Origin of the sequence: Arthrobacter sp. MYb227, assembly GCF_002975435.1 — a bacterium.
Taxonomy (GTDB): Bacteria; Actinomycetota; Actinomycetes; order Actinomycetales; family Micrococcaceae; genus Paeniglutamicibacter.
This window is the reverse complement of record NZ_PCPT01000003.1, coordinates 396370-454040: the sequence shown is the minus strand read 5'-3', so window position 1 is coordinate 454040 and position 57671 is coordinate 396370. Positions and strand designations below refer to the sequence as shown.

Below are 57671 nucleotides of genomic sequence, written 5' to 3'. Positions count from 1 at the left end.
CGGCGTTCGAAGCATTGCGACTAGGCACGGCGCACTGCTTGTGGACTATGCAACGTTTAGCGCGTACACCAATCCGCGGATGTGGGGGCCGGATCGATTGCATATGTCAAAGGCTGGGCACAAATACTTGGCGGTAAAAGTTTTAGAAACCTTGGGCGTGCCACACAGCATCAAGCACTCGACGAAGCCCGAAGCCTCGCTGACCGTCACGCAACGGATTCGCGACCATCTGCTGTGGTTATCCGAATGGGTGTTACCAATGCTTGGACGCAAACTCCGCGGCACCACGCTGGGAGATGCGCTGGCACCCCGTTGGCCAGTTCCAGTTCGGGTTCCGCCAAAGAAGGGCCTCAAAAAGCTGCTTAGCGAATCAAGAAGGCAATGAGAATGTGTGAGCCAAAGCTATGAGGCACCACTCCCCCAACTGAAACTCAAGCACTTGTAAGGAAACGGTTAGCCAAGGCGTTGGGCCAAGGCAACGATCATCCCTTCGGGACCACGTACATAGGCCATCTCCAGGCTTCCTCATATCTGCCCACCTCACCGACCAAACCGTGTACCTCGGCATTTAGTCTCCGGAGCTGTGCTCGTAAATCGTCGGCTTCGAAGCACACGCTCCGCAACCCCACGTCATTGGCCATAGGTTCGCCGGCCTGCTGTTCCTTTACCGGGCGGGTGAAACTGGAAAGTTCCACTCCCGTTCCTCCTCCGGGTGCCCGCAGCATGACTATTTCTGATCGAGATCTTGAACGGTGATTCCTAGGTGATCAAAGCTAATTTTGGATGTCATCGACGTTGCCTCCTGCTTTCAGCCCAGCATCTTCTCTAGGGAGCGTATACCTCAACGTGTACTCGTGGAAGGTGTGGAAGCTTGCATGCTTTCTTCTGTGTGGCAGATGCAGAAGGGCCTATGAATTGCCTATTGGTGTGGCCGCTGGAATACCAGTAGCGCGTCTGCCACCAGATCATGGGGATACTGATCCCACAGGATTTCGGTAACGCCAACTGGCGTGAGGAATTGCTCGAAAACCTTGGCGCAATCGCGTATCAAATGCGTGGTCAGATCCATATGATGGATGTCTGCCAAATTCCAGACAACATAGCCACCGGGGGCAACTACCCGAGCGCATTGATCGGCAACAAGTCCCAGTTCGGTCAAATACCGATCATAATTACCATCGTTCTTTTCATACGCGGTCAAAGGATCTGGTTCATGATTTTCCGCAGTCATATACGGCGGAGAAGCGATGATGAGGTCGATATTTGCATGAGGTAACGGGGCATCCGGGCTCCAGAGCAACCGAAGCAGTTCTCGCGCGTCTCCCTCGATAATGTGTGCATTGGGTATGTGTTCAAGCAGGTAGTCGACTCGTTCGGGAAGCAGTTCAATCCCCATAGCTTCCCTTCCAAGTGCAACCGCCCGAATGAGGGTGGTGCCAAAGCCGGCAAAAGGATCGAATACCAAGTCACCCGGTTTGCTGCATCGATCAATGATGTGATCAACAATGGCCGAGACCATGTGCACGTCTTCCTCGGCGCCGGGTGGACGTTCGGCTAGGAATGTCTCATGGTTTGTGGCAAGTTTCGCGTCCAAAGGCGAAGTATCATCAGCGGTTCCAAGCAATGTCTTCCGAAAAGCATTCACCTTGCGAAGTGTACCCGTCGTGACGCATCCTTGCCCTTTAGTCTGCTTCAAGGGTGCCTTGGGAAATTGACCACAAAACTATCATCAGCACAGATCAGAAGCCATCCTGGGCGTATCAAAACACACTTAACGTCAGACGAGCACTAAATCTGGATGCTAAGTGATGTGCCCAGTCTCACCTGCCCCGACAGCTCAACCACACCGGCACCTTGCGGCACCACGCTCAAGATGGAACCGAGTCCTTGGCGAATTTCCAAGGGGCGAATGAGTGAATCGGCAAGCCACATGGCGGCAGAGCCCGTAGCCTCATCTTCGACGGTGCCAGATGCCGAGGTAAACGCGCGAGCACGCACGCATCCGGCTTGTTGGTCGATCCATGCCCACGCATAGTCGTGCCGGTTGGCCCCTTCACTTGATGCGGCATCGACATCAGCAGGAGTTGGATGTGGAAGTAGTACCCAGGGGGTTGACCAGCGCGCTGGTGCCTGCACCGAAGCTCCGTCGGAATTTGCGCTGGCAGTCACAATGCCGGCCGGAGTATGCAGCTCGCTGACACTGAACCCGCTGTGTTGTAAAAACCATGCTGCGCCCACCGTTGGATGCCCAGCAAAATCAATTTGCCGTGCTGGTGTGAAAATTCGGATACTGCCGGTGGCTGGGTCGTCAATGAAAACTGTTTCACTGAATGCCGTGCCACGGGCAATCTGCAGGCACTCGGAGTCACTGAGCGTACTGGTTTCGGACAGAATGCCGAGTGTATTGCCGTGCTCCCCTGCGGAATCAACGAATACCTGAACTGTGTCGATCTTGATGTTCACGCTTTTATCGTCCAGCACCCTACGCCTCGATGCCAACTCGCCGTGCCACGATCAATATTGTCTAGTTGTGGGATGCGCTCAACTTTTGAGGAAAGCTAGAGTGCTGGAACCGGAAGCTTACAAGAGTTCTCTTGGGTGATGCGGCGTAGCAGGGCCCAGCCAAGGAGGGCGATGGACAGTAGTGCCAACACCGGTTGTAGGGGTTCAAAGAATTTCATGGCGCCGCTGGTACCGAGGGCAAGTAGGACTAATTTATTGCACACGGGGCATCCCACGGCAAAGAAGGTCAGGATGGATCCGAAGAAGCCAGACTTGTTGGTCTTTCCATTGCTTTCGATGGGTGAAGCCACATAGGTCGCAACAAGAAGCCCGGTCAGAATCGAGGAGAGTGCTAAGGCGCCATATGACCACCACGTCGGGGGGACTTCTCGGGTAAATAACGGATTGGGAATCAACACGGTAACTATGGCGACGACCAGAAAGATCAGTGCTCCAGTTGCTGCCGCGGTAAGCCAGCGACGCTGTGGCCAGTCACGCAGATTCTGTGCCAAGGCTGTCTTCACTAATGCTCCACTTCTGGATATCTATCTTGGGGCATTGCCCCCGGATCTTCTCTATCACCCTAGCCAGCAATGCAGGGCTGGGCGAAATTGACTTAGTAAGTCCTGAAGTGGTCTCCAATCCACCCAAGATAGGTCAGTGATCAGTGTATAGTCACTACATGCTGACTATTGCAACGCGACTTGACGTGATGAACAGGCTAGGTCGGGCCATGGCCGACGCCACACGTTCACGGATACTTATCTCACTGCTCGAAGGACCCTCGTACCCCGCCGAGCTTTCCCGCGATCTTGAACTGAGTCGATCCAACGTCTCCAACCACCTTGCCTGCTTGCGAGATTGCGGAATTGTTGTTGCAGAAGTTGAAGGACGCAAAACACGCTACGAGATCTCCGATCCACACCTGGGCCGAGCCCTCAACGCCTTGATTGATGTCACCCTGGCAGTCGACGAGAACGCCCAATGTCTCGATGTCCAATGCTCTGTGGAAGGTTGTTGTGCATCGGGTGATCTGGCATGAGCGACGCGTGCTGCTCGCACGATGCACCAACCGCTGAACCAGCCGAGCAAGAAGAACCCACTTTCTGGTTGCGTGATGCGGGCATCTTATTATCAGGTGCCTCGGTGCTTGCATTCTTCACCGGTCTGATTTCTCAGGGGTTGGGCGCCGAGGGTCTAGCCCTGATTATCTTTTGGATAGGCCTCATCGCGGGGGCAGCAACTTTTGTTCCCGGAGCCCTACGGCGGCTAGCCAAAGGCAAACTAGGCATAGCGCTCTTGATGACCATGAGCGCCGTGGGTGCCGTGTTACTTGGGTATGTGCAAGAAGCTGCCGCATTAGCATTCCTCTACTCGGTGGCCGAGGCGTTAGAAGATAAAGCCATGGACAAGGCACGTAGCGGCTTGCGCGCCTTGCTGCGATTAGTGCCCGAAACAGCGAACGTCATCATCGCGGGCACACCCACCACGATTCCGGCAGCCAGCCTGAATGTTGGCCATCTGATGCTCATTAAGCCGGGTGATCGCATTGCCACCGACGGTATCGTTCGCAGTGGACAAAGCGTTCTTGATGCCTCGGCTATCACCGGAGAATCAATCCCCGTTGAGGTGGAGCCGGGAGATACCGTATCGGCAGGCTCTATTAACAGCTCTGGTGTGCTTGAAGTCGAGGCAACAGCGGCCGGCACGGACAACTCACTGACAACCATCGTGAGCCTAGTCCAGCAAGCCCAAAGTGAAAAAGGTGAACGTGCACGTCTAGCGGACCGTATTGCCAAACCCCTAGTACCCGGAGTGCTGATCCTTGCCGCCCTGGTTGCAGGAATCGGCTCACTACTCGGTGATCCCGAAACATGGATCTTCCGTTCCCTGGTCGTCTTGGTTGCCGCTTCCCCCTGCGCACTGGCTATCGCCGTACCCATCACCGTCGTCTCGGCCGTCGGAGCCGCCAGCAAATTTGGTGTCATCATCAAAAGTGGCGCAACATTTGAACGCTTCGGAACCATCCGACATCTCGCCCTAGATAAAACCGGAACCCTCACCCGCAATCAACCAACGGTTGGCGCAGTTGAAACGGCCCCGGGATTCTCACAAGAGCAGGTGCTCGGGTGGGCAGCAGCTCTCGAGCACCACAGCACCCACCCGCTGGCACGCGCCATCACCAATGCATCAGCAAGCACCGTGGTGGCACAAAATATTATCGAAGAGGCCGGACACGGAATCCGCGGAACACTCGATGGAGTAGATATTGCGGTAGGAAGCCCACGCCACCTTCCGCCCGGAGATCTTGCACTCGATGTGGAAAGACTTGAAAACCTCGGGATGAGCACGGTAGTGGTGCAACGAGCCGGAAGCATCATCGGGATCATAGGTGTACGCGATGAACTGCGTGCAGAAGTTCCACAGGTCATTGGGTTGCTGAACGCCCGCGGTACCGAAGTCACAATGCTCACCGGAGATAACCGTAGAACAGCACATGCCCTGGCTGCCGAGGCCGGTATCACCGACGCCCGCGCCGAGCTACGACCCGAAGATAAGGCAACAGCCATCCGGGAACTGAACAGGCTCTCCCCCACAGCCATGATTGGCGATGGAATTAATGATGCCCCGGCACTAGCCGCGGCAGAAGTCGGCATAGCCATGGGTGTTACAGGATCCGATGCGGCCATAGAAGCAGCAGATATCGCGTTCACCGGCCATGACCTAAGGCTAATTCCCCAAGCCATGGATCATGCTCGGCGTGGCAAAAAGATCATGAACCAAAACATCGTGCTCTCACTGCTGATCATCTTAGTTCTGCCTCCCCTGGCCATCAGCGGTGTACTGGGCCTAGCCTCCGTGGTGCTGATCCACGAACTTGCCGAGGTCCTCGTGATCCTCAATGGGTTACGTGCAGCACGTACCAAGGTCATACCAGCGGGAAACATGATGGACGTTGCAGCACAACAAAGTGCCCAACCATTGCCCACCCCGAGCAATCGCGCCTAACGCCAGAGTGAACCATGGCAATGGCTCAGAGCTAGTGCTACTTAGCGCGATGGATGGCCAGTTCACTCTCGATTCACGATGAACGTCATTTACCGGTTACTTCTTTGACTTATCTACCTGCTGGCTCCGCTAGAAGCTAGGACACTAGACCTCGCTACTTAACATCCTCGTTGACCAATTCCTGATGACCGTGCAATGTCCCGGTCGCAAAACCAATCATCACTGGTTCTGGTGTGCCACAGCAAGAGCTTTCCGCGCTCGCCGGGGGCTCCGCGCTCGCCGGGGGCTCCGGGGTGCCGCAGGATGACGCTTCTGCCTCTGGAGTTCCGCATGATGCAGCCTGTGCGACCGCGGGCTGCGGTGTTGAACAAGAGGAGCTTTCCTGCACTGAGGCTACCTGGGTACCGCAGCAGGAATCTTCGGTGGTTGAGGTTACTTCTGGAATGCCACAACTTGAAACAGCGTCCCCAGCTGGAGCATCGCATGATCCGGCCAGGTCGGTAGAACAAACTCCGGTTTCCGGCAACTGAAGTTCGACTCGATCTGCTGCCGCACGGTCTCCGGCCAATGCTGCGGCGATGGAGCGAACCTGCTCATAACCGGTGGCCATGAGGAACGTTGGGGCGCGCCCGTAGCTCTTCATGCCAACAATGTAGAAACCAGGTTCCGGGTGCGAGAGTTCGCGTTCGCCGTGGGCACTTACCGTGCCACACGAGTGGAATTCTGGGTCGATCAGTGGGCCCAATGCGCTGGGTGCTTCGACGATCTGATCCATGTCCAAACGAAGCTCCGAGAGGATGCTTAAACCGGGGCGGAAACCTGTAGCCGGGACCACGAAGTCCACCACGAGGCTGCGTCCATCAGCGAGCTTGAGGTTCAACCGATCCTGGGAATCCATGGACGTGACGGCAACGTTTTCCAGCAAGGTGATGTCGTTATTCTCTACCAAGCGACGCAGGCTGGTGCCCAATTGTCCACGAGCAGGTAATTCATCGGCAGCCCCGCCACCGTAGAGACGCACCGGGTTAGCAACTCCGCGCAGGCCCCAGAAGATCTGTGTCTCCGGGTGCTGTCGGCGCAATCGTCCCAGACTGATCAGGGTGTTGGCAGCGGAGTGTCCTGCGCCCAGCACGAGAATCGTTTTCCCGGCAAATGCTTCGGTGTCCACGCCCAGCGGGTCAGGCAGCGGGGAAGTGATGAAACCGGCTGCACGTGCCTTGGATTCACCGATCGCTTCAATACCTGAGCGTCCCACCGGGTTGGGGGTGCTGAAAGTGCCGGAGGCATCGATGACTGCGCGAGCCAGCATATCTTCGGTGCCAGTGGCGGTTTCGGTGCGGACCAGGAAGAGTGCTTCGGCGCGATCGGCCGAACGAGTCTTATCAGCGCCCAGACCATTTGGCTGGATACGCGAGATCTGGGTGACGCGGTGACCATAGCTGATCTTGGGGGCCAGCTCCGGGTGGCTGGCCAATGGTTCGAGGTATTCGGAAACCATCTCGGCCCCGGTTGGCAAGCGGGTTTCCCGCGGGGCTTCCCAGTCTCCCGGGTAGGTTGCGGTGGTGGTTTCGAGCAGGCGGCGGGCAGCGGCATCGATGTTGTACTGCCAGGAAGAGAACAACTTGATGTGTCCCCAGCTGCTCATGGCGGCTCCGGCGTTGGATCCTGCCTCAAGGATCCGAAAGTCCTGCTTGCGTTCGGCCAAATGGGCACCTGTGGCTAGGCCGACGGGTCCGGCGCCGATGATGACTACCGGATAATTCGTGCTCATAGTGTTTTACTCCAAGACGTTTGGGGGGGAGTTATTTGCTGACGGGCAGCAGTTCGGAAATTAGGGCTTCTACGCGTAGGCGAATCTCATTGCGGATCGGACGGACGGCTTCGAGTCCCTGGCCAGCTGGGTCGTCGAGCTTCCAGTCTTCGTAGCGTTTGCCGGGGAAGATGGGGCAGGTATCCCCGCATCCCATGGTGATGACCACGTCGGATTCTTTGACGGCCTCGGTCGTGAGGATCTTGGGGACTTCGGCGGACATGTCAATGCCCACTTCTTTCATTGCGGCAACCGCTGCGGGGTTTACCGAGTCCGCCGGGGCGGAACCGGCGGAGCGAACCTCAATCTGACCGGCCGAGAGATTGGTCAGCAGCGCAGCTGCCATTTGTGAGCGCCCGGCGTTGTGCACGCAGACAAAGAGAACTGAGGGTTTGGGTGTGCTGCTCATGCTGCGTCCTTTAGTGAGAGCTTTGCGGAAGTGTTGGGGAAGAATTTACGGCTCCAGAGCGCCACATAGACGAGGGCCACCAACAGTGGCACCTCGATCAGCGGCCCCACGACACCGGCCAGGGCTTGGCCGCTAGTGACACCGAAGGTGGCGATGGCCACGGCGATGGCAAGTTCAAAGTTGTTGCTTGCCGCGGTGAATGCCAGCGAAGTAGTGCGGGCGTAGCCCATGCCCAATGCGCGGCCGATGAGCATTGAGGCACCGAAGGTCACCAAGAAGTAGATCACTAGAGGTAACGCGATGCGTGCAACATCCAACGGCTTGGCGATGATGTTGTCACCCTGCAAGGCGAAGAGCAGCACGATAGTGAAAAGTAATCCGTACAGCGCCCAAGGACCAATCTTGGGGAGGAACTTGTTCTCGTACCATTCGCGGCCCTTCGCCTTTTCGCCCATGGTTCGAGTGAGGTACCCGGCCACCAGCGGGATACCTAAGAAGACTAAGACTGAAAGAGTGATGGTCCAGATGGAGAAATCTGCACTGGTGGTGGGAAGCCCGAGCCAGCCCGGCAGTACCTGCAAGTAGAACCAGCCTAGGGCGCCAAAGGCAAAGACCTGGAAGACCGAGTTGATGGCAACCAATACCGCCGTTGCTTCGCGGTCACCACAAGCCAGATCGTTCCAGATGAAGACCATGGCAATACAACGGGCGAGTCCCACGATGATCAAGCCGGTGCGGTATTCGGGCAGGTCAGCAAGAAATATCCAGGCCAGCACGAACATGAAGGCCGGAGCGAGTACCCAGTTGATCACCAGCGAGGTGATCATGAGCTTCCTATCCCGCAGTACGTGACCGGTCTCGTTATAGCGGACCTTGGCCAGTACCGGATACATCATGACCAGCAGGCCAAATGCGATTGGTAGGGAAATGCCGGCGACCTGAATTGAGTCCAATGCCGCGCCAAGACCCGGAATCATTCGCCCCAGCACAAGCCCCAAGGCCATGGCCGCTAAGATCCACACTGCCAAATAGCGATCAAGTGTGGATAGCTTGGCGGTGAGATGAGCCGTGTCGGCGGGCGCTGAAGTAGGTTTCACGGGGGTGGAAGCTCCAAAGATTAGATATCGACGACTATCGATGTATCGAGTATGCTTGCATATATCGACGATTGTCAATCTCCAATTGTGGAGTGCGAGAAAGAGTGGCAATAGACATGTCCGACCCCACCAGAATGACGATGGCCAGCCCGGCTGATGTCGACGAAGCGGCGACCGCCTGCTGCGCACCCGGATCAGGCGAGCCAGCCTTGAACGTCGAAAATGCTGTTGACCTAGCTGCCAGATTCAAGGCATTGGCCGACCCAAATCGGCTGCGCATCATCTCCATAGTTTCTTCCAACGCGGATTCTGAGACATGCGTCTGTGACCTGCCCGAGCCGCTGGGATTGGGTCAGTCTACGGTTTCACATCATCTAAAGATCTTGGTGGAAGCGGGCCTGCTTAATCGAGAAAAGCGCGGAGTGTGGGCTTACTACTCCCTGGTGCCCGGCGCATTGGGAGCGCTGGCCGCAACGCTGGGATCGCAGGGCTAGTTTTCCCCGCCTCACAAGCCAAATTGCGAATCGGTAGCCTCTCTGGGTGCGAGAATTTCTTTTTCAGGGTGATGCCATCTGGCGCCCATATAAGTGGGAAGCACCTGGTTCAAGGCTTTGACATGTTGTAGTTGCGGGTCGATGCCGAGGTTTTGGGGCCGTCGCCGCGCTTGGCTTTTGGTGATCGGGGGCTTGTTGGAATCTTGATAGCCGATCAGTAAACGGTTAAATTGCAGTGCGCAGCACCAACTTCGGTACGCTGGATCAAGCATGTGCATTTTGCATCGCAACGCCTCCCCCGGTCTAGGGGCCATTCCAAGTCAAGGATCCCCCTTCACGCATGTCTAACCGTTCTCCAGAGCGCACGCCCCTGCCCAGTTTCCCGGAAGTAGCCACCCACGACACCATCCCGAGCCAGGTTAAAAGTATTTTGGCGGTGCTGGTTATCACCGCGTTCGTCATGATGCTGAATGAAACAACTGTTGGTGTCGCCTTGCCAGCGATCATGAATGATTTTTCAATCTCGGCGACAACCGGCCAATGGCTACTTACCGGATTCTTGCTGACCATGGCGGTAGTGCTACCGGCCACGGGCTGGATGCTTGAACGATTCTCCACGCGCTCCGTATTCATTTTTGCCACGCTAACTTTTCTTGTTGGCACCGTGACGGCAGCGTTGGCACCCACCTTTGCCGTGTTGCTCATGGCTCGTGTGGCTCAAGCCATCGGTACCGCGATTGTGATGCCTCTACTGATGACCACGACGATGACACTCGTGCCAGCCGCGAAGCGAGGAATGGTCATGGGGCTGATCTCCGTGGTGATGGCCGCTGGTCCCGCGCTCGGTCCGACAGTCGCCGGCCTAGTACTCAATTTCACCAACTGGCATGGAATCTTCTGGATCATGGTTCCTCTGGTGGCCATTGCCGCACTCATTGGTGCCCTGCGGCTCACGAATTTTGGCACAAATAGCCCAACACCATTTGATGTTCTCTCGATGATTCTCTCGATCTTTGCCTTTGGCTCCCTGATTTATGGATTGAGCTCAATCGGAACGCTATTCGAAGGGGGCAAGGCGGCACTCATCACGCTGGGCATCTTGGGCGTGGGCGTTGTGGGACTTGCGCTTTTCGTGTGGAGGCAAGTGGTGCGTGGGCGCGAGGATCGAGCGCTCTTAGACCTGCGCCCACTAGCCGTACGAAATTTCACGCTTTCGCTGCTCGTCCTCATGGGCTTGATGGCGGCCCTGCTTGGGGTGCTCAATACGTTGCCCTTGTATCTGCAAGGTTCTCTCTTGGTCACAGCGCTGGTCACGGGCTTGGCCTTATTGCCCGGAGGAATCCTTGAAGCGGTGCTCTCTCCGGTATCCGGAAGAATTTACGACAAGTTCGGTCCGCGACCACTGATCATCCCCGGCATGAGCCTCGTCATGGGTAGTCTCTTCTGGCTCTCAACTGTCGATGAGAATTCCAGCGTATGGATGGTCGTCGCCGTGCATATTGTCTTTTCCGTAGGGTTGGCCGGATTATTTACGCCTGTTTTGACAACGGCGCTGGGCTCACTGCCGCAGAATCTTTATGGGCATGGATCCGCAATTCTCAATACCCTGCAGCAGCTGGCCGGTGCTGCCGGTACAGCGGTCATGATCGCGATCTATAGCAGTGTCGGTGCACAGTCCATGGCTGGGGGTGCCTCCGCGCCTGCGGCGTTGGCCGATGGTGCGAGTGCGGCATTCTTGGCTTCGGGGATCCTCGCGGCCATCACCTTGGTGATCTCGCTATTTATTACTCGAGTTCCGCAAAGTTCTGACACGCGAGAGTTAATCGAATCAAGCGACGCGAAGCGGGCCAGCAAGTGAACTGATGCGTTTCGAAGCGCCTGAACCGAGGGATTGATCTCGGATCAGGCGCTTTTTTCGCAATACTTCAGAATTCGTGGCGTTGCGTTGCATCCTTCGCTTGAGGCTTGGCCTAGGGGCATCACTGTGAATGCTTGGTCTAGGCGCTCTAGCGGATGAGATTGCTTGTGAAATTGAGGCTGTGAATACTTCTTAACACGCATCACAGTGAACAGTGCAGGGTTCTTCTGCGCGGGTTTGCAAATCTGTACGCTATCGAGGTGGAGTGCCCATGGAACCTTTTTGGGTCCTTAGAAGGCATGGAAAATTCTGAAAAAGAAATGCTGACATGGTGATTTACGGTTTTCAGAGTTGGAATCACGTAACTAATCTAATACTCACAGAGGCACGTGAGCGGGAGTAATTTGATTCTTTGATTGCCGCGAGCTCCACTCGGAGACAGTGCTGGAGACGTCTTTTGATGCCGCGAGTTGTGGCAATGACCCGAGCGTCACTATAGTGAACACCAGTTCAATTGAACACTGTTCAAGACGCTTCTTTTATGGTCCGAAACCCGAAGGATAATCCCCATGCCGATCTCCGAAGCCCGTTCCCATAATTCCGCAATTCGACGGCTTGATGCAACGAGCCTGGCTCGAGTCGCCATCTTTGCCGCAATCGTGGCGGTACTCGGAATGCCGGGAGGGTTCAGCGTCGCCGGCGGTGTGCCAATCACCGTCCAAACTCTTGGCGTCATGTTGGCCGGTGCCATCATTGGACCCTGGCTCGGAGCGCTGTCAATGGTTGTACTCCTTGCTTTGGTAGCCATCGGGCTCCCCCTACTGGCCGGTGGCCGCGGCGGACTGGGAGTTTTCTTTGGACCTTCGGCCGGATACCTCTTTGGCTGGATTCTCGGAGCATTCGTCATCGGATTGATCGTGCATTTTGGCGGACGCAAGCCCGTGCTGTGGCGAACGATTCTTGGCATGCTGCTCGGCGGCATCCTCGCCATCTATGCGGTGGGCCTGCCCGTCCAGAGTATGATTACAGGCCTTCCACTGGGCGAAACAGCGATACTTAGCCTCGTATTTATCCCCGGAGACCTCATCAAGGCCGTCACGGCAACAATCATCGTGATGACCCTTGTGCGTGCCTACCCTCGTGCGTTCCGCCGGGTCTGGGCCTCGCGAAACACCCAGAATCTGGAATCCGTACGGTGATCGTCCCCGTCAAGGGCGCCGAAACGAATTTGCTCGAAACACTCAAGCAAATTCGTGATCAGGGAAATGTTCCCTTGGTAGGTGATGCACGTTGGACAGCTAAACATTGGAGCGCGGTGATCGCCGCGGCCACTGCGGCTAAGCTCCCGGAAAGAACTGCCTGGGCAACGCTGACCTCGGGCAGCAGCGGAAATCCCCGGATTGTGTTGCGTAGCGAAGCCTCGTGGGCTGACTCTTTCGATGCAGTCAAGGAATATCTAGGGATTGGAGCCGAAGGTAGCGTAGCGCTACCTGCCCCTCCTGCGTCTTCACTCACACTTTTTTCACTGGCACATGCACTGAACGGCGGCCCGCAACCACAAATACGAGTTACCCCAGAGACAGACGCGCTGCATGGCACCCCACAAGCATTGCGTGCGGTCCTCGATGCCGGAGTGCACCCGAACCTGCGAGCCGCACTCATCGGCGGCTCCTACCTGGAACCGGAATTGCGCCAACGTGCCGAAGCAGCAGGGATACGCCTCAGCGCCTACTATGGTGCCGCAGAACTCTCCTTTGTCGCTGTTGACGAAGGAGACGGGCTACGCACCTTCCCCGGAGTCGACATCCAGCTGCGCGATTCCGAACTCTGGGTTCGCTCCCCCTATATTGCTACCGGTTATGCCGGTTCACCGGGCCCTTTGCGTCGCGATGGGCAGTGGGCCACAGTGGGAGACAGAGCAGAATTAATTGATGGCCGACTGCGCCTGCTGGGGCGAGCCGATGAAGCAATCCTGAGCGCTTCGGCAACCATCGTTCCGGAAGAAGTTGAAGCTGTCCTGCGTGCGATTCCCGGTGTCCGCGACGCGCTAGTCTTCGGGCTGCCAAGCGGTCCCATTGGCGCGATGGTCTCCGCACTGCTTGAACTAGAGGACGACACCACTGCTGCAGTGCGAGAACTTGCCGGAGCCCAGCTGGCTCCTGCACACCGTCCACGACGTTGGTTCAGCGGAACCATTCCGCGCACAGCCTCGGGTAAACCTGCTCGGGCCGAAGCCTTGCGTCTAGTCCTCGCCGGGGAGGTGCAGAAACTTGCAAGCTAGAAAAGGTCCGGTGATTATTGCCGCACGCCGAACTCCCATTGGCACCCGTGGCCGAGCCTTGGCACGGTTGCGCGTCGAAGATCTTGCCGCACCGGTGATCCGCGCGGTGCTGAGCGATGCCCAGAGCTCGAACTCGACACCGATCAAGGTGGCAGATGTGCTGCTGGGCAATTGCATGGGGCCGGGCGGGAATCCCGGACGCATTGCTGCCCTTGCCGCAGGACTCGGACACGAGGTGCCCGGTGGAACCGTGGATCGGCAATGTGGCAGTGGGCTTGCAGCGATACTCGATGCGGCTGCGGCGATCCGCGCCGGGGACACACGTTTGCGTATTGCTGGTGGAGTGGAGAGTGCCTCAACGGCTCCGCAACGTTCGATTGACGGTGTTGTGTACCAACGTGCGCCGTTTGCCCCGGCCGGGTTTAGCGACCCGGAAATGACTCGGGCCGCCGAAGATCTAGCCCAGCATGATGGGATTTCGCGAACCAGGCAGGACGCGCATGCAGCACGTAGCCATGCTCGCGCCCTTGCCGCGCGTGAGGCCGGAGCCTTCGATGCCGAGTTGGTTCCGCTCAACGGTCTGCAGCATGATGACTCGATAGGTACTGCACAACGGCTGCTGCCCCGGTTACCTGCGTTATTCCCCGGCGGGACGCTAACCGCGGGAACTGCCACCCGCATTGGTGATGGTGCCGCGGCCCTCTTGCTCGCACCTGCCGGAACCGGCCCGGGGCTAGCTATCCGTGCCGCAGCAATTACCGGGAGTGATCCAGCGCTACCTGGCATTGGTGCCGCAGCCGCCATCACAGAAGCACTGGAATCTGCCGGAATAAACCTTGCCCAGGTGGCAGCGATAGAAATAGTTGAGGCATTCGCAGCCCAAAGCCTGGCTGTGCTTGACCGCATTGGCCTGGCCGAGGATGACCCTCGACTGTGCGCCGATGGTGGGGCCCTGGCTCTTGGACACCCCTGGGGTGCCAGCGGTGCTATTGCCATGGTGCGGCTTTTTAGCCGATTGGTACGCAACGGTGCACCGGCGGGTAGTTACGGAATAGCCGCCGCCTCCATTGGTGGCGGCATGGGAATTGCAGCGGTAGTGGAGGTAGTTCGATGATTGAGAGTGGAATCCGGCTAGAAAATGTGGGTGTGAGGCTGGGCGATACGGATGTTTTACGCGATGTCTGCGTTGAACTAAATGCCCGCACGATTGCCGTCATTGGAGAAAATGGTTCGGGAAAATCAACTTTCGCACGACTCGTCGGTGGCCTGCTCCCCCGCACAACTGGCCAGCTTCGTGTGTTGGGCCTCGATCCGGCACGCCGTGCAGCGGAGTTGCGTCGTCGCATAGCCGTGGTTTTCAGTAATCCAGATGCTCAAATCATTATGCCCACCGTTGCCGAAGATATTGCTTTTTCGCTTCGCTCCGACAAACTGCGCCCGGCCGAATTGCAGGCACGGGTGGAAACGGCAATGGAGCGATTCGGACTTACTCATCTAGCGCAACGAGCTTCCCACGATCTCTCTGGTGGGCAGAAGCAACTACTGGCACTCTGTGGCGCGTTCATACGCAACCCGGAATTGGTCATTGCCGATGAGCCAACCGCCTACCTGGATGCACGCAATGCACGCATAGTAGCCAACCATCTTCTTGACGGTACCGATCATCGCCTCGTATTAGTTACTCATGACCTAACGCTGGCGGCACGCTGCGACCAAGCTGTACTTTTTGCCGACGGTGGCCTGGCCGCCATCGGCAAACCTGCGGAGGTCATTGAACGATATGAGGCGGTCTTGCGATGCTAACGCTCTATAAACCCGGGACCGGATGGCTGCACCGGATGCCCGCAGGACCCAAGCTTTTGCTGATCCTTGCCGTGGTGCTGGCAGTATCATTGCTTCCGGCCCGTTGGACTTCGGTTCCCGTTGCCGCTTGCGTTGCCTTTCTAGGGTATCTGGTGGCTGGCTTGGGTCCGGGAATGATGCCTCTCCATGAGCTTGGACGTCAGTTATACGCCTTGCGCTGGATCATCGGAATCACGCTGGTGAGCCAGGTGATTTTTATTGGGTTCGAACCTGCGGTTGCCAATACCACGCGAGTTATCGCAGCCATTGTTCTTGCCGCATTGCTGGCTCTGAGCACTCGAGTCACAGCATTGCTCGATGCAATTGAACGTGGTTTGCGTCCGTTTGAACGGCTTGGCCTTGATTCCCAACGGGTGGCACTCCTACTGACCGTGACTATCAGCACCATTCCGGTGCTCGGACGTCGGGCAGCCGAGGTGCGAGATGCTCAACGAGCACGAGGCGCCCGAAATAATCCGCGCACCTTCATCATCCCGTTTCTTATCGTTGCGTTGAAGCACGCCGACGAACTTGGAGACGCACTCACTGCTCGGGGTGTGCGATGAATGCACAACGCCCGCACGTTCACGGCCCGATCATCGATGAGCAGACCCGCTGCATCCACTACAAAACATCGCTGGATGTCATTGCCATTAAATTTGCCTGTTGCGGCGAATTTTATCCGTGCCACCTGTGTCATGAGCAAACCGCGGACCATATAGCGACTCAATGGCCGGACACGGCTGCGGACGAAAAGGCCGTGTTGTGTGGAGTCTGTGGCTACATCATGGAAATTGGCGAATATTTGAATGTGTCATCTTGTCCAAAGTGCGCGGCTGCTTTCAACCCCGGGTGCAAACTTCATGCAGAGCTCTATTTCTGGGGCTGATTTTGCACTCTGCCGGAGCCCTTTGTTTTCCAAGCAAACTGAATCAGTATTCAGCTAGGCAGATGAAGCACCACCTCGCGACATACAACTTCCTCAGAGGGTACTAGTTTTGCTGGTTCCCTCTATATAGGGTGGATGAAACTAGTTGCGTCCACGCACTCTGGGCAGTCTTACCCTCTGAATCTTGTTCCTTGGGATCAGTTAGAGCAAAGTAGATTCACAACCCATGAATTGATCACTGTGGAGGTATCCGGTGTGTCGGCTCTTTGGAATGCATACTGGTCAGACTCCGGCAAAAGCTTCCTTCTGGTTGTTGCAAGCACCCAATAGTCTCTCGGGCCAAAGCCGAGACGAACCCGATGGCACCGGCATCGGGACCTTTGATCGCGATGGCACTGCCAGGGTGAGTAAACAGCCAATTGCTGCGTGGCAGGATCAAGAATTTTCTTATCAGGCGAAGCACCTGGAGAGCACTACATTCTTGGCGCATGTTCGCTATGCAAGCACTGGTGGGCACTCGGTGGAAAACACTCATCCGTTTGTCCAAGACGGACGACTATTTGCCCACAACGGTGTCATTGGGGACCTCCCTCAACTCGAAGAACGGCTTCGCACACTGGGAGTATTTGATTTACTCTTGGGCCAAACTGACAGCGAACGAATATTGCGTTGATAACCGGTGAAATTCGAGTAGCCCAAGGGGACGTTTCTACGGGCATTACCCTCGCTATGACGTGGATGGCGAAAAACATACCTATGTATAGCTTGAATTTTGTGTTGGCCACGGCCACTGATCTGTGGGCGCTAAGATATCCGCAAACTCACGAACTGTATCTACACCAGCGAAAATCTGACCCGAGTCTTAAGCCTGATGCCCCTGATTGCGCATAGCGACAGGATTCGTGCCCACCGCCCGGAGCTGTCAGAACGCGAAATAATCATTGTTGCCACGGAGCGCATGAATTCAGATCAACGGTGGCGACTCTTGGACGCCGGTGAACTGATCCAGGTTGACCGATCTCTGAACCTAAAATCAAGCATGGTGCTTCCCGAACCACCTAAGTATCTTATGAGACTCGATGAGCTAAGCTCGGTGGCCGCAGCATCACCACACCCTGTTCGCTGAGGCACGCACAAATATTTTTCAACTGTTTTTGTGGAGATGCATGCTGACGTGCCGGGCTCGGCGGAGGGATGACCGGCGCTTGAACGGTAGAATGAAACCATGTCCCCTCGTAAGATCTGGATCGCGTATTTCGCGATCGACGTGGTCCTTGTTCTACTTTTTGCCCTGAGCGGCCGTCAGTCTCACGCTGAGGCGCTCACACTTCTGGGCATTTTGCAGACGGCGGGTCCGTTCCTCATCGCGTTAGCCATGATGACACTCGTTTCACGCCCTTGGGTTACCCATTCACGAATCTGGCCTACAGGCATCTTGGTATGGCTGGGCACGGTTGCTCTTGGTATGGGCTTCCGGGTGCTTTTCGGTGGAACCGCTGCTGTGCCGTTCATCATCGTGGCAACAGTAGTTTTGGGCGTTTTCCTTGTCGGACGCAGGGTCCTCACCACATTTCTCGCGCGCCGCACCGTGCGCACAGTAAATTCCTAAACTAGGCTCAAACGTAAGTCCTCGGATAGTCACTTCTCATTACCTGGAGGTAAATCGTGGTCACTGCTTTTGTCATGATCCAAACAGCATCCGACAGCATCCCCGAATGTGCCGAGAAAATCTCGGACATTGACGGCATTTCCGAGGTCTACTCGGTGGCCGGAGATTGGGATCTTATTGCCATTGCGCGGGTTCGTCATCACGAAGACCTGGCAGAGGTTATTGCCAATAAGCTCTCTAAGATCCCCGGAATCACGGGCACTCAGACGCATATTGCCTTTAGGGCATATTCAAGCCATGACCTTGATGCAGCGTTTTCTCTCGGCTTGGAGTAAGACTACAAGTAAGTAATTTGCACACTCATAACGATGGGGTGATGTTTCGGTCTAGGGCGACCGAAACATCACCCCATCGTTGGTTAACTAAGAAGTGATCAAGCGTTGCAGCCATCCAGATGAGTAAAAATGTCAGATGGGAGTCGATTTGAAGTGGTTGGCGACGCACTGAGGGGCTTGGGCGAGATAAATGAGCACGAGTGCGCCAATGCGGTTTGAGGGCCTAGAAACAGCCGTGGCGCGCCGGTCACCCGCCTTGGGGAATGGCGCGCCACAGCAAAGTGAGCGTCGCGGCTACGCAGTAGCCTCAATCCATGCATTCAGCGCATGCCTGGCGGCTCCCGAGTCGATGGCTACCTCGGCACGTTCCTTGGCCACCCGCATGCGCTCGAGCAGTGAGCCGTTGGCAGTTGATTCAAGAGCAACCAGACCTGCCGCCGCATTCAAAACCACTGCATCACGCACTGGACCGGTTTTACCATCCAGGATGTCGCGAACCACCTGAGCGTTAAAGGCCGCGTCTCCCCCACGCAAATCTTCAAGTGTTACCCGTGGCATGTCCAGATCCTGGGCATCCAAGACTGATTCGTGGACGATTCCATCACGTACCTCCCACACGCGGTTCAGTGCGGTGGTGGTGAATTCATCAAGGCCATCTTCACCGCGGAAGACCAATGCACGCACACCACGCGCCGCAAGCACCCCTGCCATCAGTGGTGCCATGCGCAGGTCGGCACAGCCGATGGCCGAAGCGGTCGGTTGCGCGGGGTTGGTCAGCGGTCCCATGAAGTTGAATGCGGTGGGAACGCCAAGCTCGCGACGTGGCACCGCGGCGTTGCGCATCGAGGGATGGAAAACCTGGGCGAAGCAAAAAGTAATATTTGCCGCATCAAGAACATCTTCAAGCCGATCAATGGGCATATCTAGACGCACACCCAGTGCCTCGAGTACGTCAGCGGATCCTGCCGCCGATGAGGCTGCGCGGTTTCCGTGTTTGACGATCTTGGCACCGGCTCCGGCGCACACCAGGGATGCCATGGTGGAGATATTGACCGTATTGTGTCGGTCGCCACCTGTTCCGACAATGTCTAATCGGTCACCTTCGATGGTGAGCGGTCTCGCATTGGCCAGCATGGCCTCAACTAGGCCAGTGAGTTCGTCAACCGTCTCGCCTTTGGAGCGCAGAGCGATGAGGAAACCGGCTACCTGGGAGTCGGTGGCATTACCCGTCATCACCTCGCCCATGGCCCAGTACGCTTGGTCTCTGCCTAGGTCGCTGCCGGCGATCAGGCTAGAGAGAATTGTTGGCCATGTGGGGAACTTTTGTTGCGCTCGAATCGTTGACACGCCTCTAGGTTATCTACGAATCGTAGAAAGTCTGAAATGTTAATCCCGCGTGTTTCCGCGGTTATACACGCGAAGAGGCCAAAAAACGCGCCACGCGGGGGGCAATGCATTGGTGTCAGAGGCACTTTTATAGACATAATGGCTCTGTGACAACTGCGACTCATGCCCTAAATGCCCCGGCGCACCCTGCGCCGAACCGTCCCAACATGGTGTCGGTAGGAACTGTCGTCTGGCTTGCCAGCGAGCTCATGTTCTTTGCCGCGCTTTTCGCCATGTACTTCACACTCCGTGCTGCATCGCCGGAAATGTGGGCGACCGAAACCGCGAAACTCAACGTTCCGTTCGCACTTATTAATACGATCATCCTGGTCTCGAGCTCATTCTCCTGCCAGTTGGGTGTCTTCCGTGCCGAGGATCTTAAGCCTCGTCGTACCGGCGGACTGTTCAACTTGAAGGAATGGGGAATGGTTGAATGGTTCGTTCTGACATTCATCCTCGGTGCCATCTTCGTTTCCGTTCAGGCTTACGAATACACCGAGTTGGTTGCTCACGGCATTGCCATGAACTCCAACGCTTACGGCTCGGTCTTCTACATGACCACCGGTTTCCACGGCTTGCACGTGGCCGGCGGCCTCATCGCCTTCTTGCTGATCATCGGACGTGCGCTTCTTGCACGTAAGTTCGGTCACTACGAAGCAACCGGTGCGATTGTTGTGTCTTACTACTGGCACTTCGTCGACGTCGTGTGGATCGCCCTGTTCATCATCATCTACTTCCTGAAGTAGCGCACGTCAAAGGCTGCCGGACTTCGTTCGGCAGCTCCCAGTTCTAAGAAATAAGTGAGGAACCAGCAAGTGAAGGCTCTTTCGCAAAGGCGCCGCCATCCACTCGCCGCCGTCGCACTGCTACTGATGGGTCTGCTCATCACCGGAGGCCTGTATATGGCAGCCGGCAGTGTCAACGAGGCCAAGGCAGCCACTGGATACACCGCTAGCGACATCGAGGAAGGCAACAAGCTCTTTATCGCAAACTGCGCCACCTGCCACGGCTTGAATGCAGAAGGATCCGTTGACGGTCCTTCGCTGATTGGTGTTGGCGCCGCTGCAGTCGACTTCCAGGTCGGAACCGGCCGTATGCCGATGCAGATGCAGGGCCCCCAGGCTCAGGCCAAGCCGGTCCAGTTCGATGACGAACAGATCTCCCAGCTCTCCGCTTACGTGGCTAGCTTGGGTGCCGGACCATCCATCCCCCTGGCCGACGTACTCGATACGTCCAAGGGCAACTCCGCTGCAGGCGGAACCGTATTCCGCGTGAACTGCGCAATGTGTCACAATGCCGCCGCAGCGGGTGGCGCTCTAACGCGTGGAAAGTTTGCACCGGCACTTGCTGGTGTCTCGGAAAAGCATATCTACGAAGCCATGGTCACTGGCCCGCAGAACATGCCCGTCTTCAGTGACTCGAACATCACCCCCGAAGAGAAGCGTGACGTCATCACCTTCCTGAAGGAGATCGAATCCCAGGGTTCGCCTGGCGGTGCCGCAATGGGCTCGCTTGGTCCGGTCGCTGAAGGTCTCTTCATCTGGACCTTTGGTTTGGGCATCATTATTGCCTTCACCATCTGGCTCACTTCGCGTCCTTCCTAGGTCGCTGACGGCTAACCCCGTCGAAATCACTACGTACTAATGAATCTTGAGAAAAGGATGAGAGACAACATGGGCGACCATAGTCACGGCAGTCCGGACGATTCGGGCACCGTTGCTAAGGCTGGCGCGGGAGACCTGGATAAGTTCCAGGACCCCGGCCTTCCGCCGCATCGGAAGCGCTTGGCAGATACCGACCCGCGAGCAGAGAAGCGAGCAGAGCGTCAGGTAGCGCTGCTCTTTATCATCTCCATCATCGGAACGCTGTCGTTCTTTATTGCTTACTTCGTTCTCGGACGTCCGGATAACATCACGGAAATCCGTATCCAGAACTCGATGCTCGGCCTTGGCACCACATTTGCAATGCTTGGTATTGGTGTTGGCATCGTTCACTGGGCTAAGACCCTGATGCCTGACCACGAAATCTCTGAAATGCGCCACCCGATCCGCCCCGAGGCAGATCGCGTCGATGCAGAAAACATCATCAACCAGGTGATTGAAGAGACCGGCATCAAGCGTCGTCCGCTGATCCGTAACACCCTGATCGGTGCCATTGCTTTGGCACCAATTCCGGCAGTGTTCATGTTCCGCGACCTTGACCGTTCGGGTAAGAACGCAAACGAAATGATCGAACAGCTTCGCCACACCATGTGGGACACCAACGTTCGCCTTACCCGCGACCCGTCTGGTACCCCCATCAAGGCGGCAGATGTTCAGATCGGTTCGGCTTTCCACGTCATTCCCGAGGGTTTGGACGAAGCCGAAAACATGCTGAACGAAAAGGCCAAGGCCGTTGTTCTGCTGATGCGTCTGGATCCACAGAAGATGAAGATCTCCGAGGGCCGCGAAAACTGGCACGTAGACGGCATTGTCGCCTACTCCAAGATCTGCACCCACGTTGGTTGCCCGGTTGCTCTCTACGAGCAGCAGACGCACCACCTTCTGTGCCCGTGCCACCAGTCGACGTTCGACCTCACCGAGGAATGCAAGGTCATCTTCGGCCCCGCGGGTCGTGCACTGCCACAGCTGCCGATCATGGTTGACGCTAACGGCTTCCTCGTCGCACGCAGCGACTTCCAGGAACCGGTTGGCCCGAGCTACTGGGAGCGTGGAAAGAACTAATGGCTACCACTACTGAGTACACCCCAAAGACCAAGACCGGTAAGATCGCCAACTTTGTTGACGAGCGTACCGGCGGGTCAGCAATGGTCAAGGAATTTGGTCGCAAGATCTTCCCTGACCACTGGTCATTCATGTTCGGCGAAGTGGCCCTGTACACCTTTGTACTGCTGCTGATCTCCGGCACCTTCTTGACGTTCTTCTTCGATCCGTCGATGGCACACGTCATCTACAACGGTTCGTACAACCCGCTCAAGGGCATTGGCATGTCCACTGCTTACGCCTCGACGTTGGATATTTCCTTCGACGTGCGTGGCGGTCTGTTCATGCGCCAGGTTCACCACTGGTCGGCAATTCTCTTTGTTGCTGCCGTATCGGTTCACATGCTCCGCGTGTTCTTCACCGGTGCATTCCGTAAGCCTCGTGAACTGAACTGGGTTGTTGGTGGCGTTCTGCTCATCCTTGCGATGGCTGCAGGCTTCACCGGTTACTCACTCCCCGATGATCTGCTCTCCGGTAACGGTCTGCGCATTATCGATGGTGTGGTCAAGTCGATCCCGGTGATCGGTTCGTACATCTCGTTCTTCCTCTTCGGTGGAGAATTCCCCGGTACCGTCGTGATCCCACGTCTGTACTCGCTGCACATTATGATCGTGCCTGCCATCATGTTGCTCATGATTGCGCTGCACTTGTTCATGGTTGTTGTGCACAAGCACACCCAGTACCCTGGCCCGGGCCGCACCAACGACAACGTTGTTGGCTTCCCAGTTGGTCCGGTTTACGCAGCGAAGGCCGGCGGCTTCTTCTTCATCGTCTTCGGCATCGTGGCCTTCATCTCGGGTCTGTTCACTATCAACGCGGTCTGGAACTACGGTCCGTATGACCCGTCCCCGGTTTCCGCAGGCACCCAGCCTGACTGGTACATCGGATTCGTTGATGGCGCGCTGCGCTTGATGCCAGGCATGCTTGGTAACTTCTCCTTCGAATGGCTCATCCCGCTCCCCTGGGGTTGGAACACCTTGAGCCTGAACGTTCTGCTTCCGGCATTGGTCCCGGCGGGCATCATCTTCACGCTGATGTTCGTTTGGCCATGGATCGAACGCTGGGTCACCAAGGACAGCCGCGAACACCACCTGTTGGATCGTCCGCGTAACGCGCCGTTCCGTACGGCAGTTGGCGTTGCTGGCGTCATCTCCTACTCGGTGATGTGGGCAGCTGCGTCCTCTGACTTGATCGCAACACACTTCCTGGTCTCGCTGAACGATGTAACCTACTGGTTGCGCGTGCTGTTCGTCATCGGCCCGATCCTCGGCTTCATCGTTACCCGCCGTTTGGCGCTATCGCTGCAGCGTAAGGATCGCGAAATCGTCTTGCACGGTCGCGAAGCCGGAATCATCGAGATGTCGCCGGAAGGTGGCTTCTCGGAGAAGCACGAAGACCTCGATGTCTACAAGCGCTACAATCTCGCAGTGTTCGAAGACCGCAAGGTCATCCCGGCTCAGCCGGATGCCGCTGGTCACATTTCGGCTAAGGAAAAGCGTCGTGGTGCACTGTCCAAGTTCTTCTTCGAGGATCGCGTCGCTCCGGTGACTCCATCCGAGTTGGCCGCAGCCAAGGCTGCACACGGTCACGCAGAGGTCGAAGGATCCGAACAGGATTCGATCGGTCACTAAGTAACCGCTAAGAACTAAATGCGTGTGGGGCTCGTCTACGGACGGGCCCCACACGCATTTAACCTTCCTTCGCTCGTGGCTCCTCGAGTTCGAGTGATCGTTGCACCACCACTCCCCTACCGGGCATGGTGGGGGGCTCATATCCAGCGCAGCGTCACCTACGCTTCAGCAGTGAGCGCACCTACTGCCACGTGGGTGCAAGGATGTCACGTGGGGATATTGGGACTCCTCGAAATCTGGCTACTACACAACGCGAACGCTGCACAACATGGCAGCTGAGAGGCGCTTGGCAGCTAAGTGCCAGCAGCACTAGTGCCGAGACGTCCGGGGCAAGCTCTATCTTGCAGCTCCGGTCGGTTAGAAAAGTTTGCTCGGAGCCTGGCAGGCCGAATCCCGACAGACTGAGCCGCTGCGCAGGGTCCACTAAGGCGAGTTCGTGGAGGTACCCAAGGAATGCTGCTATTTGAAGGTTTGCGGCGGGGCTTTGCACCTGGCGTTCGAGCTTTCGATGAATTCGAGTATCGTTACGCCGGATCCTGGCAAATGCGCTGGCTCGCTGTCCTTTAGGGGAACGCAGCAGCGTAGGCCCGAATCTGTGAGCCAGAGTTTCGTGTCATCTGTGGTGCAGTAGGTCAGAAAATTCCCGTTTTTACCGATGTGCTAGCGGCGCAGCAGGACCCCATGGCTCTCAACGGCGTGTAAACGACGATTTGAGAGGTTTATGCGGCTAGAACTGGGCGTAGCGAGGTGAGCGGGTTCCTTGGCGCTGTAGCGGCACAAAGAGTTTGTAGCGATCGGAGCGGTACACCGAGACCGAATAGTCAACCAGTCCATCGCCAACAAATGCGTAGCGAGTGATCTTCAAGAGCGGGAAACCGGGATCAACTTGTAGCAGACCGGCATTTTCCGGAGTTGCGGCGGTACTTTCAATTTGATCCTCGCCCCATTCCAGCACCAACCCGTAACGTTCGTTGAGTGACTGGTAAAGAGATATTGGAGGTGGGCCGTTGACGAAACCGGGAACCAGAGCACTGGGCAGAAAATTATCATCAAGACTCATGGGCTTACCATCGGCCAAGAGCAGACGACGGAAACGTACAACCGGGGCGCCCTCGTCGATCTGCATATGCCGTGAGAGGCTTCCGGAGGCCGGCACCTCGTCAAAGCGAAGTACATGGGAGTCCGGCACCATGCCACGGCGAATCATCTCTTCGCTATAGGAGTTCAAGCGGATCTGCAGGTCAACCTTGGTGTGGGCGATATAGGTGCCGACCCCAACCACTCGGGTGAGTACCTGATCCTCAACCAGCGAGTCAATGGCTTGGCGTAAGGTCTTGCGCGCAACGCCGAAAAGGTCGGCAAGTTCGCGTTCTGGGGGTAGCTTGTAGCCGGGCTTGCAGACGGTCCGGGCATGATTGCGGAGGATCTCACGAATCTGCCGGTACTTTCCAACCGATGAGTTTTCATCGAGTTGGCCGTGAACCGGTGGTTGCGGTGCATAGGGTTTCACAAGTTCTCCGCTCCGGGCAGCTAGCTGCGCCCACAGATCAATTCTCGCCCATGAGTATTGATTGTTAAAACAAATGGTCGGTGTTTTCCCTGTGAGGGGAAAACACCGACCATTTAGAAACTACGGTTCGTACACACTCAGATTAGTGAGCGTGGTCTCCGCGGCTGTATTCGTAAACCCAGCCAACCAAGCCAATGATGGTTACACCGACGCCGATGTACAAAACCCACCAGCCCAGTGCCAAACCGGCGAAGCCGATTGCGGCACCGGTGCCCAGTAGCATTGGCTGCCAGCTCCAGGGAGCGAAGAGGCCAATGGCGCCAGCGTTTTCGTGGATTTCACCGTCAACGCGGTCTTCGGGACGAGGACCGACGCGGCGAGAGGTGACGAGCAGGTACCAGCCCACCATGCAGGACATTGCTGCCAGCATGAACAGTGCCAAGAACCCCACGGGTTCCTTCCACTCGACCATGATGCCGTAAACGATTCCTACCGGCGTAAAGAAGAACAGTCCGCCCAGGAAAAGCCAAGATTCAACTTTCACGTTACTTGTCCTTCTGGTCTGCCGGGCCGAAGATCTTGGCTACTGCGTTGTCCGGGGTAGAGCGTGCGCTCAATTCCGGGTGGTGCAGGTCAAGAGCCGGGCGCTCGGAGCGGATACGTGGGATGGAGTGGAAGTTGTGGCGTGGTGGTGGGCAAGAGGTTGCCCATTCCAGCGACGCACCGAAGCCCCACGGATCATCAACAAGAACCTTCTTGCCGTTGCGGTGAGTGGTCCACACGTTCCAGAAGAACGGAATCATGGACATACCCAGGACGAACGAGAAGACTGTCGAGAACTGGTTCATGGTGGTGAAACCATCTTCAGGCATGTAGTCGGCGTAACGACGTGGCATACCCATAACGCCCAGCCAGTGCTGGATCAGGAAGGTGCCGTGGAAGCCGATGAACAGCAGCCAGAAGTGAATCTTGCCCAGGCGCTCGTTGAGCATCTTGCCGGTCCACTTGGGCCACCAGAAATAGAATCCGGCGAACATCGCGAATACCACGGTACCGAAGACCACGTAGTGGAAGTGCGCTACAACGAAGTAGGTATCCGAAACGTGGAAGTCTAGCGGCGGAGCCGCCAGAATGATACCGGTCAGGCCACCGAAGAGGAAGGTCACCATGAAACCGATGCTCCAGAGCATCGGGGTTTCGAAGGTGATCGATCCGCGCCAGAGAGTACCGATCCAGTTGAAGAACTTCACACCTGTAGGCACGGCAATCAGCATGGTCATGAAGCCGAAGAACGGAAGCATAACCGAGCCGGTGACGTACATGTGGTGCGCCCATACCGCTACGGACAGTGCCGCAATGGAGATGGTTGCGAAGATCAGACCCTTGTAGCCGAAGATCGGCTTACGGGAGAAGACCGGGAAGATTTCAGAAACGATACCGAAGAACGGTAGCGCAATGATGTAAACCTCTGGGTGACCGAAGAACCAGAACAGGTGCTGCCAGAGAACTGGGCCGCCGGATTCCGGGTCGAACACGTGTGCTCCGAACCGTCTGTCTGCGCCCAGTGCGAACAGCGCAGCTGCCAGCGGCGGGAAAGCCATCAGGATCAAGATCGCTGTGATCAGGGTGTTCCAGGTGAAGATCGACATACGCCACATGGTCATACCCGGTGCACGCAGGCAGATGATCGTGGTGATGAAGTTTACTGCACCAAGAATGGTACCGAAGCCCGAGAGTGCCAGACCGAAGACCCAGAGGTCTCCGCCGACGCCGGGGCTGAAGGTGGTGTTCGACAGTGGCGCGTATGCGAACCAGCCGAAGGATGCCGCACCCTGTGGGGTGAGGTAGCCGGCCAGCGCAATGGTCGAGCCGAAGGAGAAGAACCAGAAGGCCAGTGCGTTAAGACGTGGGAATGCAACGTCCGGGGCACCAATCTGCAGTGGCATCATGACGTTTGCAAAACCAGCGAAAAGCGGGGTTGCAAACATGAGCAGCATGATGGTGCCGTGCATGGTGAACAGCTGGTTGTACTGCTCCTTGGTCTGCAGGATCTGCATACCAGGTTCGAACAGTTCGGCACGGATGACAAGAGCCATCACGCCGCCGATGCAGAAGAAAATAAACGACGAGATCAGGTACATGTACCCGATGGTCTTGTGGTCGGTGGAGGTGATCCAGTTGACGAAGATCCGTCCCTTGGATACCGGCACCACGCGCGGCGCGAGGCTCTTAGCTTCGTCGGTTGCGTATTCGTAAGTAGTCACGATGGATTACTTCCCTTCCGCGTGGGCTGAAACCTGGTTGACTTCGCCCGGCTTACGGTCGTATTCCTCGCCCAAGTGACCATCCTGCATGGTGGCCAGCTTTGCTTCGAATTCAGCCTCGGAAACTACCTTGACGTTGAAGAGCATCTCCGAGTGGTATTCACCGCAGAGCTCTGCACACTTGCCGTCAAAGTCGCCTTCGACCTGTGGCGTCAGGTAAATGTAGTTGGTCTTGCCCGGGATCATGTCAAGCTTCTGCAAGAATGCAGGAACCCAGAACGAGTGGATAACGTCGCGGCTATTCAGCTCGAGTGTCACGGTCTTGCCAACCGGCAGGTACAGGTTAGGCAGGGTATCGCGGACGCCTTCCTTACCGGTCAGGCGTGCCTGAACGGTAGCGTCGTACTTTTCCTGGCCCTTGTAGCTGTAGTTGTAGTCCCATGCCCACTGCTTGGCGCGGATGTCGACCACAAGCTCGGAATCAACCTTGGTATTGAGGGTCTTTTCGGTCTGGTCCGAGAACGTGAAGAACGTCAGGACGAGAACCAACGGCACGGCCGTGTAGAAGATCTCAATGGGTAGGTTGTAGCTGAGCTGACGCGGGTAACCCGTATCGCCCTTACGGCGACGGTAGGCAATGATGCACCAAAGCATCAAGCCCCAGGTCAACAGGCCTACTGCCAAAATGGTAATCCACGAGTTTACCCAGAGATCCTGGATCATACCGGTGTGGTTGGTGGTGTCACGTTCGACGTTTGGGAGCCAACCTCGCTGGACTTCCGCTGAACATCCCGTCAACAACAACGCGCCGGCGCCAGCAATAGCCAAGACTTTGGCTCTGCCTTTGCGGCGGCTGCTGGTTCGGTCTTGCGAACTCACAGACGGCCCTTCCTCTTTGTTGGTGCTGAATGAGTCTTCGACGGCCCAGCGGTCGGACTCATTTGAATCAACGCTGATGAGGTCGAAGAAAACCATAGTTTTACTACTTATCGTAGAGCTTACCCTCTCGGGCGCTCGAATGCCGACCAAAACACCGCCCAAGCGTGAAGAAGTCTCAACGTTTGAGCGGTGTATTTGGTTCCCGACTTAGTGGAAGGAATCTCCACAGGCGCAAGATCCGCCGGCACTTGGGTTGTCGATGGTGAAACCCTGCTTGGCAATGGTGTCTTCGAAATCAATCGAAGCGCCAGCCAAGTACGGCACGCTCATCTTGTCTACAACTACCTCGACACCGTCGTAATCCTTGACCGCGTCGCCTTCCAGAAGGCGCTCATCGAAGTAAAGCTGGTAGATCAGGCCCGAGCATCCCCCTGGCTGAACGGCGACGCGCAAACGAAGATCGGTGCGGCCTTCCTGTTCAAGCAGTGAACGGACCTTGTCTGCAGCAACATCCGAAAGTGCGACCTCGTGGGTCGGCAGTTCGGTTGGGTCTGCTGTGGTTTCGTTGGGTGCAGCTGTCATGCTTGATCCTCCATTTACTGCTCACTTGGGCTACGCCTCAAGCGTGGCCCCTCAGTATCTATCGTACGACGAGCCCGCGTTGGTTGTCGCGGTGGGTCTATCGGCGTCACAATCCGTGGTTGTTTAAACGAGCAAGCAGCAAAGCTTCGGCCAAAATGGCATGACGGAAATCACCTAAATGAAGAGACTCATTTGCCGAGTGGGCACGCGAATCCGGGTCTTCAACACCGGTGACCAGGATCTGGGCCGCGGGGAAGACCTCAAGAAGGTCGGAAATGAACGGGATGGAACCGCCAATGCCGGTTTCTACTGCGGGGACTCCCCACGCTTCACCCAGAGCCCATAGGCTCGCCTGTGCGGCTGCTGCCGAGGTATCAGTTGCAAACGCCTGACCCGACTCATCTGATTCGAAGGTCACCTGAGCGCCACGTAGATCCTGAGCCAGGATATGGACTCGTACTGCTTCAACTGCCTCGGCAGGATCCTGTCCCGGGGCCAAACGAAGACTCAACTTAAAACGGGTGGCAGGAATCATCGTGTTCGATGAGACAGCAACTGTAGGGACGTCCATGCCAATGATCGACAGCGCAGGTTTGTTCCACAGGCGATCGGAAATCTTGCCGGTACCGGCAAGCTGTACAGAATCGAGCACCGAAGAGTCGGTACGGAAGTCTGCCTCGGGGTAGTCAATCTCCGCATGATCGTTTGAGACAAGTCCGGCGATTGCAACATTGCCTTGCTCATCATGGAAGGTGGAAATCAGTCGAGCTGCAATGGTTGGTGCATCAAGCACCGGTCCGCCAAACATTCCCGAGTGCACGGCATGATCAAGCACGCGCACCTCAACCACTCCCCCGGCCATGCCGCGCAGTGAGGTAGTGAGTGCCGGAACTCCGACCTTCCAGTTGGAGGAATCGGCAACGACGATTACATCTGCTTCAAGACGGTCACGGTGGGTCTCAAGGAAATTGCGGAAGCTCGGTGAACCTGCCTCTTCCTCACCTTCGAGGAAGAACGTTACGCCCAGGCCAAATTCTTCGACCTTGGCCAAGACCGCACGCAGCGCGGCAATGTGCACCATGATTCCGGCTTTGTCATCTGCTGCCCCGCGGCCAAAGAGTCGTCCGTCGATCTCGGTTGCTTCAAAGGGTTTGGTGTTCCACAGTTCTTCATCACCCGGGGGCTGCACATCATGGTGTGCATAAAGCAGAATTGTAGGTTTGCCATCGCGTGCCGGACGGTTGGCAACAATTGCCGGCCCACCCATGGCCCCGCTATCGGTGGGCACGCGCAGAATATCGACATGTTCCATTCCTGCATCGCGAACAAGCTGGGCCACAGCCTCGGCACTGCGGTCGAGCTGATGTGCATCAAATGACTCCCAGGCGATGCCCGGAATGGCCACAAGATTGCTCAGTTCTTCAACGATGCGGGTGAAATCTGTATCAATGTGGGAGCTCAGGGCTTCGCGATCCACACCGAATGACGCCGAATTGGCGGTGTTCTTGGTAGTCATAACCGAAAGCTTACAACCGTGCAGGGGTAAGAATGAGAAAGGCGGGCCGCGACCGGGCTAGACTGGATGGGTGTTTGGACGCAAGAAAGATCAGGCAGCTTCCGTAGAAGCGCCCACAGAAGAGACCACAAAGACCACCGGCAAGAATGCCCCTACTCCCAAGCGGAAGACCCAGGAAGCAAGCCGTCAGCGGCCCCTGGTGCCTACCGACCGCAAGGCTCAGCGTGAAGTGCAGCGTGCACAGCGTGTCGAAGCGCAGAACCGCATGCGCTTGGCCAATGAAACCGGCGACGAGCGCTACATGGCGCTGCGCGATCGTGGCGAGCAGAAACGCTTCGCACGCGACTTCGTTGATCGTCGCTTCATGCTCGGCGAATACCTGATGTTTGCGGTATTCGGCTTCCTGATTCTTTCGTTTGCCACCACCAAAAACCTTCAGATGTCGATGCTCGTCACCTACGGCCTCTGGGCCCTGGTGGCCCTGGTTGCCATCGATTCATTCATCATGACCCGCGGCCTGAAGAAGGGCCTCATCTCCCGCTTTGGCAGCGTCGAACGCGGAGTCACCTGGTATGGGGTCATGCGTGGCATGCAGTTCCGCAAGATGCGCCTGCCCAAGCCGCAGATCGCTCGCGGTGCCGATCCGCGCTAAAACGCTTGACCGCGTTCAGTAATCCACACGGGCGTGTGTTGATCCAGAAACATTGGTTCAACACACGCCTTCCTTAAGCCCACATACTCTCTCCTGCTGCTCAGCGGCGCTGCATGAGGTGATGGTTTCTGCATACGTCGAGGAGCATTTGGGCCTATTTATCGCAGTGGGGGGCGGCATCTGACAGATACCGCCCCCCACTACCCCGGCCGCTGACGACCGCAGAAAACTAACTACTTGCTCAGTGAAACGCCCTTGGCCACGGCCGCAGCAAGCTTCTTATTGATGCTGCGCACCCAGAATGGGCCCTCATAGAGGAAAGCCGTGTAACCCTGCACCAGATCCGCACCTGCCTGCAAGCGTTCGATGACGTCTTCACCGGTACTGACACCACCCACGGAAATAATCGTCATCTCCGCAGGAACCTTGGAGCGCAAGACCTTGAGAACCTCAAGGGAACGTGCCTTCAGTGGAGCACCACTGAGGCCTCCGGCGCCAATCTCGGCCACCTTGAATGCATCGGAAGAAAGCCCCTCGCGACCAATGGTGGTGTTGGTGGCTATGATTCCATCAAGCTTCAGTTCCTGAGCAAGTGTTGCAACGTCAGCAAGATCTTCGTCGCTTAGATCCGGAGCGATCTTCACCAACAGTGGCACATGTCGTCCGGCGACACGGTCCGCCTCGGTACCAACCGCCGAAAGTAATGGGCGCAACGATTCAACACTCTGCAACAGACGCAACCCCGGGGTGTTGGGGGAAGACACGTTGACCACCAGGTAGTCGGCGTGGGCAGCAAGTTCGCGGGTGGAGACCAGGTAGTCCTCGACGGCATCCTCAAGTTCAACAACCTTGGTCTTGCCAATGTTGATGCCGATGACCGGGCGGTGGGCACCAAAGCGACGGTTCAGCAGTTCGCGGGCGGCACGGGTGCGTGGGGCTACGGCGTGGGCACCATCATTGTTGAAGCCCATGCGGTTGATGACTGCCTTGTCTTCGATCAGCCGGAAGAGTCGTGGCTGTTCGTTACCTGACTGGGCGGCACCGGTAATGGTTCCCACCTCAACGTGGCCGAAACCCAAGTCGGCGAGGGCAGGAATTCCCGCGCCTTCCTTGTCAAACCCCGCGGCAAGGCCGAAAGGCGAGGGGAAATCGATCCCCATAACGGTACGGCGCAGCGACGGGGCCGGGGCCGAAAGTTTACGGGCAATAGCCGAGACACCGGTCTTTTCGGCAATGCGGATGGCGTTGAAGGCAAAGTGGTGAGCTTTTTCCGGATCCATACCGGAGAAGAGCACACGGAAAATCGTGGGATAGATGCGCATAAACTCCAGTCTTCCCGTTGCGCTTCGTCCAAACAACTTCAACCCAGTTATGCTCATCACATGTCGCATGCGTCTTCGCCAAATCCCAGCTCCCCCATCGACCCGGAGCTAGACCCCACGGCTACGTGGCCCGAGTATTGTGAAACAACAGCGGTCGGCCAATGGCTCCCGGATATCCTTGGGACGGGTTTTAGCTACACATCCCTTCCCCTGGGGTCCGATGAAGAAGGCGAGCTGACAGCCACGCTGATACGTTATCGGGAATCCGGCACTTCAAACGTACCGGTGTCCACAAACGCTCTGTCCGCGTGGCCGCGCTGGATCGGCCAACTGGCGCAGAAGAATAAGCTCCTGGGGAGGATGCTCGGCGTAAGTGCTCACGATGCGCCAGCTACTCGTAGCCATCCCCAAGGATTTGTGTTGGCTATTCATGGCTGGAGTGACTATTTCTACAACGCCGAACTTGCAACATATTGGACCTCACGTGGCTACGCTTTCTACGCGCTTGATCTTCGCAGATACGGGCGAAGTCTGCGCGCCCATCACCAAGACCCGGGCTTCACCACGGACTTAAACGAATATGACGAAGACATTTCGGCAGCACTGGAAAGAATCCGTGAACTAGAAGGTAACGATCTGCCGGGAGTCTGCGTCGCCCACTCAACCGGCGGACTCATAGCAAGCCTGTGGGTGAACCGGAACCCCAAGGCCTTTAGCGCGCTGATCCTCAACAGCCCGTGGCTTGAAATGCAGGGAAGCTACCTCGTGCGTTATGCGACCCAGGGATTGTTGGAACCCATAGCAAAACGCCGCCCCCGGGCCAGCCTGCACCTACCTGAGTTCGATAACTACTGGCGATCGCTCAGTCGGTTAGGCCGCGGCTCCTGGGATTTACACCCGCGGTGGCGTCCCCCGGTGTCCTTCCCCCCAACAGCTGGATGGATGACCGCTATTTTGGCGGGGCACCGGCTTGTCGCCAAGGGACTTGATATTAAGATCCCGATCCTCGTGCTCACCTCACGCACCACTCACTTGGGCACCAGCTTTGACGAATCAATGTTGCACAATGACACAGTGATCGAGGTACAGGTGGTTCGTGAACGAAGCCTGGGTCTGGGGCGAGAGGTGACAAACGTGATTATCGAGGGCTCGATGCATGACGTTTTTACCTCACTCCCGAAGCCGCGTTCCATCGCCTATGCCGGCCTTGATCATTGGGCAGCTGGCTACTTACCCAGCGAATGAACTTCGGTCGGCTTATGGGGGGGCAAGACGGACCATACGTTTCTAGCGCATTGCTGGAGTGGTGCGCTGGCTACATCCCAGATTGCACAATGCCGGATGCTCGCGATTTAGCACGGCCTCGGATATATATGCACCGAGTAGCGTCGCCTACCCAATACAAATCGAATTCTGCGATGTTCTACCCGGGGAGATAGCACAGCACTACGCCCAAGGACGGCTTAGCCCGATCGCTTCTAGGGCGGCTCGCTAGCTAGCCCCGGGGCGTGGGCTTATCAATAGCCCCACCATAGCGGCGGTCGCGGCTTGCATACTCTTGAACGGCTGCCCACAGAGTTGAGCGGTTAACATCCGGCCACAGGTCATCAATGAAGACCATTTCCGCGTAGGCGGATTGCCAGAGCATGAAGTTTGAGGTTCGCTGCTCACCACTGGTGCGCATGAATAGATCGACGTCCGGCATCGTCGGTTCGTCAAGGTACTTTGCCACGGTCTTTTCGGAGATGCCAGAGGGTTTGAGTCGCCCGGCCTGAACCTCTGCGGCAATGGCCTGCACCGCGTCGGCAATTTCTGCCCGACCACCGTAGTTCACGCACATGGTCAGTTGGCAGGTCTCATTGCCCACCGTCAACTCCTCGGCCGCCTTGAGCTCGTTGACCACCGAACGCCACAACCGTGGTTCACGACCTGCCCAACGAATTTTAACGCCCCAGCTGTTCAACGTGTCTCGCTGACGGCGCAGCACATCGCGAGAAAAGCCCATCAGAAAACGGACTTCTTCGGGGCTGCGCTTCCAGTTCTCGGTGGAAAATGCGTAGACAGATACGTGCTTGATGCCCATTTCGATGGCACCAGCCATCACATCGAGTAGTGCAGCTTCCCCGGCGCGGTGACCTTCGGTGCGTGGCAACCCGCGCTGGTTGGCCCAGCGCCCATTGCCATCCATCACGATTGCCACATGCTGAGGGATAAATTCGGCGGGGATGGAGGGCATGATGAATCCCTGTGGGTGGGCATCGGGGCGTGCTGCTCCGGGTTTGCCCGTGATCTTGGTGGGTTTTTTCATCTTCTCTCCACAATTTTGAGGGATTTAACTGCTCGTTCTAGGTGCCACTGCAGATAGGCGGCAACGATGTTTCCGGCCTGGCCGCGGGCATTGATGTCACTGGTGTTCACGGTGTCCCAGTCACCCTCCAACAAGGCGGCAAGCAGCCGTACTGTTTGTGGTGAGGGGGATAAGGAACCTGCGGGTCGGCAGTCATGGCAAACAACCCCGCCAAGCGGAATATTGATTGCCTGATGGGGGCCTTCGATGCCGCAACGCACACAGTGCGTAAAGCTTGGTGCCCAACCGGCAGTGGCTAGGGCACGTAAAAGATAGGAGTCCAAGACGGTTCCGGGTTCTAATCCCCCGCGGGCCAGCGCGGCAATGGCTCCATGAAGTAGCCGGTATTGTGCTGCAATTGTATCGGCTTCCGAGTCTGTAAGTCGCTCGGCAGTTTCCACCATTGCATGAGCCGCCGTATAAGCAGCATAGTCGGCAACCAATTTTTGCCCGTAGGGGTTGCGTAACTGTGCCTGAGTGATCGTATGTAGGGATTTTCCCACCAAGAGTTGCGCGTCGACCTCCATGAAGGGTTCAAGTGTCGCACCCATCTTGGACCGGGTACGCCGTACTCCCTTGGCGGCGGCCCGAATCACTCCGAGTTCGGGGCTTAGCAGGGTAATGATGCGATCGGCCTCACCAAGTTTTTGGGTACGCAAAATGATTCCGCGCGCGCGGTAACTTCTAGCTGCAAACCCACTTCGTGACACGTTTACTATCATCTCAAACAAAGCTGGGGGTCTGGTGCATCAACTCGATGCTCCAGACCCCCAGCAGGACCGGGCGTTACCGGCACAACATTATTACTTGGTGTCGCGTACCGCGCGGTTCACCGCGGAAATCACTGCCTTCAGCGAGGACATCGTGGTGTTTGTATCAACACCGACACCCCACAGCACCCGATCGCCAACGGCACATTCAACATATGCTGCAGCAGCCGCATTGCCGCCCTCGGACAGGGCATGTTCGGTGAAGTCGAGCACACGCACGTCAACGCCCTCGGCACCGAGGATATTGACAAGTGCGTTGATCGGACCATTTCCGGTGGCCTTGCGGCTGTGTGCAATGCCGTCAATGATCAGTGACACCGTGAGGTTGAAGCTACCATCTTCGGCGGTTTCGGCGGTTGCCGAGCCCAGCTTGAAACGGCCCCATGGCTCGTTGTCCGAACCCTCGGTCACCGGCAGGTATTCGTCCTGGAACACGTTCCAGATTTCGGCCGAGGAAATTTCGCCACCCTCACCGTCGGTTTTCTGCTGAATAACCCCGGAGAATTCGATCTGTGCGCGGCGTGGCAAATCAAGCGAGTGCTCGTTCTTCAGCAGGTACGCAACCCCGCCCTTACCGGACTGCGAGTTCACGCGGATGACAGCCTCGTAGGAACGGCCAATGTCCTTGGGATCCACCGGCAGGTACGGAACCGCCCATTCGATCTCATCTACGGTCTTGCCCGCTGCCTTGGCATCGATCTCCATGAGTTCGAAGCCCTTCTTGATGGCATCCTGGTGGGAGCCGGAGAAAGCGGTGAAGACCAGATCGCCACCGTATGGTGAGCGTTCGGGAACCGGCAGCTGGTTGCAGTATTCGACGGTGCGACGGATTTCATCCATGTCGGAGAAGTCGAGTTCCGGGTCTATACCCTGACCAAACAGGTTCATGCCCAGGGTGACCAGATCAACGTTGCCGGTGCGCTCACCGTTGCCAAAGAGGCAACCTTCGATGCGGTCGGCACCTGCAAGGTAGCCAAGTTCTGCTGCGGCAACACCGGTGCCGCGGTCATTGTGTGGGTGCAAGGAAAGTACGATCGAGTCGCGATTTTCCAGGTTACGGTGCATCCACTCGATGGAGTCGGCATACACGTTCGGCGTGGCCATTTCCACGGTTGCCGGCAGGTTCAGGATCATCTTGTTTTCCGGGGAAGCCTCCAGGACTTCGGCCACGGCATCGGAGATGCGCTTGGCGAATTCCAGCTCGGTGCCGGTGAAAGATTCTGGGGAGTATTCGTAGGTGATCTTGGTGTCGACCAGCTGCTCCTCGAACTTCTTGCACAGCCGCGCGCCAGAAAGCGCGATATCGACGATGCCGTCCTGATCCTGGTTGAAGACCACGCGGCGCTGGAGCACCGAGGTGGAGTTGTACAGGTGAACGATTGCCTGCTTGGCGCCCTCGAGTGCCTCATAGGTGCGCTGGATCAGGTGTTCGCGGGACTGAGTGAGGACCTGGATTGTCACATCGTCCGGGATACCGCGCTCGATGAGCTGGCGCACGAAGTCAAAGTCGGTCTGTGAGGCGGAGGGGAATCCAACTTCGATTTCCTTGAAACCCATCTTGACGAGCAGGTCAAACATCTTGTGCTTGCGCTCGGGGCTCATCGGATCGATCAGTGCCTGGTTTCCATCACGCAGGTCTACTGCACACCAGCGCGGTGCCTTGGTGATGTACTTATCCGGCCAGGTGCGATCCGGCAAGGAGATATTGATCTGGTCCTGGAATGGCACGTACTTGTGGATGGGCATTCCGGATGGTTTTTGCATGTTTTGCATTTCACTGGGCCTTTTCTATGTATCGGGAGAAAGGGGGCCGGGACGATGTTTGACTCCGCAGCGAGGGGTCGGCCTAAGGACGCCTTAGAGTCCTATGTGGGTCTCGCCGCGGCGGCTTAGTAGCTGTAGTAGTCCGAAATGCATTTGTTTAACATAGCACCGTGTGGCCGCTGTCTGTGATTTGTTGAACAACTGTGTCACATTGTGGACATCTTTGGTCGGCGGCAGATTACCTCGGCAACATTCCCGGTTCGCGGCACCAAATTCGTCATTGGCGCGGCTGTTGCTTGACTGCCGCCCGAACCACTCGAACCGGCCAACCACTTGCTTCGCCCGACAAGCCCCTCTTCATGCAAGGACCTGCCGGGGAAAGCCTACGGGACTGCTGGATATCTGATCATCCCTGAGGGCGAGGCAGCGCGCGATTAGAACGGATCCGGCAATGCCCCAAACGAGAGCTCCCGGCCGAGGATGTTTTCGGCCGCCCGGTGCCCCGAACGCAACGCCGCAGTTACCGTTGCCGGGTCTTCTCCCCAGGTCGCCTCGCCCGCGAGGTGCAGCACGCCGCCGACAGGAGTGGCCAGTAGATCGTGGTCCTCGGGGACCGAACCCGGTTTCATATACGCGTAAGAGCCGCGGGAATAGGGGTCATCCTGCCAATTCGTGACAAGCACGTGCTCCGGGCGCTCGACCTTCTCCCCATAGATGCCGCGCAGGGCCTCGAGTACCGATTCGGCAATTTGCTCCTCGCTCCACTGACGGGTCGCGATGGCGCTTGGCCCGGCGGCAAAGGTAAGCAGGGTCGGAACCCCGTGTAGGTCAGTCAGGTCATACCAGGAGTGCCACCACTTGCCGGCTTCGCCCTGTTGCCGGATCGCATAGACGTCTTGATCCCAGAACTTGTTGGCAAAGCGCAGGAACACCTTCTCGAAGTTGTTCATCTCGAATCCCGCGATGGCGTTGCCCAGCGGTTCGGGCAGGGCTGGAGAGAAGACGAAGTCAGCTGATTTCAGGATCCCAATCGGAACCGTGACTACTACCCGATCAGCACTGAATCCACCATGGTTGGCATGCACCGTCACACCCTGGCTCGACCATTCGACCCGGTTGACCTCATGGCCGAGCCGGATGTCCAAGCCCGCGGCTAGATTCGTTGCAAGCTGACCGAATCCATCTGGGAAGACTACTTCGTCGCCCTGAACCGAATCATCATCGAGGCCGTGTGCGTCGAGGTACTCGGCGGCCACGCCGTACTGTTCTTCCGAACGGTGGTGCAGGAACTCTCGCACACGCTCGGAGCGATCAGCTTCCCAATCCAGCGTGGTGAGGGTTTTTTCGATGGCATCCGCGTAAGTACTGCCCAGGACCGAGACACCGATAGTGTCAGCCAAATGGCTATCAAAGGTGCTGATGTCATCGCCGAACGCTTGGCTTGCTTCCTGACTTAGGCGTTCTCCCGCGGGTCCATAGTAGGCGATGGGCCGGCTCAGGGCTTGGTAACTACCGACGGTGAATTCGACGCTGCGCATACCGAAGTCATTGACCACCTCGGTCAACGGGTTGCCATCGATGCCGTGTATCCAGGAGGCACCACGGTCGGTGGTGAAACCTTCGGCGCGCTCGGAATGGGTACGTCCACCAATGCGATTGCGTGCCTCAAGTACTAGGACGCTGTGCCCGGCCTGGGCCAGCAGGCGTGCTGCAGTGAGTCCGGCTACGCCGGCTCCGACGACAATCGTATCGAATTTTTCCATGCGGCAACTGTAACAGTGGGCCTGCGGGCACCACTAAACTGACGGGAAAACACGGGTTGATCTGGTTGGCTCGGTACTCGTCACTGGGTTCTAGTCACAACTGCGCAACAGAGGAAGCCAAGGCACAATGACTCCCCCATTACTAGGGAACTTCGTCTTGTTTGCCGGTCATGTGAGCTCATGCTTCAGCGTTTCCCCCGAGCTCTGCCCGTCCTAGTATTGGCCCATGAGCGAAAATGATCTTAAACTTCAAACAATACAGATGCCAACAATCGACTGGCTTCTCATAGACGGAACTATCGATAATGTGGCAGCTATTTCCATGGATGAACCCGCACGGGTGAAACGCTGTAGCCACATTCGAGAAACCGGCTGGCAGGCACATCCAGACTGGCCCACGGATATTGAAGCATTGGACAATTGGCCGCCTGCCGAGAAAATCTCGCAGATCGAGCTCTCAGGAAGTGACTGGCATCTGATCATTGATTCGCTAGCGGACGTGGAAGCAGATTTGATGTTGGCAGCAGATGCCTCCATGCCCGCTGAAGAGCGTGAATATCATGCACTAATTGCCGCTAGATCCCAAGAAATTGCTGGCTTTCTCCAACAAAAGTTAGATTCGTAAGATATCGCGCAGGCGAGGAGCCTCAAAGACCCCAGATTTTGTTTTAAATGAAGTTGGTTCCGAACCGCCTGGGTTCGGAACCAACTTCAGGGTGTGAATAATTAGAAGCCGAGCTTGCCCAGCTGCTTGGGATCGCGCTGCCATTCCTTGGCGATCTTCACGTGCAGATCGAGGTAGACCTTGGTACCCAGCAACGCCTCGATGCCCTTACGTGAGCGGGTTCCCACATCACGCAGGCGCGCACCGCCCTTACCGATGACAATTGCCTTCTGGCTCGAGCGTTCCACATAGAGATTCACGCGTACATCAAGTAGCGGATTATCCTCCGGACGGCCCTCACGTGGAACCATTTCCTCAACAACGACGGCCAACGAGTGTGGAAGCTCATCGCGCACGCCCTCAAGAGCTGCCTCACGGATCAGCTCGGCGACCATCTTGGCCTCGGGCTCATCGGTCAGCTCACCATCCGGGTACAGCGGTGGGGAAAGCGGCATCTGCTTGGCCAGGACGTCGGCAACCTCCTTGACCTGGAAGTCCTTGGTAGCCGAAACCGGCACCACAGCTGCCCAGCCGGCCTCGCCCAGGGTGTCAACACCCAGCTGGGCAACCGCCATGAGCTGCTGCATCAGAGCCGCCTTATCGACGGTGTCGGCCTTGGTCACGATCGCGATGATTGGCTTTTTCTGTAGCTGTGCCAATTGGGTGGCGATAAAGCGGTCACCCGGACCGATCTTCTCATTGGCCGGCAGGCAGAAACCAATCGCATCGACCTCGGAAAGTGTCTCTGCAACAAGGTCGTTGAGGCGCTGGCCCAGCAGGGTACGCGGGCGGTGCAAACCGGGGGTGTCAACAAGGATCAGCTGAGCGTCCTCGCGGTGCACGATACCTCGGATGGTGTGCCGGGTGGTCTGCGGCTTGGAAGAGGTGATTGCCACCTTCTGGCCCACCAACGCATTGGTCAGCGTCGACTTGCCCGCGTTGGGACGGCCCACGAAAGAGGTGAAGCCGGAACGGAAGTCCTTCGGCCAACCGCCATCGGGCATCAGTGCGGGGGTGTGGGTGTTCCGGCTCATGCTTGCTCCTTGTAATGCTGTGTATCGTCAACGGCGGGCTGCTCGCCGGTAATAGTTTTTTCTTCAGCCTTGCGCACCAGAATCTTTCCAATGCGATTGCGTCGTCCGCTCAAGGCAACGACCTTCATCTCTAGACGGTGTGAGGTGGCCTGCGAACTGAGCACCGGGACGGTTCCCAGTGCCTTGCTCAGCAGCCCCGCGACGGTGTCTACCTCGTCCTCATCAATCTCAATGTCAAAGAGTTCTTCAAGCTCATCGATCGAGGTTCGAGCCGAAACCGTGTAACTGCCGTCCTCATTGTCCTCGATCTCATTGCGTGTGCGGTCATATTCGTCATCAATCTCACCAACAATTTCTTCGATGAGGTCCTCGAGGGTGACAAGCCCCGCGGTTCCACCATATTCATCGATCACGATTGCCATATGTGTGGATTCTCGCTGTAATTCGGGAAGTAATTCACCAACAAGCTTTGATTCTGGAACATAACGGGTGGGGCGGGCCAAATCTTCAACCCGCGCGCTGCTGCCCGGCTGGCGGTGCAGCTTATAGGCGACATCCTTGAGGTAAATAATGCCAAAAATATCATCGGCATCCTCACCAATCACTGGCACTCGGGAACACCCAGAATTCAGGAATAGCTCCATTGCAGCATTGAGATCTTCGCCCTTGTCGATGGTCTTCATCTCGGTGCGAGGAACCATGACCGAGCGCACATAGGTGTCTTCAAGGTCAATCACCGAGTTAATAATCTCCGCCGCATCATCTTCAAGGCCATCGCCTTCCGAAGCACGATCGACAAGATCGCGGAGGCGTTCCTTGGATAAGAACCCCTCATCCTCGGCCACGGCATGTGGCGCAATTGCTTGGCCAATGCTCACCAACCAGGTGGGAATCGGGCCGAGCACCAATCGTAGGAAGCGGATCAACGGTGCGGTTGCGCGCACCACCGCATCGGCATGGGAGCGACCATAACGACGCGGTGAAACACCGACAAGCACAAAACTAACGCCGGCCATGGTGATGGTTGCCAGTAGACCGGCGAGGAAGACATTGTCCAAGATGTCGTGGTAAAGAATGCCCAGCGCCACTGCCGAGGCTGTTTCAAACCAGATGCGCCAAAAACGCACCGCATGGGTGTGGCTAATGGTGTCGGAAAGAATATTGCTCAGGTGAACCGAGGAGGATTCGTTGCGGAGGACTTCGGCCTGCTGGCGCGAAAGGTAAAGGTATGCCGACTCGGCGGCGGTGAGAATTGCCGCGCAGATGATGAACACCAGCGCGCAGAGCGCGAGAATAGTCGCGATCACTAGTTCATCGTCTCCCGCGGTGCCGGGCGGCCTAGGAATCCTTCAAGCAGCTGACGTTGAAGGGTGAACATGATTTCTTTTTCGTCGGGTTCTGCATGATCGAAGCCCAAAAGGTGCAGCATTCCGTGGGTCGTGAGCAACAAGATTTCATCTTCTACGCTGTGTCCACCCTCTGCCGCCTGTTTGGTGGCTACCTGCGGGCAAATCACAATATCGCCAAGCATTCCGGCTTCCGTGGGGCTACCGGGGCGGCCCGGGCGTAGCTCATCCATGGGGAAGCTCATCACATCCGTGGGGCCCTCGAGGTCCATCCATTCAACGTGCAGTGCACTCATGGGTTCCTCATCCATCAGGATGATCGAGACTTCGGTTTCCGGGTGAACGTGAAGTTCGGACAGGATTTTGCGCCCCAACTCACTGATCCGTGCCAGGTCCGCCTCGATTTCGGACTCGTTGTTGACCTCTACGCTCATGATGCGTTCTCCTGTGTGTTGGGCTTGGTGCCCGGATTCTTGACGTTTTTGTTTCGTGCCGATGTGGCGCGGCGTGCACGCGCTGCCGAACGGTTAAAGTTTGGATCTTGACGAACGCTCCAGCGTTCATAGGCGCTAACGATGGCACCAACAAGGCGGTGGCGCACCACATCGGTTGCATCGAGTTCGCAGAAGGCTATGTCATCGACGCCCTCAAGGATTTCTGCCACGACTCGTAAACCACTCTTGGTGCCACCTGGCAGATCAATCTGGGTGATATCTCCGGTGACCACAATCTTTGAACCAAAGCCAAGTCGAGTCAGAAACATCTTCATCTGTTCGGGTGTGGTGTTTTGTGCCTCATCGAGGATGATGAATGCATCATTGAGCGTTCGCCCGCGCATATAAGCAAGTGGGGCTACCTCGATGGTTCCCGCAGCAAGTAATCGCGGGATCGAATCGGGTTCCAACATGTCATGCAGTGCATCGTAAAGTGGACGCAGGTAAGGGTCGATCTTGTCGGTGAGCGTACCGGGCAAGAAGCCGAGTTTCTCCCCGGCTTCTACCGCAGGCCGGGTGAGGATAATGCGACTTACCTCTTTGGCCTGTAATGCTGCAACTGCCTTGGCCATCGCCAAATAGGTTTTACCGGTACCGGCGGGCCCCACACCAAAGATGACAGTATTCTCATCGATGGCATCTACATAGGACTTCTGGTTTACCGTCTTGGGGCGAATGGCCTTGCCACGCCCGGAGAGGATTTTGAGCCCTAACACCGATTGCGGATCGTTTGAATTTGTTCCCTCGAGCATGCGAATGAGTTGCTCAATTGTCTGCGCAGAGATTCTGGTCCCACGATCAGCAAGCGCGCGGGCCTCGGTAATGACGCGCAGTGCCTTGTGGGCAGATATTGCCTCCCCGGTGACTCGAAGCTCGTTGCCGCGAGCATGCAATTCCACCCCCGGGTATGCTCCACCGATCACACGCAAGAGTTCATCGTGTGCCCCAAGGGTGGCAACCATCTGATCCGAAGTCTCGAAGCTGACCACGGCATCGGTTCCCCGGCCCTGGTCAGCTTGGCTCATCTCGTGATCCATACGACTGTTGTCGCCTCCGCATTCTGTACTGGCAACTGTAGTGCGCACGGTCTTTCCGTGGCCACCGATCCCCTGCACGATTATTATCTTATCCTGTGCGCCTCGGCCGTAGGCATTGAATAGCACGTCAGCACGTGGTGTATGTCGCTTTAAATGCTACATATATGAGGTTGAGATTCGGTCTCGGTGTGTGGTGGTAGATCGGTGCAACATATCAATCGGGCAACAGTCCTTACAAAATCCGCTTTTCACGCTCTTCTGCGTGGCTGTTTATGCAAAGCTGGTAACTTGACCGTCGTCTCCCCCGAGGGTCAGGTACCGCTGTTTTAAGCACCGTTCGTTTAAGAAAGCTACTAATTTCGATGTCCCGATTCCGTCGTACAACTAAAACCCGTGTTGCGGTTTTGGTGCTCATCTCGCTGTTTGGCACGCTCGCGGCCTGCGGTGTTGGTGCGGAAGGTGAACAATTTTCGATGCCCGAGGCTCAGGCGAACATCAGCTCGAGCCTCGCCCCGTTATCAACGATCGAGATGGAATCACTGAGCACCAACCGTTTGGCACCTGTCTACTGGCTAGCCGAGTCTGATGACACGGTTCGGCTTTACCGAGAATTCGTCAATATTGCCGGAACCGGTGATCCAATTGCCGGTGCGGTCTCCCATATGCTTTCGTCCAAGCCCATTGACCCGGCGTATTTCAATCTTTGGCGTTCCAGCCCATCTGTTGGAGTCTCGGTGAACTCCGAGAACGTCATTACCCTGGACATTGATAAGAAGGCCTTCGGCGCGACGTTGGATGCGGGATTGGCGGAACGCTCAATTGCTCAGCTTGTCTATACGGCTACGGCGGCGGCTTCCAACTCGGGGATTCTCACCGATGGCCTTGAACCGAGTGTACGAATACTCGTTGAGGGATCGAGCGATTTTCTTGCCTTTGGACAAATCTCGCTCGACCAGAATTTCACCAGAGATGTAAAGCTCGCTGCCCCACTGTGGATCATCGACCCACAGTGGGGCAGCAAACGCGCGGCCGGGCAGGTTACCTTTCATGGACTCTCGGCCGATTTCTCGGGTGGCGAATACTGGGAAATTAGACGTCATGAACCTAATTCCGAAAAGAAGGCCGCTAAGCTCGGCGAACTGGTTGCCACCGGAAAACTGCATCCCGGCACTCCGGGGCTAGATACAAATGAATTCACCTTCAGCTACCAGTTGGAACCCGGAGAATATGTTTTCAGCGCGTGGGGTGTCGACGCCGCTCAGGGGCTAGAGGTAGCTCGCGAATCCAAGGTATTTACGCTCACCAAGTAGCAATGCTGTTTTGGTGCTTTAAAATCAAGTAGCTGAGGCTCCCACACTCGAGTGTGGGAGCCTCAGCTACTTACTTATGTGTTGTGGTCACCCGAAAATTTGGGGTTGTAAAGTCCTTACAACTGACCGAGTAGGTGGCGGACCAAGACCAGTGCAGCAGGTCCTGCGGTTGAGGCACGCAATACGTGTTTACCTAACAAGGCAACTTTCGCACCTGCCTGGATGAACTTATCAAGCTCGCTATCGGAAATACCGCCCTCGGGACCAACAATCAAGATCACCTCTGGGCGCGGCGCTGCCGGATCATCGGAAACCGCAGTGGCCGCAAGTTCTGACGTCCAATCCTGCACGATGCCCGCAACCGAATCTGTACCGCGTTCGTGAAGCACTAAAACCAGCACCGGAACATGCGAAGAAGTGCGCTGAGCAAGTTCCTTGGCTAGCCCGGAGGTGGTAAGCATCGGGGCTACCTTGGGGAGGAAGGTGCGCCGGGATTGCTTGAGCGCGGCGAGCACCGTCGCTTCCCACTTTCCCAGCGCTTTGGCAGCCTTTGCCTCATTCCAACGCACAATTGCACGTTCAGATTGCCACGGACGCACCGCATCGATTCCAAGCTCCACCGCAGATTCCACGGCTTGCAGATCTCGATCTCCCTTGGCAAGTGCCTGCACCAGGGTGATGTGCACCGAGTTTGCTTCTTCATGTTCAATCGAACTGACGGTTGCACGCAACGATGATTTATCTGTGTCAACAACCTGGACGCTGGCGCGTACCCCGGTGCCATCGACAAGGTCGATCATTTCACCGGCGCGCACACGCTTGACGTTCACCGCGTGGTGCGCCTCGGGACCCTGCAAGATCAGCTCGCTGCCGACCTGCGGGTTACCGAGGGTTCCGTGGTCCATGAAGAAGCACTGGTTGCTCATGAGCCCAGATTGCCTAGTTTGCCGCGCAGGCGTGAGAACATTCCTCCACTATTTTCCATGCGGCCCTCGGCGAACTCCTCGCCACGTAGCTTGGCAAGTTGCTCCAGCAACTCGCGCTGTGCAGCATCCACCTTGGTGGGGGTCTCGACATGCAGGTGCACGATGATGTCTCCGCGCTTACCACCGCGCAGTCGCGGGACACCGTAGCCGGACAGGCGAACCGTGTCACCGGACTGGGCTCCGGATTCGACCTCGATGGTCTGCTCACCATCGAAGGTTTCAAGTTTCAAATCAGCACCGAGCGCCGCGGCGGTCATGGGGACGTTCATGCGTGCGTGCAGATCCACTCCCTCGCGCTCGAAGACCTTGTGACGGCGCACCTCGATCTCAACATATAGATCGCCGTTGGGGCCACCGCCCGGACCTGCCTCACCCTGATTTGCCAGGTGGATGCGGGTGCCGCTGGCAACGCCCGCGGGGACCTTGAGCTGCTTGGAGATACGTTCGCGGATCCGGCCTTGACCGCTGCAATCGATGCATGGATCCGGGATAGTGGTACCAAAACCGCGGCAAGCCGCACAGGTTTCAACGGTCATCATCTGGCCCAGGAAGGAACGGACCGGGCGCTGAACCTGGCCGGCACCGTGGCAGATGGTACAGGTGACCGGCGAGGTGCCCGGACGGCAGCAGCTACCCTCACAGGTGGTACAGGTGACCGCGGTTTCCATTTCCAGCGGGTACACGGTTCCCGCAACCGCATCGGCAAGGTCGATGGTCGCGGTGATCAGTGCATCGCGGCCACGCTGCACGCGTGAGGCCGGGCCCTGGGCCTGGCCTCCGCCGAAGAACTGCTCAAAGATATCGCCAAATCCACCACCGAACCCGCCACCGCCACCAAAGCCCTGCTGGCCGGTGCCGTTTTCGTTGCCCGTGGCATCGTAGTTGGCGCGCTTCTCGGTATCGGAGAGCACCTCGTAGGCGCGGGTGACAAGTTTAAACTGCTCCGAAGCGTCATCGCCCGGGTTTACATCCGGGTGTAGCTTGCGGGCCAGCTTTCGGTAGGCCTTCTTGATTTCTTCGCCTGTTGCGTCCTTGTTGACGCCCAGGACTTCGTAGTGGGTGCTCACAGTGCTCGCTGTGTCCTTTCATACTTCAAAAAATTGATCCTGGCCTTGCACATGTAGTGCGCGTTAGCTGGCCAAAATGCGGGAAAGATATCGTGCAACGGCGCGTACAGCCGCCATTGAGGTGGGGTAGTTCATCCGGGTGGGGCCCAGCACACCGATCATCGAGCGCTCCCCCGGGCCGTATCCGGTTGCTACAACCGAGGCCTCGGTCAGCGCCCCGTATTGGTTTTCGGTGCCGATGCCAACGGCGATACCGTGCGCATCTTGTTCAAGTTCGGAGAACAATTGCAGCAGCACCACTTGTTCCTCAAGGACCTCAAGAACCGGGGTAATGCTCAAGGGGAAGTCTTGATTGGCGCGTGCCAAGTTAGCGGTGCCGGCCATGACCATCCGGTCAACAGTATTATTGCGCGCAAGTGCCGCAAGCGCCTCGGCAACAGCCCGGGCGCTATTCTGCATCCGTGGTTCAACAAGATCGCTGGCCCCGCCACAGAGTTTCGCGACATCGGCAATGGGACGTTTTGCCAGTACACCTAGGAAGATAGCGCGTAGTCGCAGGAGTTCTTCCTCGCCGGTTTCCGCTGTCAGTAAGATTACGCGCTGTTCAACCTTGCCACTTGAGGCAATCAGCACCACAAGGGTTTGCCCGGCGCCCAACCCCACAAGTTCGATGTGTCGCACTGTGGCATCCGAATAGTGCGGCACCTGAATCAGCGCTACCTGCTGGGTGATGCTGGCAAGCAGTCGAACGGTATTCTCCAGCACATCGTTGAGGTCGTGTGAACCCTCAATCAAGGCCGCAATGGCCCGGCGTTCAGCGGAAGAGAGCGGCTTTATATCCCCGATTTGGTCCACGAAATGGCGGTAGCCCTTTTCGGTGGGAATACGCCCGGATGAGGTATGCGGGGCAACAATGAACCCCTCTTCTTCAAGGGATGCCATGTCGTTGCGGATTGTGGCCGCCGAAACACCGAGGTTGTGCCGTTCCAAGAGGGCACGCGAACCTACCGGTTCGCGGGACTGAACGTAGTCTTCAACGATGGCTCGAAGCACTTCGAGCCTGCGTGGTTCGCTCATGGTTCCCCCTCCTGACTGTCACGATATTGGTCTGAACGATGTATGGGGCTAGACGCGCGCGAATAGGCAGATCACGCTTAGCACTCGACACGTCCAAGTGCTAAGTCTAATACGACAAGCTGAGTTGTTAGCATGGTTTGTGCTAAGGCAGTGGTGCCGCGTTCACCACACCCGCTCAAACAGCGCCACCGGATACGGTACGCGCATCCTCGTTCTCTGAAAGTGAAATGATGGCAAATTACTCTTGGGGCGCACAAGATATGAGTGCACCTGCCCGCCGCACGCTGCGTAAGGTCCCGGTGAGCCTAGGTCTGCTGCTCGAAGACGTCGAAAGCGGCTGGGTCGGCGAAGTGATCAGCACCGAAAAAGCCGGCGGAATGCGGGTCATGGCGTTGGAAGATCGTGCCGGACGCAGCAAATCCTTCCGCACCGGTTTCGGTTTCCTGCTCGAGGGTGAACCAGTAGAAATTACCGAACCCGTCCCAGCGGCACCGATCAACCACGGAACAGCGCGCAGTGCCTCGGGCTCACGCCTCGTAGAAAACCATCGGGCGCGAACCGCTCGCGCCAGCCGCATCTGGGTTGAAGGTAAACACGATGCCCAGCTGGTGGAAAAGGTTTGGGGTCATGACCTGCGCGTGGAAGGCATAGTGGTTGAGCCGCTGCATGGTGTTGATGATCTTGCCGCGCTAATCCGCGATTTCGCTCCGGGCCCGCAACGCAAGCTAGGCATCCTAGTTGACCACCTGATAGCCGGAACCAAGGAAGCAAAGATTGCGGCCGAAGCCATGCGAGTCCCGGGGGCAGCAGGAAACGTACTGATTGTTGGGCACCCCTACGTCGATGTCTGGCAGGCGGTGCGCCCCGCAGTCCTTGGAATCAAAGCATGGCCAGTGGTGCCGCGGGGTACCGATTGGAAAACCGGAATCCTCCAGGGATTGGGGTGGCCGCACGCCGAGCAACTGGATATTGCCCAAGGCTGGGAACGGATCTTGGGTCAGGTGCGCAGCTACGTGGATCTAGAGCCATCACTATTGGGTCGAGTAGAAGAGGTCATTGATTTCCTCACCGCCGGCGACTACCAAGACTGATCACGCACTATATTGCTCGTGAGTTTTGTCACGATTTTGTGGATAATTCCTAGCTGACCACGGTTTTCTGACACTTTCAACACGGCATTACGCCATTAAGCGACACGGCGCATCAGCGATAGCTGCACTTGAGCAAAACCAGATGCCGATAGGCGATAAACTTACAACCGGTTTAGCAATTCAACGACGGACAGGAATCTGCCAGTGGTCAACGAGGTACGAGGCTCAACGGGCTCAGGAGACGGCAAGCCGAACGGGTTTGAAGGCTCCTCGGATGCCCCGCAGCCGCTGACTCCCTCCGAAGACCGCCAGTGGGCAACAATTGCCCACTTCGGTGCGATCCTCGGGTGTATCCCCTCGGCGATCATCTACTACGTCTACCGCTTTCGTGGCCCCTTCACCGCTCAGGAATCTAAGGAAGCGCTGAATTTCACACTTCCACTCACTGTGCTTGCCATCGTCGCCAACCTGCTGGCGATACTTCCCGGCATCGGCTGGGTCTTTGCGGTACTCTCCGTGATTATCTGGATTTTCCTGACAATTAGCGGCATCAAGGCAGGCATCAACGCAAATAAATCTCGTCCGTACCGTTACGGGTTCAACCTACGTCTGTTCAAGTAATCACGGCCGAACACAACTGCTTTTGCAAGACCCTCTAAATAATTCATCACATGATGGATATTTCAGAGGGTCTTGTCGTATCTTGCCTTCTGAGCACGGTTTATTAGATCCAGCACACATACCGTAATTTTCTTCTATGACTGACAACGAACAGCATCCGGGTGATATCCCTTCATGGTTCGTTGCAGCTGTTACTGATTCATTGATTATTTGGTCGCCCGCTGTGGGCAGCCTCGTCTTCGCGCCAGACTTACCATTCCTTCTGCCGGTTGGCTGGGTGGTGCTGGCAATTGTGGGTAACTGGGCGCTGTACTCTCATGGACGCACGCTTGGCACCAGAACCGCTGGGTTCAGAGCTACAAAATATAAGACTGAGGGTGATCCCGGCTGGAAGTGGGGTCTGCTGATCGCCCTTGCGACGACTTTCTGGTTGCCTCTGCTAGTTCTTCTAGTGCTCATAGAATTTGCTCCAACAGATATGGGCGGTGCACTATCCTCGGCACGAAACTATCTGGTGATCGGGAACCGGACTCATCAACGAAGGTGGCTACAAGCTGCCGATGATTCGTGGGAGCGTTGGACGCGCTAGAACCGACTCCCTGAGATCGTCACGACCCAAGTGGCAATAGATTCTGGACCAGAGGGCGCCGTAGGCACGCGAGTCGTTCCTCCCAGGTATTCGAAAACGACTTTGCCCGTGTTTCCCAACGAATGGGAAACACGGGCAAAGTCGATTGAAGCGTTTAGTAGTTCAATAACCTACGCAAAACGGCATCGGCCAGCAGCCTGCCCTGCAAAGTCAGCACAACCTTCTTCGCGAACGCGGCTTCGGGAACCACCAGGCCATCGGCAATCAGTCCAGCAATGGCCGTACGGCCCTCGGGCAGTAGCTCAGCTGTATCCATTCCATCAACGATGCGCGTGAGCAACATTGCGCGTTCCAGATACCTTGCATCTTCATCCGGTGTTTCGCGACCGGCTGCCGGGGATGTTCCGGCATCGATACGCTGTTGGTACGCGGCGGGATGCTTCACATTCCACCAACGCAATCCGCCAACATGTGAATGCGCCCCGGGACCGGCACCCCACCAGTCTCCCCCACGCCAGTAGGCGAGGTTGTGGATGCAACGTGAGGCTTCGTCCTTGGACCAGTTGCTGACCTCATACCAGGAGTAACCCGCAGCACCGAAGAGCTCATCGGCAATCAGATACTTATCGGCGTGGTCGTCATCATCAATATTTGCTACCTCACCGCGGCGGATCTGCCCGGCAAGCCGGGTGCCCTCCTCGATGATCAGCGCATAGGCGGAAATATGATCCGGATCGTAGGACAGCGCGGTGTTTACACTGGTGCGCCAATCCTCGATCGACTCCCCCGGGGTGCCATAGATCAAATCCACGCTGACCTTCAGGCCAGCTTCCTTGGCCCACGCAACCGCCATACCAACCCGATCGGGGTTATGGGTACGGTCAAGGGTTTTCAGAACATGCGGAACGGCCGACTGCATACCAATTGAGACGCGGGTAAACCCGCCATCCTTGAGTACCTGCAGTGATTCGCGCGTGACCGAGTCGGGATTCGCTTCGGTAGTGACCTCGGCATTTTCTGCCAACGTCCATTGGGTACGAATTTCGTCAAGTACGCGCACGAGGTCTTCGGCCGGCAGCAAGGTGGGTGTGCCGCCACCAAAGAAGACGGTGGAGACCTCACGAGTGGGAACTCCCGAATCAAGCAGGGCCTTGGCACCAAAAACGATCTCTTGGGAGACCGCTTCGGCATAGGTGTCCTGGCTGGAGCCGGAGCCCAGCTCATGCGCGGTGTAGGTATTGAAGTCGCAATACCCGCAGCGCACTGCGCAAAACGGAATATGCACATAGACCGAAAAGGTTCGGTCCATGGCACCAACGGCGCAGCTTGCCGGAAGCGAGCCGTCCGCTGGTGCCGGATCCCCGAGGGGCAACGCAGCTGCCACTGCTACTTCTTCTTGGGCTCTTCGGAGGACAGTGCGGCGATGAACGCCTCCTGCGGGACCTCCACGCGACCAACCATTTTCATGCGCTTCTTGCCTTCCTTCTGCTTTTCAAGCAGTTTGCGCTTACGGCTAATATCGCCGCCGTAGCACTTGGCAAGCACGTCCTTGCGGATCGCGCGGATGGTCTCGCGGGCGATGATGCGTGAGCCGATGGCTGCCTGGATCGGCACCTCGAACTGCTGGCGGTTGATCAGCTCGCGCAGCTTCACCGTCATCATGGTGCCGTAGGCGTAGGCCTTGTCACGGTGGGTGATCGCGGAGAACGCGTCAACCTGTTCGCCCTGGAGTAGGATGTCGACCTTGACCAGATCGGAGATCTGCTCGCCGTCGGCCTTCCAGTCAAGCGATGCATAACCACGGGTCTTGGACTTGAGCACGTCGAAGAAGTCAAAGACGATTTCGGCCAGCGGCAGCCAGTAGCGCAGCTCCACGCGTTCCTCGGAGAGGTAATCCATGCCGCGCATGGTGCCACGGCGGGACTGGCACAGTTCCATGATGGCGCCGACGAACTCGTGGGGTGCCAGGATCGTGGCGGCAACCATCGGCTCGTGAACCTCGAGGATCTTCCCGTCCGGGAATTCGCTCGGGTTGGTGACCGTGACCATCTTCTTGTCCTCGGTCATCACCTCGTACACCACGTTCGGTGCGGTGGAAATTAGATCGAGGTTGAACTCGGCTTCCAGGCGCTCACGGGTGATTTCCAGGTGCAATAGTCCGAGGAAGCCCACGCGGAAGCCGAAGCCCAGTGCCACGGAGGTTTCCGGAACGTAGGTCAGCGCGGCGTCGTTGAGCTGCAGCTTATCCAGTGCATCGCGCAATGCCGGGTAGTCCGAACCGTCGATCGGGTACAGGCCGGAGAACACCATGGGCTTGGGGTCCTCGTAGCCGCCGAGGGACTCGGTGGCGGGCTTGGCGAAGTTGGTGACAGTGTCGCCAACCTTTGACTGGCGCACGTCCTTCACGCCGGTGATCAGGTAGCCGACCTCACCGACGCCCAGTCCCTTGGTGGGGACCGGTTCCGGGGAGGAGACGCCGATTTCCAGCAGTTCGTAGACGGTCTCGGTCGACATCATCTGGACTTTTTCGCGTGGGCTCAGGCTGCCGTCGACCACGCGGACGTAGGTAACCACACCGCGGTAGGTGTCATACACGGAGTCGAAGATCATGGCGCGTGCCGGGGCGTCGGGGTTGCCCACGGGAGCTGGCAGGTCGCGAACGACCTTGTCCAGCAGTTCCTCGACACCCATGCCGGTCTTGCCCGAAACCTGGAGGATGTCCTCGGGCTCGCAGCCAATCAGCTTGGAGATCTCCGCAGCGTACTTCTCGGGCTGCGCGTTGGGCAGGTCGATCTTGTTCAGCACCGGGATGATCGTCAGCTCGTGTTCCATCGCCAGGTACAGGTTCGCTAGCGTCTGAGCTTCGATGCCCTGAGCCGCGTCCACCAGCAGGATTGCGCCTTCGCAGGCTGCCAGTGAGCGGGAGACCTCATAGGTGAAGTCAACGTGGCCGGGTGTGTCGATCATGTTCAAGGCATAAGCCTTTCCCTCGACCTCCCAGGGCATGCGGACGGCCTGGGACTTGATGGTGATGCCGCGCTCGCGCTCGATATCCATCCGGTCCAGGTACTGGGCCTTCATATCTCGGTTGGAAACGACTCCGGTGAGCTGCAACATGCGGTCGGCCAGGGTCGACTTGCCGTGGTCGATGTGGGCGATGATGCAGAAGTTTCTGATGATCGCCGGATCTGTCGCGGCAGGCACCGGTGCGGTGCGGGCCATGGGTGACACGTAAGGGACCTCGCTAATAAGGAAGTGGAAAGAAGTTGTGTGCAAATTGCTTTGCAATGGCCATTCTCCCATGTCTGAGCGCTGGTGTCGCACACTTAATTAGTGGTGTTGCTCCTGATAGTTTGGCCAGATGAAGTTCAACAGCAATAAAGTCCTCAGATTTCTCGGTAAAGTTCTCGACGGATTCCTCAAATCTCAGAACACTACAAAAGCCAAACCGGGAAGCAAGCCGACAGCTCCGGGAGATCAGCCGCGCACCCCAACGGGCCGAGCAAACGCCCAAAAGCCTGTACCCCAACCCCGAAAAACACACTCAAGCCCCAATGTTGGGCAGTGCGAGTCGGGTGCCTTGCATGGCTGGGAAAATGGCAATTATCCCGGGGATTACCAAGGAACCGTTAGGCCCACTTATAACCCTGTCGCCGACGGGCAGCCAGACCCCGGCGAAATCGTGTGGGCATGGATCCCCTATGAAGAGGATTATGCGCAGGGCAAAGATCGTCCGGTACTGCTGGTGGGCCGGGACGGTGAATACCTGCTAGCCCTGATGATGACCTCGAAGGATCACAACAACGTCCAGCGCCGCGATAGGGACTACGTGGATATTGGTTCTGGTCCCTGGGATAAGCAGGGTCGAGCCAGCGAGGTCAAGGTTGACCGAGTCATTCGACTTCGCGCACAGGGCATTCGACGCGAAGGGGCAGTGCTGAGCAAGGATCGCTTTGCCCGTGTCGCGCAGGCCCTGAGCTCCAACTAATTCCGCCATAATGCTCTAATCCAGCGTTGAAGTGGGGCCTTGGGATGATTTAGGCACACAGCTGTGAGAGGAACTTGATGGGCGTCACGTGCATATTGCTCAAAAAGAATCGTGAGTTGGCGGTGAACCTGATAGTATTACTTCTTGTGTGTCCGCGCAGGTCGACGGGCACTTCTCCCGGGTCGCCATAGGTATCCCCACGCCGCTCAGTCGATGGCCCGGAAGATATCCCTCACCGACCATATAAGCGATGAGCAAGAGAGTTTAAAACAGTGGCAAATATCAAGTCCCAGAAGAAGCGCATTCTCACCAACGAGAAGGCACGCCAGCGTAACGCTGCAGTCAAGTCCGAGCTGAAGACGGCTATCCGCGCAGTTAACACTGCCGTTGTAGCCGAAGACAAGGCTGCTGCCGAGGCTGCACTGGTTGTTGCAGGCCGCAAGATCGATAAGGCTGCCACCAAGGGTGTGCTGCACATGAACAACGCAGCAAACCACAAGTCGGCTATCGCCAAGAAGGTTAACGCCCTCTAAGCTTTATCCCCAGTTTTATTAGGCGCTCCTTCCTCATCACGGGAAGGAGCGCCTAGCTGTTTAATACCTCAAGTGCAGTCTTGTGAGGCACTTCGCGCCACGGCCTTGCACGCTGTTTCTTCACGCAGTCGTCGAGCCCGGTAGCCGGGCAAGCGCCCAACAAATATGCGCGAAACATTCGAAAAAATGCTTATGCTCTCATTCGGTAGTAACCTACTGGCACGAAATGGTTGAGCAACCACCGACCGAGAAGACACAACTACCGTGAAAAAATAGTGTGCCCAAAGTTTTGAGAACTGCATACCGCACACAAGCGACGCAACGCATGGTGGTGTTCTGCCTCAATCAACTCGTGGATTCTGATCCCGGAACTCATGCTTGTCGCGGTACTCGCCATGTGATTCGTGCTGAAACCATTTTCGGGGTGTGTGCCAGTGGAAATGCTCGTGGATCAGACCCCCGGGCAATAACCACAACGAGCTATTTACAAGCTTTACAACATGCCCAGGCACACTATTTAGCCCATTCGGTGGCGCACCACTGATTGACGCGTATGCCTCTACTTGTTACTACTCATTCGAGCATCGGTGAATGCCATAGGGTTTGGTGCCGTAGTCTCGATCGGCCAAATTTCTCAAATTCTCTTGTTGCGCGCCCCCGTCCCGACGCAATGCTTTTAGCCGACCTATTAGTCGCCGAACACGGCTTTGGTAGTTTTCTCGGCAGTCAGCTGAGCCTCGGCGCGGGGATTGCCCTTTGCGCTGAGCTATTTGGCCTACAAAACACCGTGGCAGAAGCCGGCAGTAGGTAGGTGGAATTCTCCTGGTGCTAGCCTTGGCCTGGACCAGGCTCTAGCTCGGAGCGCATTATCCAAGCGACGCGCGGCAATATTCAACGCCAGCCCATTGATCCTGTTCTTTAACGGGTTGTGGAATAGATACGTAGCAAGCCGGATCGTAAGATTGCGCTTCCTGAAAGTCTTTGGGCAACTGCCCGAACCCCGATTAACCGCCAAAGGTCCAGCACCCATGGCCTCGGCTACACGGCTTTCCCCCGACCGCGCTAGAAACAGGGAACGGATCTAACGACGCGCCGCCAAGGCAATCTGCGTCACCGCACGCTCAACGGCATATTTGGGATCTCTTGAGGCCCCCTTGACCTGGGCATCGGCCTCGGCAACAAGACGAATGCAACGGCTGAGGTCATCTGCATTCCAGTAACGGGCCTGTTCTTGGGCCGCCTGCACCTGCCACGGCGGCATACCTAGTTCGCTGGCAAGTTGACCCGCGGATTTTCTGGCACCAGCAACCTTTGCCACCTGCCGCAGCTTCATGGCAAGGGTTGCAACAATGGGTACCGGGTCGGTACCGGTGGCCAGCGCATGGCGTAGCGTGGAAAGAGCAATATCTGCTCGGCCCATCATGGCTGCATCGGCAACCTTGAAACCGGTTGCCTCAACCCGGCCGCCATAATATTTGTCTACGACTTCCTGATCGATGGCACCGGTAGTGTCCTGAATCAGTTGTGAACATGCTGCAGCAAGCTCGGAAAGGTCGCTACCTAAGGCAGCGACCAGGGCGCGTGCACCCTCTGAGCTCAGCCTACGTTTGGCAGCCTTGAATTCCTGGGAAACAAAATCAACCTTGTCGGAGTCCCGCTTCAACGGCTGGCAATCCACGAGTACTGCACCGGCGGCCTTGAGTGCATCGAGCAATTTTTTGCCACGCACTCCCCCGCTGTGATGCATGACCAATGTTGTCTCCGGTGCCGGCGCCTTGGCATACGCGAGGGTGTCTTCTAGGAAGTCCTCGTTCATATTTGCAAGACCGCGCACTTCAATGAGTTTGGTTTCGCTAAACAACGACGGGCTGGAGGCCAGTAGGAGTTCACCACGTTCGTAGGCGTTTGCCTCGAAGCCAATGACTTCAACCTCGCCTTCGGCACGCAGTAACGCCCGAACACGTTCAAAGGAGCGCGACGCCAGTAATTCTTCGGATCCTTGAAGCAGGATCAATGGAGCCGGGGAGAGTACTCGCCAAGAAATGCCTGCGCTCTTCGTAGCGCCGCGTGCCGCAGCCATGACAAAACCCTTACGTAGTGATCGAACAACCCCCTAAATACTATCCGCAACCAGATAGCAACGTTGTGCCCATCGGGAACGCGGGCTGAAAGGAAGAACTATTGCTTGACCTGGCGGGTGGATAGCGTGGAAATGCTCAGCCGATCATGTTCCCAACCCAACACTATGCTTCCGTGTTCATCGGTACGTAGCGCGGGAATCTGCGCGTTTTCAAGGGCCCGAATGATCTGCGGACTCGGGTGCCCATAGGTGTTCGATTTTCCCACCGAGATCAGCGCAACTACCGGTCTCACCCGGCCAATGATCTCGGTTCCTCCATTGCGTGCACCATGATGAGCGATCTTGAGAATATCGGCGGGCTGAATTTTCCCATGTGCCAGTAACTCCCCCATCGGTACTTCTTGCATATCCCCGGTTTCCAAAAAGCTGATGGTGCGTTCGGTGCCAGGGATTTTGATTTCGAAGCGCGTG

Annotated in this window: 58 protein-coding genes (2 of these 58 only partly in view); 28 read left to right on the top strand and 30 right to left on the bottom strand. The window is 56.9% G+C overall.

Going from position 1 to position 57671, the window contains the following annotated elements; genetic code table 11:
* Positions 1-385: the final stretch of an SGNH/GDSL hydrolase family protein gene (locus CQ018_RS09630; protein ID WP_105549760.1), read on the top strand. It extends 428 nt beyond the left edge of the window; 385 of the gene's 813 nt are visible here — the last part of the coding sequence; the start codon falls outside the window, past its left edge; its stop codon occupies positions 383-385.
* A 534-nt stretch (positions 386-919) separates the two neighbouring features.
* Here CQ018_RS09630 and CQ018_RS09620 read toward each other — a convergent pair.
* From CQ018_RS09620 to CQ018_RS09610, 3 genes are all read right to left on the bottom strand, one after another.
* Entirely contained in the window at positions 920-1594 is a 675-nt protein-coding gene (locus CQ018_RS09620; RefSeq protein ID WP_258142509.1) for a TRM11 family methyltransferase, read from the bottom strand.
* Positions 1595-1788: 194 nt separating this feature from the next.
* On the bottom strand, positions 1789-2463 hold the full coding sequence (locus tag CQ018_RS09615) for a PhzF family phenazine biosynthesis protein (protein WP_181149822.1): 675 nt from the start codon (positions 2461-2463) through the stop codon (positions 1789-1791).
* Positions 2464-2558: 95 nt separating this feature from the next.
* Positions 2559-3026 (bottom strand): hypothetical protein, encoded by a 468-nt coding sequence (locus CQ018_RS09610; RefSeq protein WP_219844039.1) that lies wholly within the window; start codon positions 3024-3026, stop codon positions 2559-2561.
* A 158-nt stretch (positions 3027-3184) separates the two neighbouring features.
* On the opposite strand from CQ018_RS09610, the gene CQ018_RS09605 reads away from it, so the two are divergent.
* The gene (locus CQ018_RS09605; protein ID WP_105549758.1) at positions 3185-3544 is read left to right on the top strand and encodes a helix-turn-helix transcriptional regulator; all 360 of its coding nucleotides are present in this window, start codon (positions 3185-3187) and stop codon (positions 3542-3544) included.
* Positions 3541-5511 carry a cation-translocating P-type ATPase gene (locus tag CQ018_RS09600; RefSeq protein ID WP_105549757.1) on the top strand — a complete coding sequence of 657 codons (1971 nt, stop codon included), beginning with the start codon at positions 3541-3543 and terminating at the stop codon, positions 5509-5511. The genes CQ018_RS09605 and CQ018_RS09600 overlap by 4 nt, the downstream gene beginning before the upstream one ends.
* Before the next feature lie 154 nt (positions 5512-5665).
* On the opposite strand, the gene CQ018_RS09595 is transcribed toward CQ018_RS09600, so the two are convergent.
* Genes CQ018_RS09595 through arsB form a run of 3 tightly spaced genes read right to left on the bottom strand, consistent with a single transcriptional unit; the run spans position 5666 to position 8827 of the window.
* Positions 5666-7282: an NAD(P)-binding domain-containing protein gene (locus CQ018_RS09595; RefSeq protein WP_105549756.1), complete on the bottom strand. Its 1617-nt coding sequence runs from the start codon at positions 7280-7282 to the stop codon at positions 5666-5668.
* A 31-nt stretch (positions 7283-7313) separates the two neighbouring features.
* Positions 7314-7730, bottom strand: coding sequence for an arsenate reductase ArsC (locus CQ018_RS09590; RefSeq protein WP_105549755.1), 417 nt, complete (start codon positions 7728-7730; stop codon positions 7314-7316).
* The gene (gene arsB, locus CQ018_RS09585; RefSeq protein WP_105549754.1) at positions 7727-8827 is read right to left on the bottom strand and encodes an ACR3 family arsenite efflux transporter; all 1101 of its coding nucleotides are present in this window, start codon (positions 8825-8827) and stop codon (positions 7727-7729) included. The genes CQ018_RS09590 and arsB overlap by 4 nt, the downstream gene beginning before the upstream one ends.
* A gap of 134 nt (positions 8828-8961) precedes the next feature.
* Between arsB and CQ018_RS09580 the strand changes: the two genes are divergently transcribed.
* On the top strand, positions 8962-9321 hold the full coding sequence (locus CQ018_RS09580; protein WP_374954187.1) for an ArsR/SmtB family transcription factor: 360 nt from the start codon (positions 8962-8964) through the stop codon (positions 9319-9321).
* 11 nt (positions 9322-9332) lie between these two features.
* Here CQ018_RS09580 and CQ018_RS20305 read toward each other — a convergent pair whose 3' ends face one another.
* On the bottom strand, positions 9333-9593 hold the full coding sequence (locus CQ018_RS20305) for a hypothetical protein (RefSeq protein WP_146111869.1): 261 nt from the start codon (positions 9591-9593) through the stop codon (positions 9333-9335).
* A 68-nt stretch (positions 9594-9661) separates the two neighbouring features.
* Here CQ018_RS20305 and CQ018_RS09575 point away from each other — a divergent pair, with 68 nt between their 5' ends.
* From CQ018_RS09575 to CQ018_RS09530, 11 genes are all read left to right on the top strand, one after another.
* The gene (locus CQ018_RS09575; protein WP_105549753.1) at positions 9662-11179 is read left to right on the top strand and encodes a DHA2 family efflux MFS transporter permease subunit; all 1518 of its coding nucleotides are present in this window, start codon (positions 9662-9664) and stop codon (positions 11177-11179) included.
* A gap of 569 nt (positions 11180-11748) precedes the next feature.
* Positions 11749-12378, top strand: coding sequence for a biotin transporter BioY (locus CQ018_RS09570; protein WP_105549752.1), 630 nt, complete (start codon positions 11749-11751; stop codon positions 12376-12378).
* Positions 12375-13460, top strand: coding sequence for a class I adenylate-forming enzyme family protein (locus CQ018_RS09565; RefSeq protein WP_105549751.1), 1086 nt, complete (start codon positions 12375-12377; stop codon positions 13458-13460). The genes CQ018_RS09570 and CQ018_RS09565 overlap by 4 nt, the downstream gene beginning before the upstream one ends.
* Complete coding sequence (locus tag CQ018_RS09560) at positions 13450-14574, top strand: thiolase family protein (protein ID WP_105549750.1); 1125 nt, start codon at positions 13450-13452, stop codon at positions 14572-14574. The genes CQ018_RS09565 and CQ018_RS09560 overlap by 11 nt, the downstream gene beginning before the upstream one ends.
* A complete protein-coding gene (locus CQ018_RS09555; RefSeq protein WP_105549749.1) occupies positions 14571-15263 on the top strand; it encodes an energy-coupling factor ABC transporter ATP-binding protein in 693 nt (230 codons plus the stop codon). The genes CQ018_RS09560 and CQ018_RS09555 overlap by 4 nt, the downstream gene beginning before the upstream one ends.
* Positions 15257-15868 (top strand): energy-coupling factor transporter transmembrane protein EcfT, encoded by a 612-nt coding sequence (locus tag CQ018_RS09550; protein WP_105549748.1) that lies wholly within the window; start codon positions 15257-15259, stop codon positions 15866-15868. The genes CQ018_RS09555 and CQ018_RS09550 overlap by 7 nt, the downstream gene beginning before the upstream one ends.
* Positions 15865-16191, top strand: coding sequence for a CHY zinc finger protein (locus CQ018_RS09545; RefSeq protein WP_105549747.1), 327 nt, complete (start codon positions 15865-15867; stop codon positions 16189-16191). The genes CQ018_RS09550 and CQ018_RS09545 overlap by 4 nt, the downstream gene beginning before the upstream one ends.
* A 253-nt stretch (positions 16192-16444) precedes the next feature.
* Positions 16445-16864: a class II glutamine amidotransferase gene (locus tag CQ018_RS20480; RefSeq protein WP_258142506.1), complete on the top strand. Its 420-nt coding sequence runs from the start codon at positions 16445-16447 to the stop codon at positions 16862-16864.
* A gap of 198 nt (positions 16865-17062) precedes the next feature.
* Positions 17063-17317, top strand: a complete 255-nt coding sequence (locus CQ018_RS20475) for a hypothetical protein (protein WP_258142505.1) — start codon at positions 17063-17065, stop codon at positions 17315-17317.
* Positions 17318-17416: 99 nt separating this feature from the next.
* Positions 17417-17800, top strand: coding sequence for a DUF3054 domain-containing protein (locus CQ018_RS09535; RefSeq protein ID WP_105549746.1), 384 nt, complete (start codon positions 17417-17419; stop codon positions 17798-17800).
* A 56-nt stretch (positions 17801-17856) separates the two neighbouring features.
* Entirely contained in the window at positions 17857-18135 is a 279-nt protein-coding gene (locus tag CQ018_RS09530; protein WP_105549745.1) for an Lrp/AsnC family transcriptional regulator, read from the top strand.
* Positions 18136-18429: 294 nt separating this feature from the next.
* Here CQ018_RS09530 and trpD read toward each other — a convergent pair whose 3' ends face one another.
* Entirely contained in the window at positions 18430-19482 is a 1053-nt protein-coding gene (trpD, locus tag CQ018_RS09525) for an anthranilate phosphoribosyltransferase (protein WP_105549744.1), read from the bottom strand.
* A 146-nt stretch (positions 19483-19628) separates the two neighbouring features.
* Between trpD and CQ018_RS09520 the strand changes: the two genes are divergently transcribed.
* From CQ018_RS09520 to CQ018_RS09505, 4 genes are all read left to right on the top strand, one after another.
* On the top strand, positions 19629-20267 hold the full coding sequence (locus tag CQ018_RS09520) for a heme-copper oxidase subunit III (protein ID WP_105549743.1): 639 nt from the start codon (positions 19629-19631) through the stop codon (positions 20265-20267).
* A gap of 69 nt (positions 20268-20336) precedes the next feature.
* Complete coding sequence (locus CQ018_RS09515) at positions 20337-21125, top strand: cytochrome c (protein ID WP_105549742.1); 789 nt, start codon at positions 20337-20339, stop codon at positions 21123-21125.
* 69 nt (positions 21126-21194) lie between these two features.
* The gene (locus tag CQ018_RS09510; protein WP_105549741.1) at positions 21195-22244 is read left to right on the top strand and encodes a ubiquinol-cytochrome c reductase iron-sulfur subunit; all 1050 of its coding nucleotides are present in this window, start codon (positions 21195-21197) and stop codon (positions 22242-22244) included.
* The gene (locus tag CQ018_RS09505; RefSeq protein ID WP_105549740.1) at positions 22244-23914 is read left to right on the top strand and encodes a ubiquinol-cytochrome c reductase cytochrome b subunit; all 1671 of its coding nucleotides are present in this window, start codon (positions 22244-22246) and stop codon (positions 23912-23914) included. The genes CQ018_RS09510 and CQ018_RS09505 overlap by 1 nt, the downstream gene beginning before the upstream one ends.
* Before the next feature lie 727 nt (positions 23915-24641).
* Here the strand turns inward: CQ018_RS09505 and CQ018_RS09500 are convergent.
* From CQ018_RS09500 to CQ018_RS09475, 6 genes are all read right to left on the bottom strand, one after another.
* Entirely contained in the window at positions 24642-25424 is a 783-nt protein-coding gene (locus tag CQ018_RS09500) for a GntR family transcriptional regulator (RefSeq protein ID WP_105549739.1), read from the bottom strand.
* A gap of 142 nt (positions 25425-25566) precedes the next feature.
* A complete protein-coding gene (locus CQ018_RS09495) occupies positions 25567-25968 on the bottom strand; it encodes a cytochrome c oxidase subunit 4 (RefSeq protein ID WP_105549738.1) in 402 nt (133 codons plus the stop codon).
* Position 25969: 1 nt separating this feature from the next.
* Positions 25970-27688, bottom strand: a complete 1719-nt coding sequence (ctaD, locus tag CQ018_RS09490; protein ID WP_105549737.1) for a cytochrome c oxidase subunit I — start codon at positions 27686-27688, stop codon at positions 25970-25972.
* A gap of 6 nt (positions 27689-27694) precedes the next feature.
* Entirely contained in the window at positions 27695-28567 is an 873-nt protein-coding gene (coxB, locus tag CQ018_RS09485; protein WP_105549837.1) for a cytochrome c oxidase subunit II, read from the bottom strand.
* Positions 28568-28774: 207 nt separating this feature from the next.
* Positions 28775-29149: an iron-sulfur cluster assembly accessory protein gene (locus CQ018_RS09480; protein ID WP_105549736.1), complete on the bottom strand. Its 375-nt coding sequence runs from the start codon at positions 29147-29149 to the stop codon at positions 28775-28777.
* Positions 29150-29255: 106 nt separating this feature from the next.
* Positions 29256-30665 carry a M20/M25/M40 family metallo-hydrolase gene (locus tag CQ018_RS09475; protein WP_105549735.1) on the bottom strand — a complete coding sequence of 470 codons (1410 nt, stop codon included), beginning with the start codon at positions 30663-30665 and terminating at the stop codon, positions 29256-29258.
* A gap of 70 nt (positions 30666-30735) precedes the next feature.
* Here CQ018_RS09475 and CQ018_RS09470 point away from each other — a divergent pair, with 70 nt between their 5' ends.
* Positions 30736-31317 (top strand): DUF3043 domain-containing protein, encoded by a 582-nt coding sequence (locus CQ018_RS09470; protein ID WP_105549734.1) that lies wholly within the window; start codon positions 30736-30738, stop codon positions 31315-31317.
* A gap of 233 nt (positions 31318-31550) precedes the next feature.
* Here CQ018_RS09470 and CQ018_RS09465 read toward each other — a convergent pair whose 3' ends face one another.
* Complete coding sequence (locus tag CQ018_RS09465; protein WP_105549733.1) at positions 31551-32639, bottom strand: quinone-dependent dihydroorotate dehydrogenase; 1089 nt, start codon at positions 32637-32639, stop codon at positions 31551-31553.
* 60 nt (positions 32640-32699) lie between these two features.
* Between CQ018_RS09465 and CQ018_RS09460 the strand changes: the two genes are divergently transcribed.
* Positions 32700-33884 carry an alpha/beta hydrolase gene (locus CQ018_RS09460; RefSeq protein WP_105549732.1) on the top strand — a complete coding sequence of 395 codons (1185 nt, stop codon included), beginning with the start codon at positions 32700-32702 and terminating at the stop codon, positions 33882-33884.
* A gap of 250 nt (positions 33885-34134) precedes the next feature.
* On the opposite strand, the gene CQ018_RS09455 is transcribed toward CQ018_RS09460, so the two are convergent.
* From CQ018_RS09455 to CQ018_RS09440, 4 genes are all read right to left on the bottom strand, one after another.
* A complete protein-coding gene (locus CQ018_RS09455; protein WP_105549731.1) occupies positions 34135-34947 on the bottom strand; it encodes an isoprenyl transferase in 813 nt (270 codons plus the stop codon).
* A complete protein-coding gene (gene recO / locus CQ018_RS09450) occupies positions 34944-35696 on the bottom strand; it encodes a DNA repair protein RecO (protein WP_105549730.1) in 753 nt (250 codons plus the stop codon). The genes CQ018_RS09455 and recO overlap by 4 nt, the downstream gene beginning before the upstream one ends.
* Positions 35697-35789: 93 nt before the next feature.
* Positions 35790-37529 carry a 2-isopropylmalate synthase gene (leuA, locus tag CQ018_RS09445; RefSeq protein ID WP_105549729.1) on the bottom strand — a complete coding sequence of 580 codons (1740 nt, stop codon included), beginning with the start codon at positions 37527-37529 and terminating at the stop codon, positions 35790-35792.
* A gap of 425 nt (positions 37530-37954) precedes the next feature.
* Positions 37955-39283: an NAD(P)/FAD-dependent oxidoreductase gene (locus CQ018_RS09440; protein WP_105549728.1), complete on the bottom strand. Its 1329-nt coding sequence runs from the start codon at positions 39281-39283 to the stop codon at positions 37955-37957.
* Between the two features lie 226 nt (positions 39284-39509).
* On the opposite strand from CQ018_RS09440, the gene CQ018_RS09435 reads away from it, so the two are divergent.
* The gene (locus CQ018_RS09435) at positions 39510-39908 is read left to right on the top strand and encodes a hypothetical protein (RefSeq protein WP_146111868.1); all 399 of its coding nucleotides are present in this window, start codon (positions 39510-39512) and stop codon (positions 39906-39908) included.
* Positions 39909-40009: 101 nt separating this feature from the next.
* On the opposite strand, the gene era is transcribed toward CQ018_RS09435, so the two are convergent.
* From era to CQ018_RS09415, 4 genes are read right to left on the bottom strand one after another with little or no spacing between them, the layout of a single operon-like run.
* Positions 40010-40951: a GTPase Era gene (gene era, locus CQ018_RS09430; RefSeq protein WP_105549836.1), complete on the bottom strand. Its 942-nt coding sequence runs from the start codon at positions 40949-40951 to the stop codon at positions 40010-40012.
* Positions 40952-40977: 26 nt separating this feature from the next.
* Positions 40978-42288, bottom strand: coding sequence for a hemolysin family protein (locus CQ018_RS09425; RefSeq protein ID WP_105549726.1), 1311 nt, complete (start codon positions 42286-42288; stop codon positions 40978-40980).
* On the bottom strand, positions 42288-42761 hold the full coding sequence (ybeY, locus tag CQ018_RS09420) for an rRNA maturation RNase YbeY (protein ID WP_105549725.1): 474 nt from the start codon (positions 42759-42761) through the stop codon (positions 42288-42290). Before ybeY ends, CQ018_RS09425 begins: the two co-directional genes overlap by 1 nt.
* Positions 42758-43846 carry a PhoH family protein gene (locus tag CQ018_RS09415; protein WP_258142499.1) on the bottom strand — a complete coding sequence of 363 codons (1089 nt, stop codon included), beginning with the start codon at positions 43844-43846 and terminating at the stop codon, positions 42758-42760. Before CQ018_RS09415 ends, ybeY begins: the two co-directional genes overlap by 4 nt.
* A gap of 374 nt (positions 43847-44220) precedes the next feature.
* Between CQ018_RS09415 and CQ018_RS09410 the strand changes: the two genes are divergently transcribed.
* Entirely contained in the window at positions 44221-45168 is a 948-nt protein-coding gene (locus CQ018_RS09410; protein WP_105549723.1) for a GerMN domain-containing protein, read from the top strand.
* 116 nt (positions 45169-45284) lie between these two features.
* Here the strand turns inward: CQ018_RS09410 and CQ018_RS09405 are convergent, their stop codons facing one another.
* From CQ018_RS09405 to hrcA, 3 genes are all read right to left on the bottom strand, one after another.
* Positions 45285-46094 (bottom strand): 16S rRNA (uracil(1498)-N(3))-methyltransferase, encoded by an 810-nt coding sequence (locus tag CQ018_RS09405; protein WP_105549722.1) that lies wholly within the window; start codon positions 46092-46094, stop codon positions 45285-45287.
* The gene (gene dnaJ, locus CQ018_RS09400) at positions 46091-47221 is read right to left on the bottom strand and encodes a molecular chaperone DnaJ (RefSeq protein ID WP_105549721.1); all 1131 of its coding nucleotides are present in this window, start codon (positions 47219-47221) and stop codon (positions 46091-46093) included. The genes CQ018_RS09405 and dnaJ overlap by 4 nt, the downstream gene beginning before the upstream one ends.
* 63 nt (positions 47222-47284) lie before the next feature.
* Positions 47285-48298: a heat-inducible transcriptional repressor HrcA gene (gene hrcA, locus CQ018_RS09395; protein ID WP_105549720.1), complete on the bottom strand. Its 1014-nt coding sequence runs from the start codon at positions 48296-48298 to the stop codon at positions 47285-47287.
* 230 nt (positions 48299-48528) lie between these two features.
* Between hrcA and CQ018_RS09390 the strand changes: the two genes are divergently transcribed.
* The 3 genes from CQ018_RS09390 to CQ018_RS09380 all read left to right on the top strand — a co-directional run bounded on the left by CQ018_RS09390 (position 48529) and on the right by CQ018_RS09380 (position 50599).
* Positions 48529-49389 (top strand): DUF3097 domain-containing protein, encoded by an 861-nt coding sequence (locus CQ018_RS09390; RefSeq protein WP_105549835.1) that lies wholly within the window; start codon positions 48529-48531, stop codon positions 49387-49389.
* A 204-nt stretch (positions 49390-49593) separates the two neighbouring features.
* Positions 49594-50010, top strand: coding sequence for a DUF4870 domain-containing protein (locus CQ018_RS09385; protein ID WP_105549719.1), 417 nt, complete (start codon positions 49594-49596; stop codon positions 50008-50010).
* A 136-nt stretch (positions 50011-50146) separates the two neighbouring features.
* Positions 50147-50599 carry a hypothetical protein gene (locus tag CQ018_RS09380; protein ID WP_105549718.1) on the top strand — a complete coding sequence of 151 codons (453 nt, stop codon included), beginning with the start codon at positions 50147-50149 and terminating at the stop codon, positions 50597-50599.
* Positions 50600-50753: 154 nt separating this feature from the next.
* Here the strand turns inward: CQ018_RS09380 and hemW are convergent, their stop codons facing one another.
* Together hemW and lepA are read right to left on the bottom strand one after the other, a co-directional pair.
* Positions 50754-51983, bottom strand: a complete 1230-nt coding sequence (hemW, locus tag CQ018_RS09375; RefSeq protein WP_105549717.1) for a radical SAM family heme chaperone HemW — start codon at positions 51981-51983, stop codon at positions 50754-50756.
* 2 nt (positions 51984-51985) lie between these two features.
* Positions 51986-53830, bottom strand: a complete 1845-nt coding sequence (lepA, locus tag CQ018_RS09370; RefSeq protein ID WP_181149832.1) for a translation elongation factor 4 — start codon at positions 53828-53830, stop codon at positions 51986-51988.
* Positions 53831-53960: 130 nt separating this feature from the next.
* Here lepA and CQ018_RS09365 point away from each other — a divergent pair, with 130 nt between their 5' ends.
* Both CQ018_RS09365 and rpsT read left to right on the top strand, forming a co-directional pair.
* Positions 53961-54587, top strand: a complete 627-nt coding sequence (locus CQ018_RS09365; protein WP_105549715.1) for a type II toxin-antitoxin system PemK/MazF family toxin — start codon at positions 53961-53963, stop codon at positions 54585-54587.
* 272 nt (positions 54588-54859) lie between these two features.
* Complete coding sequence (gene rpsT, locus CQ018_RS09360) at positions 54860-55120, top strand: 30S ribosomal protein S20 (RefSeq protein ID WP_105549714.1); 261 nt, start codon at positions 54860-54862, stop codon at positions 55118-55120.
* A gap of 1081 nt (positions 55121-56201) precedes the next feature.
* On the opposite strand, the gene holA is transcribed toward rpsT, so the two are convergent.
* Both holA and CQ018_RS09350 read right to left on the bottom strand, forming a co-directional pair.
* On the bottom strand, positions 56202-57200 hold the full coding sequence (gene holA, locus CQ018_RS09355; RefSeq protein ID WP_105549713.1) for a DNA polymerase III subunit delta: 999 nt from the start codon (positions 57198-57200) through the stop codon (positions 56202-56204).
* Positions 57201-57298: 98 nt separating this feature from the next.
* Positions 57299-57671: the end of a DNA internalization-related competence protein ComEC/Rec2 gene (locus tag CQ018_RS09350; RefSeq protein WP_105549712.1), read on the bottom strand. 2150 nt of this gene lie beyond the right edge of the window; only the last 373 of its 2523 coding nucleotides appear in the window; its start codon lies beyond the right edge, outside the window; the stop codon is at positions 57299-57301.

What these genes read in the sequence shown, in the direction of transcription:
- CQ018_RS09605 (WP_105549758.1), top strand. Translation starts at nt 3,185, where the DNA reads ATGCTGACTATTGCAACGCGACTTGACGTGATGAACAGGCTAGGTCGG.
- CQ018_RS09600 (WP_105549757.1), top strand. Translation starts at nt 3,541, where the DNA reads ATGAGCGACGCGTGCTGCTCGCACGATGCACCAACCGCTGAACCAGCC.
- CQ018_RS09595 (WP_105549756.1), bottom strand. Translation starts at nt 7,282, where the DNA reads ATGAGCACGAATTATCCGGTAGTCATCATCGGCGCCGGACCCGTCGGC.
- CQ018_RS09590 (WP_105549755.1), bottom strand. Translation starts at nt 7,730, where the DNA reads ATGAGCAGCACACCCAAACCCTCAGTTCTCTTTGTCTGCGTGCACAAC.
- CQ018_RS09580 (WP_374954187.1), top strand. Translation starts at nt 8,962, where the DNA reads ATGACGATGGCCAGCCCGGCTGATGTCGACGAAGCGGCGACCGCCTGC.
- CQ018_RS20305 (WP_146111869.1), bottom strand. Translation starts at nt 9,593, where the DNA reads ATGCTTGATCCAGCGTACCGAAGTTGGTGCTGCGCACTGCAATTTAAC.
- CQ018_RS09575 (WP_105549753.1), top strand. Translation starts at nt 9,662, where the DNA reads ATGTCTAACCGTTCTCCAGAGCGCACGCCCCTGCCCAGTTTCCCGGAA.
- CQ018_RS09570 (WP_105549752.1), top strand. Translation starts at nt 11,749, where the DNA reads ATGCCGATCTCCGAAGCCCGTTCCCATAATTCCGCAATTCGACGGCTT.
- CQ018_RS09555 (WP_105549749.1), top strand. Translation starts at nt 14,571, where the DNA reads ATGATTGAGAGTGGAATCCGGCTAGAAAATGTGGGTGTGAGGCTGGGC.
- CQ018_RS09550 (WP_105549748.1), top strand. Translation starts at nt 15,257, where the DNA reads ATGCTAACGCTCTATAAACCCGGGACCGGATGGCTGCACCGGATGCCC.
- CQ018_RS09545 (WP_105549747.1), top strand. Translation starts at nt 15,865, where the DNA reads ATGAATGCACAACGCCCGCACGTTCACGGCCCGATCATCGATGAGCAG.
- CQ018_RS20475 (WP_258142505.1), top strand. Translation starts at nt 17,063, where the DNA reads ATGCCCCTGATTGCGCATAGCGACAGGATTCGTGCCCACCGCCCGGAG.
- CQ018_RS09535 (WP_105549746.1), top strand. Translation starts at nt 17,417, where the DNA reads ATGTCCCCTCGTAAGATCTGGATCGCGTATTTCGCGATCGACGTGGTC.
- CQ018_RS09510 (WP_105549741.1), top strand. Translation starts at nt 21,195, where the DNA reads ATGGGCGACCATAGTCACGGCAGTCCGGACGATTCGGGCACCGTTGCT.
- CQ018_RS09505 (WP_105549740.1), top strand. Translation starts at nt 22,244, where the DNA reads ATGGCTACCACTACTGAGTACACCCCAAAGACCAAGACCGGTAAGATC.
- CQ018_RS09480 (WP_105549736.1), bottom strand. Translation starts at nt 29,149, where the DNA reads ATGACAGCTGCACCCAACGAAACCACAGCAGACCCAACCGAACTGCCG.
- CQ018_RS09475 (WP_105549735.1), bottom strand. Translation starts at nt 30,665, where the DNA reads ATGACTACCAAGAACACCGCCAATTCGGCGTCATTCGGTGTGGATCGC.
- CQ018_RS09465 (WP_105549733.1), bottom strand. Translation starts at nt 32,639, where the DNA reads ATGCGCATCTATCCCACGATTTTCCGTGTGCTCTTCTCCGGTATGGAT.
- CQ018_RS09460 (WP_105549732.1), top strand. Translation starts at nt 32,700, where the DNA reads ATGTCGCATGCGTCTTCGCCAAATCCCAGCTCCCCCATCGACCCGGAG.
- CQ018_RS09455 (WP_105549731.1), bottom strand. Translation starts at nt 34,947, where the DNA reads ATGAAAAAACCCACCAAGATCACGGGCAAACCCGGAGCAGCACGCCCC.
- leuA (WP_105549729.1), bottom strand. Translation starts at nt 37,529, where the DNA reads ATGCAAAACATGCAAAAACCATCCGGAATGCCCATCCACAAGTACGTG.
- CQ018_RS09440 (WP_105549728.1), bottom strand. Translation starts at nt 39,283, where the DNA reads ATGGAAAAATTCGATACGATTGTCGTCGGAGCCGGCGTAGCCGGACTC.
- CQ018_RS09435 (WP_146111868.1), top strand. Translation starts at nt 39,510, where the DNA reads ATGAGCGAAAATGATCTTAAACTTCAAACAATACAGATGCCAACAATC.
- era (WP_105549836.1), bottom strand. Translation starts at nt 40,951, where the DNA reads ATGCCCGATGGCGGTTGGCCGAAGGACTTCCGTTCCGGCTTCACCTCT.
- ybeY (WP_105549725.1), bottom strand. Translation starts at nt 42,761, where the DNA reads ATGAGCGTAGAGGTCAACAACGAGTCCGAAATCGAGGCGGACCTGGCA.
- CQ018_RS09415 (WP_258142499.1), bottom strand. Translation starts at nt 43,846, where the DNA reads ATGAGCCAAGCTGACCAGGGCCGGGGAACCGATGCCGTGGTCAGCTTC.
- CQ018_RS09410 (WP_105549723.1), top strand. Translation starts at nt 44,221, where the DNA reads ATGTCCCGATTCCGTCGTACAACTAAAACCCGTGTTGCGGTTTTGGTG.
- CQ018_RS09405 (WP_105549722.1), bottom strand. Translation starts at nt 46,094, where the DNA reads ATGAGCAACCAGTGCTTCTTCATGGACCACGGAACCCTCGGTAACCCG.
- hrcA (WP_105549720.1), bottom strand. Translation starts at nt 48,298, where the DNA reads ATGAGCGAACCACGCAGGCTCGAAGTGCTTCGAGCCATCGTTGAAGAC.
- CQ018_RS09390 (WP_105549835.1), top strand. Translation starts at nt 48,529, where the DNA reads ATGGCAAATTACTCTTGGGGCGCACAAGATATGAGTGCACCTGCCCGC.
- CQ018_RS09380 (WP_105549718.1), top strand. Translation starts at nt 50,147, where the DNA reads ATGACTGACAACGAACAGCATCCGGGTGATATCCCTTCATGGTTCGTT.
- CQ018_RS09365 (WP_105549715.1), top strand. Translation starts at nt 53,961, where the DNA reads ATGAAGTTCAACAGCAATAAAGTCCTCAGATTTCTCGGTAAAGTTCTC.
- holA (WP_105549713.1), bottom strand. Translation starts at nt 57,200, where the DNA reads ATGGCTGCGGCACGCGGCGCTACGAAGAGCGCAGGCATTTCTTGGCGA.